49 protein-coding genes, 1 tRNA gene and 1 pseudogene are annotated in these 53,152 nt (G+C 69.3%); 31 read left to right on the forward strand and 20 right to left on the reverse strand.

Features of this window, described 5'->3' with window-relative positions:
• A partial coding sequence (gene idi, locus E1286_RS15190; RefSeq protein ID WP_132612912.1) for an isopentenyl-diphosphate Delta-isomerase occupies positions 1–555 on the reverse strand: 555 nt, incomplete at its 3' end.
• A gap of 120 nt (positions 556–675) precedes the next feature.
• Here idi and E1286_RS15195 point away from each other — a divergent pair.
• A complete protein-coding gene (locus E1286_RS15195; RefSeq protein WP_132612914.1) occupies positions 676–1,962 on the forward strand; it encodes an MFS transporter in 1,287 nt (428 codons plus the stop codon).
• On the opposite strand, the gene E1286_RS15200 is transcribed toward E1286_RS15195, so the two are convergent.
• Positions 1,942–3,339, reverse strand: coding sequence for a CCA tRNA nucleotidyltransferase (locus E1286_RS15200; protein WP_397057387.1), 1,398 nt, complete (start codon positions 3,337–3,339; stop codon positions 1,942–1,944). The two genes, E1286_RS15195 and E1286_RS15200, sit on opposite strands and share 21 nt — an antisense overlap.
• 152 nt (positions 3,340–3,491) lie before the next feature.
• Here E1286_RS15200 and E1286_RS15205 point away from each other — a divergent pair, with 152 nt between their 5' ends.
• From E1286_RS15205 to trxA, 8 genes are all read left to right on the forward strand, one after another.
• Positions 3,492–4,016: an aminoacyl-tRNA deacylase gene (locus E1286_RS15205; protein WP_132612918.1), complete on the forward strand. Its 525-nt coding sequence runs from the start codon at positions 3,492–3,494 to the stop codon at positions 4,014–4,016.
• Between the two features lie 50 nt (positions 4,017–4,066).
• Positions 4,067–6,172 carry a DUF6049 family protein gene (locus E1286_RS15210; RefSeq protein WP_132612920.1) on the forward strand — a complete coding sequence of 702 codons (2,106 nt, stop codon included), beginning with the start codon at positions 4,067–4,069 and terminating at the stop codon, positions 6,170–6,172.
• Positions 6,169–7,776: a murein biosynthesis integral membrane protein MurJ gene (gene murJ / locus E1286_RS15215; protein WP_246074878.1), complete on the forward strand. Its 1,608-nt coding sequence runs from the start codon at positions 6,169–6,171 to the stop codon at positions 7,774–7,776. Before E1286_RS15210 ends, murJ begins: the two co-directional genes overlap by 4 nt.
• Before the next feature lie 166 nt (positions 7,777–7,942).
• The gene (locus E1286_RS15220; RefSeq protein ID WP_132612922.1) at positions 7,943–9,463 is read left to right on the forward strand and encodes a protein kinase family protein; all 1,521 of its coding nucleotides are present in this window, start codon (positions 7,943–7,945) and stop codon (positions 9,461–9,463) included.
• Between the two features lie 15 nt (positions 9,464–9,478).
• A complete protein-coding gene (sigM, locus tag E1286_RS15225) occupies positions 9,479–10,114 on the forward strand; it encodes an RNA polymerase sigma factor SigM (protein WP_132612924.1) in 636 nt (211 codons plus the stop codon).
• On the forward strand, positions 10,104–11,027 hold the full coding sequence (locus E1286_RS15230; protein WP_165969744.1) for an anti-sigma factor family protein: 924 nt from the start codon (positions 10,104–10,106) through the stop codon (positions 11,025–11,027). Before sigM ends, E1286_RS15230 begins: the two co-directional genes overlap by 11 nt.
• Before the next feature lie 147 nt (positions 11,028–11,174).
• The gene (gene trxB, locus E1286_RS15235; protein ID WP_132612928.1) at positions 11,175–12,107 is read left to right on the forward strand and encodes a thioredoxin-disulfide reductase; all 933 of its coding nucleotides are present in this window, start codon (positions 11,175–11,177) and stop codon (positions 12,105–12,107) included.
• A 10-nt stretch (positions 12,108–12,117) separates the two neighbouring features.
• Positions 12,118–12,432 carry a thioredoxin gene (gene trxA / locus E1286_RS15240; protein ID WP_132612930.1) on the forward strand — a complete coding sequence of 105 codons (315 nt, stop codon included), beginning with the start codon at positions 12,118–12,120 and terminating at the stop codon, positions 12,430–12,432.
• A gap of 148 nt (positions 12,433–12,580) precedes the next feature.
• Here trxA and E1286_RS15245 read toward each other — a convergent pair whose 3' ends face one another.
• Entirely contained in the window at positions 12,581–13,198 is a 618-nt protein-coding gene (locus E1286_RS15245) for a GNAT family N-acetyltransferase (protein ID WP_132612932.1), read from the reverse strand.
• A gap of 155 nt (positions 13,199–13,353) precedes the next feature.
• Here E1286_RS15245 and E1286_RS15250 point away from each other — a divergent pair, with 155 nt between their 5' ends.
• The 3 genes from E1286_RS15250 to E1286_RS15260 all read left to right on the forward strand — a co-directional run bounded on the left by E1286_RS15250 (position 13,354) and on the right by E1286_RS15260 (position 16,920).
• On the forward strand, positions 13,354–14,700 hold the full coding sequence (locus tag E1286_RS15250) for an aminotransferase-like domain-containing protein (protein ID WP_132612934.1): 1,347 nt from the start codon (positions 13,354–13,356) through the stop codon (positions 14,698–14,700).
• Between the two features lie 183 nt (positions 14,701–14,883).
• The gene (locus E1286_RS15255; RefSeq protein WP_132612936.1) at positions 14,884–15,831 is read left to right on the forward strand and encodes a D-alanine--D-alanine ligase family protein; all 948 of its coding nucleotides are present in this window, start codon (positions 14,884–14,886) and stop codon (positions 15,829–15,831) included.
• Between the two features lie 42 nt (positions 15,832–15,873).
• On the forward strand, positions 15,874–16,920 hold the full coding sequence (locus E1286_RS15260) for a threonine aldolase family protein (RefSeq protein ID WP_223189974.1): 1,047 nt from the start codon (positions 15,874–15,876) through the stop codon (positions 16,918–16,920).
• A 588-nt stretch (positions 16,921–17,508) separates the two neighbouring features.
• Here E1286_RS15260 and E1286_RS15265 read toward each other — a convergent pair.
• Positions 17,509–17,805 carry a transposase gene (locus tag E1286_RS15265; protein ID WP_165969745.1) on the reverse strand — a complete coding sequence of 99 codons (297 nt, stop codon included), beginning with the start codon at positions 17,803–17,805 and terminating at the stop codon, positions 17,509–17,511.
• 3,043 nt (positions 17,806–20,848) lie between these two features.
• Between E1286_RS15265 and E1286_RS15270 the strand changes: the two genes are divergently transcribed.
• Positions 20,849–21,037 carry a hypothetical protein gene (locus E1286_RS15270; RefSeq protein WP_132612940.1) on the forward strand — a complete coding sequence of 63 codons (189 nt, stop codon included), beginning with the start codon at positions 20,849–20,851 and terminating at the stop codon, positions 21,035–21,037.
• 649 nt (positions 21,038–21,686) lie between these two features.
• On the opposite strand, the gene E1286_RS15275 is transcribed toward E1286_RS15270, so the two are convergent.
• The 8 genes from E1286_RS15275 to rpmH all read right to left on the reverse strand — a co-directional run bounded on the left by E1286_RS15275 (position 21,687) and on the right by rpmH (position 27,163).
• Positions 21,687–22,649, reverse strand: a complete 963-nt coding sequence (locus tag E1286_RS15275; RefSeq protein WP_132612942.1) for a ParB/RepB/Spo0J family partition protein — start codon at positions 22,647–22,649, stop codon at positions 21,687–21,689.
• Between the two features lie 181 nt (positions 22,650–22,830).
• Positions 22,831–23,667, reverse strand: coding sequence for a ParA family protein (locus E1286_RS15280; protein ID WP_246074879.1), 837 nt, complete (start codon positions 23,665–23,667; stop codon positions 22,831–22,833).
• Between the two features lie 236 nt (positions 23,668–23,903).
• Positions 23,904–24,578, reverse strand: a complete 675-nt coding sequence (gene rsmG, locus E1286_RS15285) for a 16S rRNA (guanine(527)-N(7))-methyltransferase RsmG (RefSeq protein ID WP_132612946.1) — start codon at positions 24,576–24,578, stop codon at positions 23,904–23,906.
• 280 nt (positions 24,579–24,858) lie between these two features.
• A complete protein-coding gene (locus tag E1286_RS15290) occupies positions 24,859–25,347 on the reverse strand; it encodes a Jag family protein (protein ID WP_132612948.1) in 489 nt (162 codons plus the stop codon).
• Positions 25,348–25,367: 20 nt separating this feature from the next.
• The gene (gene yidC / locus E1286_RS15295; protein WP_132612950.1) at positions 25,368–26,318 is read right to left on the reverse strand and encodes a membrane protein insertase YidC; all 951 of its coding nucleotides are present in this window, start codon (positions 26,316–26,318) and stop codon (positions 25,368–25,370) included.
• A 4-nt stretch (positions 26,319–26,322) separates the two neighbouring features.
• Positions 26,323–26,604 carry a membrane protein insertion efficiency factor YidD gene (gene yidD, locus E1286_RS15300; protein WP_132612952.1) on the reverse strand — a complete coding sequence of 94 codons (282 nt, stop codon included), beginning with the start codon at positions 26,602–26,604 and terminating at the stop codon, positions 26,323–26,325.
• Positions 26,601–26,963 (reverse strand): ribonuclease P protein component, encoded by a 363-nt coding sequence (gene rnpA, locus E1286_RS15305; RefSeq protein WP_132612954.1) that lies wholly within the window; start codon positions 26,961–26,963, stop codon positions 26,601–26,603. Before rnpA ends, yidD begins: the two co-directional genes overlap by 4 nt.
• A 62-nt stretch (positions 26,964–27,025) precedes the next feature.
• On the reverse strand, positions 27,026–27,163 hold the full coding sequence (rpmH, locus tag E1286_RS15310; RefSeq protein WP_043614899.1) for a 50S ribosomal protein L34: 138 nt from the start codon (positions 27,161–27,163) through the stop codon (positions 27,026–27,028).
• Positions 27,164–27,648: 485 nt separating this feature from the next.
• Here rpmH and dnaA point away from each other — a divergent pair, with 485 nt between their 5' ends.
• The 9 genes from dnaA (at position 27,649) to E1286_RS15355 (ending at position 39,932) form a co-directional block, all read left to right on the forward strand.
• The gene (dnaA, locus tag E1286_RS15315) at positions 27,649–29,190 is read left to right on the forward strand and encodes a chromosomal replication initiator protein DnaA (protein ID WP_425464758.1); all 1,542 of its coding nucleotides are present in this window, start codon (positions 27,649–27,651) and stop codon (positions 29,188–29,190) included.
• A 546-nt stretch (positions 29,191–29,736) separates the two neighbouring features.
• On the forward strand, positions 29,737–30,876 hold the full coding sequence (gene dnaN, locus E1286_RS15320) for a DNA polymerase III subunit beta (RefSeq protein ID WP_132612958.1): 1,140 nt from the start codon (positions 29,737–29,739) through the stop codon (positions 30,874–30,876).
• A 45-nt stretch (positions 30,877–30,921) separates the two neighbouring features.
• Entirely contained in the window at positions 30,922–31,866 is a 945-nt protein-coding gene (gene gnd, locus E1286_RS15325; protein ID WP_132612960.1) for a phosphogluconate dehydrogenase (NAD(+)-dependent, decarboxylating), read from the forward strand.
• A 64-nt stretch (positions 31,867–31,930) separates the two neighbouring features.
• Complete coding sequence (gene recF / locus E1286_RS15330; RefSeq protein ID WP_132612962.1) at positions 31,931–33,175, forward strand: DNA replication/repair protein RecF; 1,245 nt, start codon at positions 31,931–31,933, stop codon at positions 33,173–33,175.
• A gap of 256 nt (positions 33,176–33,431) precedes the next feature.
• A complete protein-coding gene (locus E1286_RS15335) occupies positions 33,432–33,929 on the forward strand; it encodes a DciA family protein (protein WP_246074880.1) in 498 nt (165 codons plus the stop codon).
• Positions 33,930–34,518: 589 nt separating this feature from the next.
• On the forward strand, positions 34,519–36,462 hold the full coding sequence (gene gyrB, locus E1286_RS15340; RefSeq protein WP_132612964.1) for a DNA topoisomerase (ATP-hydrolyzing) subunit B: 1,944 nt from the start codon (positions 34,519–34,521) through the stop codon (positions 36,460–36,462).
• 21 nt (positions 36,463–36,483) lie between these two features.
• A complete protein-coding gene (gene gyrA, locus E1286_RS15345; protein ID WP_132612966.1) occupies positions 36,484–38,982 on the forward strand; it encodes a DNA gyrase subunit A in 2,499 nt (832 codons plus the stop codon).
• 3 nt (positions 38,983–38,985) lie between these two features.
• Positions 38,986–39,726, forward strand: coding sequence for a DUF3566 domain-containing protein (locus E1286_RS15350; protein WP_132612967.1), 741 nt, complete (start codon positions 38,986–38,988; stop codon positions 39,724–39,726).
• A 129-nt stretch (positions 39,727–39,855) separates the two neighbouring features.
• A tRNA-Ile gene (locus E1286_RS15355) sits at positions 39,856–39,932 on the forward strand.
• A 173-nt stretch (positions 39,933–40,105) separates the two neighbouring features.
• Here E1286_RS15355 and E1286_RS15360 read toward each other — a convergent pair.
• Positions 40,106–40,573, reverse strand: a complete 468-nt coding sequence (locus E1286_RS15360) for a hypothetical protein (RefSeq protein WP_132612969.1) — start codon at positions 40,571–40,573, stop codon at positions 40,106–40,108.
• 173 nt (positions 40,574–40,746) lie between these two features.
• A complete protein-coding gene (locus E1286_RS15365) occupies positions 40,747–41,511 on the reverse strand; it encodes a hypothetical protein (protein ID WP_132612971.1) in 765 nt (254 codons plus the stop codon).
• Positions 41,512–41,668: 157 nt separating this feature from the next.
• Here E1286_RS15365 and E1286_RS15370 point away from each other — a divergent pair, with 157 nt between their 5' ends.
• Both E1286_RS15370 and E1286_RS15375 read left to right on the forward strand, forming a co-directional pair.
• A complete protein-coding gene (locus E1286_RS15370) occupies positions 41,669–42,724 on the forward strand; it encodes a Rossmann-fold NAD(P)-binding domain-containing protein (protein WP_132612973.1) in 1,056 nt (351 codons plus the stop codon).
• Positions 42,725–42,835: 111 nt separating this feature from the next.
• On the forward strand, positions 42,836–43,246 hold the full coding sequence (locus E1286_RS15375; protein WP_132612975.1) for an ester cyclase: 411 nt from the start codon (positions 42,836–42,838) through the stop codon (positions 43,244–43,246).
• Between the two features lie 6 nt (positions 43,247–43,252).
• Here E1286_RS15375 and E1286_RS15380 read toward each other — a convergent pair whose 3' ends face one another.
• Positions 43,253–43,651 (reverse strand): MerR family transcriptional regulator, encoded by a 399-nt coding sequence (locus tag E1286_RS15380; RefSeq protein WP_246074881.1) that lies wholly within the window; start codon positions 43,649–43,651, stop codon positions 43,253–43,255.
• A gap of 50 nt (positions 43,652–43,701) precedes the next feature.
• Between E1286_RS15380 and E1286_RS15385 the strand changes: the two genes are divergently transcribed.
• Positions 43,702–44,589 (forward strand): NAD(P)-dependent oxidoreductase, encoded by an 888-nt coding sequence (locus E1286_RS15385; protein WP_132612977.1) that lies wholly within the window; start codon positions 43,702–43,704, stop codon positions 44,587–44,589.
• A gap of 4 nt (positions 44,590–44,593) precedes the next feature.
• Here the strand turns inward: E1286_RS15385 and E1286_RS15390 are convergent, their stop codons facing one another.
• Positions 44,594–45,337, reverse strand: coding sequence for an SDR family NAD(P)-dependent oxidoreductase (locus E1286_RS15390; RefSeq protein ID WP_132612979.1), 744 nt, complete (start codon positions 45,335–45,337; stop codon positions 44,594–44,596).
• A 255-nt stretch (positions 45,338–45,592) separates the two neighbouring features.
• Between E1286_RS15390 and E1286_RS15395 the strand changes: the two genes are divergently transcribed.
• The gene (locus E1286_RS15395; protein WP_132612981.1) at positions 45,593–46,342 is read left to right on the forward strand and encodes an SDR family NAD(P)-dependent oxidoreductase; all 750 of its coding nucleotides are present in this window, start codon (positions 45,593–45,595) and stop codon (positions 46,340–46,342) included.
• Positions 46,343–46,409: 67 nt separating this feature from the next.
• Positions 46,410–46,703 carry a hemerythrin domain-containing protein gene (locus tag E1286_RS15400; RefSeq protein WP_132612983.1) on the forward strand — a complete coding sequence of 98 codons (294 nt, stop codon included), beginning with the start codon at positions 46,410–46,412 and terminating at the stop codon, positions 46,701–46,703.
• Positions 46,704–46,782: 79 nt separating this feature from the next.
• Here E1286_RS15400 and E1286_RS52040 read toward each other — a convergent pair.
• Positions 46,783–47,121: pseudogene (locus E1286_RS52040) on the reverse strand (SDR family NAD(P)-dependent oxidoreductase); the annotation flags it as partial.
• Between the two features lie 334 nt (positions 47,122–47,455).
• Here E1286_RS52040 and E1286_RS15410 point away from each other — a divergent pair.
• The gene (locus E1286_RS15410) at positions 47,456–47,962 is read left to right on the forward strand and encodes a TniB family NTP-binding protein (RefSeq protein WP_132612987.1); all 507 of its coding nucleotides are present in this window, start codon (positions 47,456–47,458) and stop codon (positions 47,960–47,962) included.
• Positions 47,963–48,184: 222 nt separating this feature from the next.
• On the opposite strand, the gene E1286_RS15415 is transcribed toward E1286_RS15410, so the two are convergent.
• Positions 48,185–48,646, reverse strand: coding sequence for a GbsR/MarR family transcriptional regulator (locus tag E1286_RS15415; protein WP_132612989.1), 462 nt, complete (start codon positions 48,644–48,646; stop codon positions 48,185–48,187).
• A gap of 9 nt (positions 48,647–48,655) precedes the next feature.
• The gene (locus E1286_RS15420; RefSeq protein ID WP_132612991.1) at positions 48,656–49,285 is read right to left on the reverse strand and encodes an FMN-binding negative transcriptional regulator; all 630 of its coding nucleotides are present in this window, start codon (positions 49,283–49,285) and stop codon (positions 48,656–48,658) included.
• 25 nt (positions 49,286–49,310) lie between these two features.
• On the opposite strand from E1286_RS15420, the gene E1286_RS15425 reads away from it, so the two are divergent.
• From E1286_RS15425 to E1286_RS15435, 3 genes are all read left to right on the forward strand, one after another.
• Positions 49,311–50,648, forward strand: coding sequence for an aminotransferase class I/II-fold pyridoxal phosphate-dependent enzyme (locus tag E1286_RS15425; protein ID WP_132612993.1), 1,338 nt, complete (start codon positions 49,311–49,313; stop codon positions 50,646–50,648).
• A gap of 25 nt (positions 50,649–50,673) precedes the next feature.
• Positions 50,674–51,393, forward strand: coding sequence for a hypothetical protein (locus E1286_RS15430; RefSeq protein ID WP_132612995.1), 720 nt, complete (start codon positions 50,674–50,676; stop codon positions 51,391–51,393).
• A 104-nt stretch (positions 51,394–51,497) separates the two neighbouring features.
• Positions 51,498–52,016: a universal stress protein gene (locus E1286_RS15435; RefSeq protein ID WP_223189980.1), complete on the forward strand. Its 519-nt coding sequence runs from the start codon at positions 51,498–51,500 to the stop codon at positions 52,014–52,016.
• Here E1286_RS15435 and E1286_RS15440 read toward each other — a convergent pair.
• Positions 51,972–53,152: aminotransferase-like domain-containing protein (locus E1286_RS15440; protein WP_132612999.1), on the reverse strand; the 1,181-nt coding region annotated here is incomplete at its 5' end. The genes E1286_RS15435 and E1286_RS15440 overlap by 45 nt on opposite strands.

Genomic DNA, 53,152 nt, shown 5'->3' on the forward strand with positions numbered 1-53,152 from the left:
CGTCGGGGCCGCGGGCCAGGCGAGCGGGTCGGCGCCCAGCTCCATCAGCAGCGGCACCTGTTCCTTGCACCACGGCGAGATCGCGAGCAGGCCGTTCCTGACGCCGTCGGCGAACTCCTTCCACGGCATCCAGCGCACCTCCCCCACCTCGTCCGGGTTGGGCCGGGCGGACGCGTCGACCATGACGCGGTAGACGGGGCAGAGCTCGTGCTCCACGATGCCGTTGGCCATGACGGCGCGGTAGGCGAAGGTGGGCAGCACGAGGTCGACGCGCTCGACCTCCAGGCCGAGCTCGTACGACAGCCGGCGCACGACGGCGTTTTCGAGCGGCTCTCCGGGCAGGGGGTGACCGCAGCAGCTGTTGGTCCACACCCCCGGCCACGTGATCTTGTGATCCGCCCTCCTGGTGAGCAGCACGTGACCTTCGCGGTCGAAGACGTAGCTGGAGAACGCAAGATGAAGGGGTGTCTCGTGGCCGTGCACCGACGTCTTGGGCGCCGTGCCCAGCGCGTGGCCGGCACGATCGACGAGCACCACGTGTTCCTCAGTCGTCACGCTTTGAAGCGTACGTGATCATGATGGCCGTTCGGAACCCCGTTCGGTATGCAATCTCGGCCTGCGGCCTTCGACTTCGCAGCTTCGTGAGCGATGGGTCGCGGGGGCTAGGCTGACGGCGTGTCTTTCGTCGCCGATCTACGCGTGGTCCTCCAGGGCAGAGATTTCCGGCGCTTGTTCGGCACCCGGCTGGTCTCCCAGTTCTCCGACGGGATCTTCCAGTTCGCGGTGACCGGGTTCGCCTTCTTCAGCCCCGAGAACCAGACGACCGCGCTCGAGGTGGCCGCCGGGCTGGCGGTGCTGCTGCTGCCGTACAGCGTGCTCGGCCCCTTCGTCGGCGTCTTCATCGACCGGTGGTCCCGGCGGCAGATCCTCATGATCGCGCCGTTCATCCGCGGCCTGCTGCTGTTCGTGACCGCGGCGCTGGTGGCCACCGACGCGCCCGACCCGGCGTTCTACGCCGCGGCGCTCGGCGTCCTCGGCGTCAACCGGTTCTTCCTGGCCGCGCTCGGCGCCTCGCTGCCGCACGTCGTGCCGGCCGACCGGCTGATGGCGGCCAACGCGGTGACGCCCACGTCCGGCACCGTCGTCACGTTCATCGGCGCGGGCGTCGGCTTCCTGCTGCGCGACATCTTCGGCGGCAGCGACTTCGGCGTCGCGCTGCTCATGGTGGTCTCGGGCGTGGTCTTCGGCCTGAGCGCGCTGGTCGCACGGACGATGGGCCGCCGGCTGCTCGGCCCGTCCGACGACCCCGACCGGCCGCAGGCCCGCGAGGCCCTGCGCAACGTCGTCGTCGGCCTGGCCGACGGCGCCAAACACCTGGTGCGCCACCGCCGCGCCGCCAGCACCCTGGGCGCGCTGGCCGCCCACCGCTTCCTGTACGGCATGTGCACGGCGCTCGGCATCATCCTCTACCGCTACTACTTCACCGACGGCGATCCCGACGCCGCGCTGCGCGGCATCGGCCTGGTGGTGGCCGCCTCCGGCTTCGGCTACTTCATGGCCGTGATCATCACCCCGTACGCGACCGAGCGGTTCACGATCGAGCGGTGGGTGCCGATCGCGCTGGCATCTGCAGGGGTGCTGACGGCGGCGCTGGTGCTGCCGTTCCAGGAGTGGGGGCTGCCGGTGGCCGGGTTCGTGCTGGGCGTGGCCGGGCAGAGCGTCAAGATCTGCGCCGACACGGCCGTCCAGCGCGACGTGGAGGACATCTACCTCGGCCGGGCGTTCTCGATCTACGACATGCTCTTCAACGGCATGTACGTGCTCGCCGCGGCCGTGGCGGCGGCGATCCTGCCGGCCGACGGCAAGTCGTACCTCGCCGTCGTGATCATCTCGGTGGGCTACCCGGTGGCGGCGCTCGCCTACCGGGCGGTCACCTCGTCGTCACGCGCCCAGGTCGTTTGACCTCGCCCACTCCAGCAGCGCCTCGGTGGCGGCCTCCTTGCCGATCATGCCCTTGTCGAGCCTGAGGTCGAGCAGGAACTTGTAGGCCCGCCCCACGACCGGCCCCGGGCCGACACCCAGCACGCGCTGGATCTCGTTGCCGTCGAGCTCGGGCCGGATCTTGGCCAGCTCCTCCTCCTCGGCCAGCCGGGCGATGCGCTCCTCGAGCTGGTCGTAGGTGCGCGACAGCGCCGCCGCCTTGCGCTTGTTGCGGGTGGTGCAGTCGGCCCTGGTCAGCTTGTGGAGCCGGTCGAGCAGGTGGCCGGCGTCGCGGACGTAGCGGCGCACGGCGGCGTCGGTCCACTCGCCCGTGCCGTAGCCGTGGAAGCGCAGGTGGAGCTCGACCAGCCGGGCGACGTCGGCCACGACGTCCTTCGGGAACTTCAGCTCGGTCATGCGCTTCTTCGTCATCTGGGCGCCGACCACCTCGTGGTGGTGGAACGACACCCGCCCGCCGGGCTCGTGGCGGCGGGTCTTGGGCTTGCCGATGTCGTGCATGAGCGCCGCCCAGCGCAGGATGCGGTCGGGACCGTCCTCCTCCTGCGCGACGGCCTGGTCGAGCACGGTCAGGCTGTGCTCGTAGACGTCCTTGTGGCGGTGGTGCTCGTCGATCTCCAGGCGCAGCTTGGGCAGCTCCGGCAGCACGCGCGCGGCCAGCCCGGTCTGCACCAGCAGCCGCAGGCCCTCGCGCGGGTCCGCGCCGCAGACGAGCTTGTCCAGCTCGTCGCGGATGCGCTCGGCCGAGACGATCTCGATGCGCTCGGCCATCGCCGTCATGGCCTCGAGGGCCGCGGGGTCGACGGTGAAGCCGAGCTGGGAGGCGAACCTGGCCGCCCTGAGCATGCGCAGCGGGTCGTCGCCGAACGAGCGCTCGGCCGGACCCGGCGTGCGCAGCACCTTGGCCCGCAGGTCGCGCAGCCCGCCGTAGGGGTCGGCGAACTCGTGGGACGGCAGCCGCACGGCCATCGCGTTGACCGCGAAGTCGCGCCGCTCCAGGTCGGCCTCCAGCGTCTCGCCGTACATCACGTCGGGCTTGCGCGACTTGGGGTCGTACGACTCGCTGCGGTACGTCGTGACCTCGATCTGCCAGCCGCCCTTGCGCAGGCCGACGGTGCCGAAGTCGATGCCGATCGTCCAGACGGAGTCGGCCCAGTCCTTGACGATCTCGAGCACCCGCTCGGGGCGGGCGTCGGTGGTCAGGTCGAGGTCGTTGCCGATGCGGCCGAGCAGGAGGTCGCGCACCGGCCCGCCGACGAGGGCCAGCTCATGGCCCTGCGCGGCGAAGAGGCGGCCGAGCTCGTCGGCCACCGGGGCGATCTTGCGGAACAGGTCGGTCATGGCCCGCTGCTGGCTTTCGGTCAAAGTTGAGTCGGACAAACGAGTCGGGTCCTTCGGCTGATTCCGGAACATATCCCCCGAGCCACACCAGGTCCGGGTTACCTTCGGTCCAAGGACCGTCGGGGGCCATCGAATGAGGCAAGGAGGACTATATGAAGGACGCCCTCGCGATCCACCGCTGGCTCCTCGCACACCAGGTCCATCATGAGATCGTACGCCTTCCGCGGCCCATGACATGCGCGGAAGAACTGCCCGAGACGGTCTCCGCGGCGCATGACAGGTGCCTGATGGTGACGGTGTATGACGTGGTGACCAGGGCAGGCCGCGAGGTCGTCGCCGGGGTGACCTCCCCTGTCTCGCTGCCCCCGCGCCCCGGAGCGCTCGGCGGTCTGCTCGGCGCGCGGCAGGTCCGGCCGGCTCCCGCCCACGTGGTCAACGCCGCCACCGACTACGCCGACGGGCTCGTCTGCCCGCTGCTGCTGCCGGAGTCGCTGCCCGTCTTCATCGACGACCGCCTCCCCACGGACGCCGACACGATCTTCATGCCCACCGGAGAGCGGCACACCGCGCTCGCCCTTCGCGGCCTCGACCTGCTGACTCACCTGCCGGGCAAGATAGTCGATCTACGCGGCTCGCGCCCCAGAGGATCACGTGGGGCGGTCGCGAGACGGCACTGAGCCCGTACCATTGCGGGCGTGCGTCGTCGTAGTCCAGCCCGGGCGTCAGCGTGATCCGTAAGGCCGCGCTGACCGCCGTGCTGTCCGCCGCGTTGCTCGCCCCCCAGGTGGCGGCCGCGCCGAGCACGGCTGCCGCGCGGGCGCCGGAAGTGCTCGCCGCGCAGGTCAGGCAGACCTTGACGGTGTCGATCGCGTCGATCACGCCGGAGGTGCCGAAGAACCTCACCGACGAGATCACCTTCACCGGCACCGTACGCAACGACACCGGCACGTCGCTGGCCAACGTCTCCGTGCGCCTGCGCTACCAGGCGCAGCCCTTCACCGACCGGGCCTCCCTGGCCGCCTACCAGACCGACCAGAACACCCCGGTCCCGGCCAACGTCTCCCGGACCTCCAGGATGTACATCCCGACGCTGGCCGCGGGGGCCGAGGCGCGCTGGCAGTTCACCGCGACGCCCGTGCAGCTCGGCTACCGGTCGTTCGGGGCCTATCCGATCGCCGTCGACGTGGCCTCCAACGAGGTGCCCATGGCGACGCAGCGCACCTACCTGACGTACGCGCCGCCCACTGCCCCGAAGCCGCCGCGCAACAAGCTGGCCGTGGTGCTGCCCGTGATCGACCGGCCCCATCGGGCGACCGACGACCCGCTGTTCGTCGACGACGAGCTCAGCCAGGAGATCGGCGACCGCGGCCGCCTGGCCGACCTGGCCCGCATCGCGCAGTCCGCGCCGAGCAGCACGACCTGGGTCGTCGACCCGGCGCTGCTCGACGACCTCGACACGATGTCGCGCGGCTACCGCGTCAAGGTCGACGACGACGAGGAGACCAGGCCGGCCAGCACGGCGGCGGCGTCGTGGCTGACCACCATGCGCACCTCCCTGGCCTCCTCCCCCGTGGTCGCGACCCCGTACGCCGACCCCGACGTGGCCGCGCTCGCCCACCAGGGGCTCGACACGCAACCCTCCCGGGCCGTCGAGCTGGGCGCGGAGAAGGCCGAGGCGCTGCTCAGCCGCAACGCCAAGACCAACGTCAACTGGCCGGCCGCCGGCCTGCTCGACCCCGACGCCCTCGACCTGCTCTCGGTCAGCGGGGTCGACAGAGTTCTGCTCAACTCCACCAACCTGCCGCCGCAGACGCCGCTCACCACCACCCCCGACGCCGCCGCGACGCTCGACTCGGTCAACGGCCCCGTCACCGCGCTGGTGCCCGACCCCGAGCTGAGCCGACTGTTCGAGCCGCCGTCCGGCACCTCCACGCTGCTGAGCACGCAGCGCTTCATCGCGGAGACCGCGATGATCGCCGCCGAGCCCGGCCAGATCCAGCCGAGGTCGCTGGTGGCCGCCCCCTCGCGGCGCTGGAACCCCAACCCGTCGCTCGTGACCGCGCTGCTGAAGACCGCGGGCCGGCTGCCGTGGCTGCAGCTGACCAGCCTGGAGTCGATCAAGCCGGGCAAGGCGTCCGTACCGCGCGCCGGGCTGACCTACACCGCCCAGCAGCGCAAGGACGAGCTGAGCCGCAAATACCTCGAGCCGGTCAAGGAGATCTGGATCCAGGCGCAGCTCACCTCCATCGTCAAGGTGAACAAGACGCAGCCCGCGTTCGACGCCGCGGTGTTGCGGCTGACCTCGTCGGGCTGGCGCGGCAGCGCGCGGGCGGGCCGGGCGCTGACCAAGCTGGTCGGCGCGGCCGTCGACGCGGCCACCGACAAGGTCCAGATCACCGGCGCGGGCCCCGACCGCCCCCGTACGCTCGCGGGCAGCGACGGCGTGGTGCCCATCAGCGTGCGAAACTCGCTGACCACCCCGGTCGACATCGTGGTCGACGTCAAGTCCAACAACCCTGAAGTGCTGCAGGTCGACTTCAAGGAGCAGCTGACGATCGGCGGCGGCCAGAGCGGCACGGTCCAGGTGCCGATGAACGCCGCCCTCAGCGGTGACGCGACGGTGACCGTGCAGCTGCGCACGGCCGACGGCCAGCCGTACGGCGAGCCGCAGCGGATGACCATCCGCACGACCGGCTACACCGGCATCGCCCTGGTGATCGTGGGCGCCGCGCTCACCGTGATGCTCGCCGCCGTGGTGACGCGGCTGCTGCGGCGCCGGTCCCAGCGCAAGCTCGCGCGTGCCGCCAAGTCCCCGGAAAGTGAGACCGTATGAGCCGCATGCTTCGGGCCAGCGCCATCATGGCGGCGGGCACCATGGTGTCCAGGGTCACGGGGTTCGTGCGGACGATGGTGCTCGCCTACGCCATCGGCACCATGGCGCTGGGCGACGCCTACAACGCGGCGTACGCGATCCCGTACAGCATCCTCGACCTGCTGCTGCTCGGGGTGCTGAGCAGCGTCGTCGTGCCGATGATCGTGCGGGCGCAGCAGCGCGACCCCGACGGCGGCCGGGCCTACGAGCAGCGGCTGCTGACCCTCGCCACGGTCGCGCTGATGATCGTGGCGGCGCTCGCCGTGCTGGCCGCGCCGCTGCTCATCGACCTCTACACCGTCTGGGACCACGACAGCAGGAAGTTCGAGGTCGCGGTCACGCTGGCTCGCTACATCCTGCCGCAGCTGGCCTTCTTCGGCGTCGGCGCGGTGGCGGGCGCCATCCTCAACACCCGTGACCGTTACGGCGCCCCCATGTGGGCCCCGGTGCTCAACAACGTGGTCGTCATCTGCGTGTTCGTGGCGTACGCCGCGATCGGCACGGGCGGCGGCGACATCACGGAGGTGACCGACGGCGACCTGACGCTGCTCGGCCTCGGCACCACGGCCGGCATCGTGGCCCAGGCGATGGTGCTGATCGTGGCGCTGCGCCGGGCCGGGTTCTCCTTCGTGCCCCGCTTCGACCTGCGCAACGCCCGGCTCGGCGAGATGGCCAGGATGGGCGTCTGGACCATCGGGTACGTCATCGTCACCCAGCTGGGCTTCGTGCTGACCACCAACCTGGCCAGCGACGCGGGCGACGTGGTGGCGGGTCACGGCATCACCCCGTACACCCTGGCCTTCCAGCTCTTCCAGCTCCCGTACGGCGTCATCGGCGTCTCGGTGATCACCGCCATGCTGCCGCGCATGAGCCGGGCGGTGACCGAAGGGCGGCTCGACGACGTGCGCGGCGAGTTCGGGTCGAGCGTGCGGCTGATCTGCTCGGTGATGGTGCCGGTGTCGCTGCTGCTGATGGTGCTCGGGCCGGCGGTCACCGTGCCGATCTACGCCCGCGGCGCCACCAGCGTCGCCGACGCCGTCTACATCGGCAACGTGCTGCAGGTCTACGGGCTGGCGCTGGTGCCGTTCGCGATCTTCCAGCTGCTGCTGCGGGTCTTCTACAGCTTCGGCGACACCCGCACGCCGGTGTTCATCGGTGCCGGCACGACCGCGGTCAACGCCGCCCTCATGGTGCTGTTCTACGTGCTGCTGCCGACCGCGTACGCGGTGATGGGGCTGGCGCTGGCATACGCGATCGCGTACGCGCTGGGGGCGGTGGTGGCCTGGATCCTGGCCAGTCGCCGGGTCCAGGGCCTGGGCGGATGGGCCGTCGGCATGGCGATGACCAGGATGTATCTCGCCTCCCTGCCCACCGCCGTGCTGGCTCTGGCGAGCGTATGGGTGGTCACGGAGACGCTCGACGGGCTAGGGTTCCTCAACTCGGTGATCGTCCTTGCCATCGGCGGCGGCCTGGGAATGCTGCTGTATCTCGGCGTGGCCCACAGAATGCGCATTCCTGAGGTCAACTCGATCGTTGGGATGGTCGCAAGACGGGTAGGTCGGTAAAGAACGCGGGCGGAATCTCCTCGGCACTACCATGGAGCCCGACACGCGCGAATGGAAGCAGGAGGGGCGTGGGCGGATCCACCCGGCATAGCGGGCCTTCGTGGGACACGCCCACGCAGGTGAGTCGAGTCATGAGCACGCCCGATCGGCGCAGCGGAGAGAGCCAGTGAGCACGTCGGCCGTCGAACCCGGCACCCGTCTCGCCGAGCGTTTCCGGCTGGAGGATCGCGTCAGCGAGTCCGATGGCGCCACGCTGTGGAAGGCCATCGACGAGATCCTCGCCCGGCCTGTCGCCGTGCACACGTTCTCGCCGGACTTCCCGCGCGTCCACGAGGTCGTCACGGCCGCCCGCGCGGCGAGCCGGCTCACCGACCCGCGCATCACCCAGGTCTTCGACGCCGCCGAGGACGACAAGGCCGCCTACGTCGTCAGTGAGTGGGTCACCGGCGAGACGCTGGCCGACCTGCTCGCCTCGGGGCCGCTGGAGCCGGAGCGGGCCGCCGGCCTGGTCGCCGAGGCGGCAGAGGCGCTGGCGCACGCCCACGAGGCCCAGCTCTACCACCTGTGCCTGCGCCCTGCCCATCTGATGTGGACGACCGGCAACACGGTGAAGGTGCTCGGCGTGGCCGTCGACGCCGCTCTGGCCGGTCTCACCACCGATCAGCCGGCGCTCGACGACGCCGAGGGGCTCGGCCGGCTGCTGTACGCCGGGCTGACCGGTCACTGGCCGGGCGACGAAGAAGAGGGCGGCCTGCCGGCGGCTCCCATGACCGACGGCCACTTCTGCTCGCCCCGTCAGGTCACGGCCGGCGTTCCCGGTTATCTCGACACCGTCACCGTGCGCGCCTGCCTGCCCGAGTCGCGCAGGGGGCAGAGCCCCCTGTCCAGCCCGTCCGAGGTGGCCGAGGCGCTGGCCGACGTGGCCAGGCCGATGCCCATCCCGATCTCCTACCCCTCCACCCCCGCGGTGGCCTCGGCCTCGCACACCGAGGGCCTCGACATCGCGCACCGCCAGCAGACCGCCATGCAGCCGCGGCCGCCCGCGCCCCGCCCGATCAGCAACGGAGGTGGCGGCGGCACGCTCAACCGGGTGCTGATGACAGTGGTGGTGCTGCTCGTCATCGTGGCGGTAGGCGTCGGCGCGTGGACGATCGGCCGCAGCCTCGGCAGCCCGACCGATCCCGTCGAGGCCGGGGGCACCACGCCCGCCACCACCGCGCCGGTCACGGCCCAGGAGATGGAGGCGGTCAAGCCCGACAAGGCCAGCGGCTTCGACCCGCTGGGCGACGGCGATGAGAAGTCCGACATCGCCAAGCTCGCCATCGACGGCAAGCCCGGCACGTTGTGGAAGACCGAGACCTACACCAGCGCCGACCTGGGCCGGCTGAAGGACGGCGTCGGCCTGCTGCTCGACATGGGCAAGTCGATGCAGATCGGCGACGTCGAAGTTACGCTGTCGGATGCGTCCGGCGCGAGCGTCGAGCTGAAGGTGGGCGACTCCGCCGAGCTGGGCTCGCTGAAGACGGTGGCGACCGCCAAGGACGCGTCGGGCAAGACCACCCTGACTCCCGAGCAGGCGACAAGCGGCCAGTACGTTTTGATCTGGTTTACGCGTGTTCCGACGGATGCAGGCACTTTTCATGGCACCATCTATGAGGTAGTGGTGCACTCTCCCGGATCGGCATAATCAGGAATCCCTCTTGTGAACTCCCCACCCGAGACACCCTCATCAGCGGAGCGGCCGTCGGTCACCGACGCCGAGCTGCTGACCGCGCACATCAACGGGGATCCACACGCCTTCAGCGAAATCGTCAAACGCCACCGCGACCGCATGTGGGCGGTCGCCCTGCGGACGCTGGGTGACCCTGACGAGGCCGCCGACGCCGTGCAGGACGCCTTCGTCTCCGCCTACCGCAAGGCCGGCTCGTTCCGCGGTGAGGCCGCCGTCACGACGTGGCTGCACCGCATCGTGGTGAACGCCTGCCTCGACCGGATGCGGCGCAAGTCCGTCCGCCCGGTCGCCGACGACGAGCTCATCGAGGCCGCCGAGCGCGAGACCCCGATGCCCGACCAGACCCTGGAGCGCGAGGTCTCCATGGAGGTTTCGGCCGCGCTGAAACTCCTGCCCGGCGACCAGCGGGCGGCCCTGGTGCTGGTCGACATGATGGGCTATTCGGTCGAAGACGCAGCTCAGGTGCTCCAAGTGCCCAGCGGCACGGTGAAGAGCAGATGTGCCCGAGGACGCGCGAAACTTGCCCCAATTCTTTCGCATCTGCGGAACCGATCCGAAGCCAATCGCGTCTCATCCGCGAAGGGAGCAGAACTTCGTGACGGGTGATACGCACTACGATCTGGAGATCCTTGCTGAATTGGCCGAGGGTCTCTTGGACGCCGACACGGCACAGCGGGTCCGCGAGCATCTCGCGGTCTGCGACCCCTGCGGGGAGCTGCTGGCCGACCTTGCGGCGGTTCGCGAGGTGCTCGCGGCGACTCCCACACCGGCCATGCCGATGGGCGTCGCACTACGCATCGACAAGGCACTGGCGGTCGAGGCCGAGTCCCGGCGGGGCGGTGGCGTCGGTCTCGCGGAGCCGCCGGACTGGGACGAGCTCATGCGGGACGCCCCATGGGAGCGGCCCGCCGCCTCCGGCGACGTCCCGCGGCAGGCCCCCGAGCAGACCCCGGAGCAGCCGGTGCGCCTCGGCGTGGTCGCCGACGACGGCAGCATCGTGCCGGCCCGGCGCCGGGCCCCCCGGCGGCGCCGCTGGGCGATGCCGGCGGTCGCGGCCGCCGCGGCGGTGGCGGTGGTGGGCACGGCGGTGACCGCGACCGGCCTGCTGGTGGCGGGCGGTGACGGTGCGAGCGTCGCACCACCGATCGCCCTGCCGTCGCAGTCGTCCGCGCAGCCGAGCGTGAGCCGGGATCCGACGCGCGCACGGGCGTACGTCGTGACCAACAGCGACCACAACTACAGCGACCACGAACTGCGGATGCGGCTGAACGACCTGCTCGGCCCCGCACCCGCGCTGAACGGCGCCTCCTCCGAGAGCGACCAGGTCGCCAAGTGCGTCACCGCGGTCTCCAAGCGCAGCAAGCTCGACGTGTTCGCGGTCGACCGGGGCCAGTACAACGGCCAGGAGGCCCTCGTCGTGGCCTCGTGGAAGAAGCGGGCCACCGAAAGGGTCCGCATCGACATCGTCGACCCGTTCAACTGCAAGAACCTGCGTAAGCCCGCCCTGGGCCGCTGGTAGGCAGGAAACATCTCGTCAGAGCCCGCTTCGGCGGGCTCTTTCGTTTGTCCGGGCGTCGTCGCCGCGTCGGGGGGTAGGGCTGGGAATCACGGCGGCCTAGGATCTGTTGAGCCGGTTGGCAACAGCAGACGAGGAAGGCGTGGAGCGTTGAGCGACGTTCGTAACGTGATCATCATTGGGTCCGGCCCGGCGGGCTACACGGCGGCCGTCTACTCCGCGCGCGCCGAGCTTAAACCACTGGTCTTCGAGGGCTCCGTCACGGCCGGCGGCGCGCTCATGAACACCACCGACGTGGAGAACTTCCCGGGTTTCCCCGACGGCATCATGGGCCCCGACCTGATGGACAACCTGCGCAAGCAGGCCGAGCGGTTCGGCGCCGAGCTGGTCGCCGACGACGTGGTCGAGGTCGACCTGAACGCCGAGCCGAAGGTCGTCAAGACCCACACCGACACCTACTACGCCAAGTCGGTGATCCTGGCCATGGGCTCCGGCTACCGCGAGCTCGGCGTGCAGGGCGAGAAGCGGCTGTCCGGCCGCGGCGTGTCGTGGTGCGCGACCTGTGACGGCTTCTTCTTCCGCAACAAGGACATCGTGGTCGTCGGCGGCGGCGACACCGCGATGGAGGAGGCCATGTTCCTGACCCGGTTCGGGCGCATGGTGACCGTGGTCCACCGCCGTGACACGCTGCGGGCCAGCAAGATCATGCAGGACCGCGCGTTCGCCAACGAGAAGATCCGCTTCGTCTGGGACTCCGAGGTCGCCGACGTGCTCGGTGACACCAGGGTCGAGGCCGTGAAGCTGCGCAACGTCAAGACCGGCGAGGAGTGTGAGCTGGCCACCGACGCGCTGTTCGTCGCGATCGGCCACGACCCCCGCACGGAGCTGGTCAAGGGTCAGATCGACCTCGACGAGAACGGCTACATCGAGGTGGCCTCGCCGAGCACGGCGACCAACATCGAAGGCGTGTTCGCCGCGGGCGACGTCGTCGACCACACCTACCGCCAGGCCATCACCGCGGCCGGCACCGGCTGTGCTGCCTCGCTCGATTCTGAGCGCTGGCTGGCCAACAACGAGAAGTAAGGAGCACACCGTGAAGGCTGTCACCGACGCCACGTTCGATTCCGAGGTACTCAAGAACGACAAGCCCGTCTTGGTCGACTTCTGGGCCGAGTGGTGCGGCCCGTGCCGCCAGGTCTCCCCGATCCTGGAGGAGATCGCCAAGGAGCACGGCGACAAGCTCGAGATCGTCAAGCTCAACATCGACGAGAACCCTGAGGTTCCGCGCCAGTACGGTGTGCTCCAGATCCCGACGATGAACGTCTACAAGGGTGGCGAGGTCGTGAAGCAGATCATCGGCGCCAAGCCGAAGGCCATGCTGCTGCGCGAGCTCGAGGGCATCATCTAGCACGTCTCACGGATGGCCCCCGCGGCCGTCGGCCGGGAGCAGCACTGGAACGGCCCTGCCCCCGGCCGACCCGCTCGTGGAGCGCTTCGCCGGCCCCTCGCGACTCGATCGCGGGGGGCTTTCGCATGCGTACGGGTCTGTGGGACCGTCAGACGGGCCGGAGAGCCCGCTCCGGGGTCATGGAGCCGAGGAGGCGCTCCAAGGCCACCTCGACGTCCTCACGCCACGAGACGGCGTTCTTGAGTTCAAGCCGCAACCGCGGAAATCTCAAATGCGGACGAATAGTTTTAAACCCCACAGAAAGCAAGTATTCCGCCGGTACTATGCAACTCGGCTCTTCCCACTTCAGATCTCCGAAAGCTTCAATCGCCTTGACTCCGCGCCTGGTCAAGTCTTTGGCCACGCCTTGGATCAGCATGCGCCCCAGCCCGCCACCGGAGAACTCGGGAATGATGTGGGCCGTCATCAACAACACCGCGTCGGCGCTCACCGGCGACGTGGGAAACGCCAGCGAACGCGGGGTGTAAAGCGGCGGGCTGTAGAGGACGAACCCGGCCGGGACCCCATCGACATAGACAATCTTCCCGCAGCTCCCCCACTCCAGCAGCGTGGCGGAGATCCAGGCTTCCTTCTCCAACCCCGGATCACCCGACTCCGTCGCACGCTCGCTGTTGACGGGGTCGAGCTCCCAGAACACGCACCGCCGGCAGCGCCGCGGAAGATCTTCAAGATTGTCCAGGGTTATGTTGACCAGTCGGCGCGACAACTACCGCCCCTATCGTTGACCCGGAAAAGCGCGCGAAAACCGCGTCCACAACTGGCATCGTAGCTCAGTGAAGATGCAGCCAGCGGACACCACGACGGTCGTGCCCGGTCACGGGGGACATGCCGGACTGGCGTAATCTGGTATTTCCGCCCGATATGACACCTAGGAGGTGGGCCGTGACGGAAGAGCTGGATCACGGTCAGACACCCGCGACCCAAGGGTCGCGCATCGACGCCTACGTCGATCGGTACGCGGCGCGAGCCGCCGGGATGGTCGCCTCCGAGATTCGAGCTCTGTTCGCCGTCGCGTCGAGGCCAGAGGTGGTCTCGCTCGCCGGCGGCATGCCGTACGTCACGGCGCTTCCCCTCGACATGGTCGGCGAGCTGGTCTCCGACCTCGTCACCAGGCGTGGCCCGGTGGCGCTGCAGTACGGCTCAGGGCAGGGCGATCCGCACCTGCGCGAGCAGATCTGCGAGGTCATGAGACTGGAGGGGATCAACGCCGGGGCGAACGACGTGGTCGTCACCGTCGGGTCGCAGCAGGCACTCGACCTCATCACCCGGATCTTCATCGACCCGGGTGACGTCGTCCTCGCGGAGGGGCCCTCCTACGTGGGGGCCTTGGGGACGTTCTCTGCGTACCAGGCGAAAGTCGTTCACATCGCCATGGACGACCAGGGCATCGTGCCAGAGTCGCTGGCTCAGACCATCTACGCGCTGGAGACCGCCGGCGCGCCCATCAAGTTCCTCTACACGATCCCGAACTTCCACAACCCCGCCGGCGTCACGCTCAACATCGCGCGGCGCCAGCAGGTGCTCGACATCTGCCAGCGGGCCGGGGTCCTCATCATCGAAGACAATCCATACGGACTGCTCGGGTTCGACGGAGAGCCCATGCGGGCCCTGCGCGCGGACAATCCCGACGGTGTGGTCTATCTGGGGTCGTTCTCGAAGACCCTCGCGCCCGGGTTCCGCGTCGGGTGGGCGCTCGCGCCGCACGCCATCCGCGACAAGCTCGTGCTCGCCATGGAGTCGGCCGTGCTGTCCCACTCCTCGTTCACCCAGCTGGCCGTCGGCCAGTATCTCGCCACGCAACCGTGGCGTGAGCAGATCAAATCGTTCAGGGAGCTCTACCGGGAACGCCGCGACGCGCTCCTCGAAGCGCTCGACGCGCTGATGCCGCCCGAGGTCACGTGGACACGTCCCGCGGGCGGCTTCTTCGTCTGGGCGACGCTGCCCGAAGGACTCGACTCCAAGGCCATCCTGCCGCGGGCCGTGGCCGAGCGGGTGGCGTTCGTCCCGGGGACGGGGTTCTTCTCCGACGGCAGCGGGGCCCGGCACATGCGGCTGTCGTTCTGCTACCCCCAGCCCGACCGCATCAGAGAAGGCGTACGCCGGCTCGCGAGTGTGATCGAGCAGGAGATGCAGTTGCGCGACACGTTCGGCACGGGGTCGGCGATCGACCGCCAGGGCGTCGACACGCCAGGCCCCGACCTCGCCTGACGCGACCATTTCCGAGGGGGCCGGGTCTTGACGAACCGGCCCCCTCGTTCTGCCCAACACCAAGAAGTCCCCTCGTCGAACGGCCGAGATGGGATGGGATCGCCGGAGAAAGCACCTCCCGTGCAGCATTCGCCCCCCACGCCGGTACCGTTGGACAGCGGTGGGATCAGCGGAGGAGAAGTGATGAGCGATCTGGGCCACGTGCTGGTGCTGGCCGGAGGCCTCTCCTACGAGCGGGAGGTCTCTCTGCGCTCGGGTCGCCGAGTCAGTGAGGTGCTGCGCGCGGCGGGCGTCGACGTGGAGACCCGCGACACCGACGCGTCCCTCGTCCCGTCGATCCTCGCCGACCCGCCCGACGCCGTCTTCGTCACGCTCCACGGCGGAGCAGGTGAGGACGGCGCGATCCGCTCGGTGCTGGAGCTCCTCGACGTCCCGTACGTCGGCGCCGGTCCCGACGCGTGCCGGGTGGCCTTCGACAAGCCCACCGCCAAGGTCGTCATACGCTCGGTCGGCCTGCACACCCCCGAGTCCGTCACCCTGCCCAAGGAGACGTTCCACGACCTCGGCGCCACGGCCGTGCTCGGCCGCATCGTCGAGCGGCTCGGGCTGCCGCTGTTCGTCAAGCCCGCCCGTGGCGGGTCCGCCCTCGGCGCCTCCTTCGTCCGTACGGCCGAGGAGCTGCCCGCCGCGATGGTCGGCTGCTTCGCGTACGGCGACACGGCCCTGATCGAGCGGTACGTCGAAGGCGTCGAGGTCTCCGTTTCCGTCGTCGACCTCGGCGACGGGCCGGAGGCGCTGCCCGCGGTGGAGATCGTGCCCGACGAGGGGGTCTACGACTACGCGGCCCGTTACACGGCCGGCCGCACCGAGTTCTTCGCCCCCGCTCGCCTCACGTCCGCCGCGGCCGCGGCCTGCGCCGAGGCCGCCGTGACCGCCCACACCGCGCTGGGGCTGCGTGACGTCTCCCGTACGGACCTGATCGTCGACGCGGACGGCGTGCCGCACTTCCTGGAGGTCAACGTGGCGCCCGGCATGACGGAGACGTCGCTGCTGCCGATGTCCGCCGAAGCCGCCGGGCGGGACCTGGGCGAGCTGTGCCGTAGCCTCCTGCAGAACGCCACCAACCGCTGACCGGTCGCATGGCGGCGGAAACCGGCTGAGTAGCCTTGGCCTGTGCTGATCGATTCGATGTACCCCAAGAGTTTCGCCAGCGACAACCACGCCGGCGTGCATCCGGCCGTCCTCGACGCCATCGCCGCCGCCAACCAGGGGGACGCGCCCGCGTACGGCGACGACACCTGGACGGCGGCGTTCGAGGAGCAGGCCAGGGAGGTGTTCGGCTCGGCCGCGCAGGCCTTCCCCGTGCTCAACGGCGCGGGCGCCAACCTGGTCGGTCTCGCCCTGATGCTCGGCCGCTACGACGCCGTCATCTGCACCGGCAGCGCCCACATCGCCACCCACGAGGCGGGCGCGTCGGAGCGTCTGCTGGGCGTGAAGCTCATGACCGTCCCCACCGAGGACGGCAAGCTCCGCCCCGCCGACATCACCTCGCGCCTCGGCGGCATCGGCAACCCGCACGAGTCGCAGCCGACGGTCGTCTCCATCTCCCAGGTCACCGAACTCGGCACCTGCTACACCCCCGACGAGATCGCCGCCCTCGCCGACACCGCCCACCAGAACGGCCTCCGGCTCCACGTGGACGGCGCCCGGCTGGCCAACGCCGCCGCGTTCCTCCGCTGCGACCTGAAGGCCATCACGACGGACGCCGGCGTGGACGTGTTCAGCTTCGGCGGCACGAAGAACGGCGCTCTGGCGGCCGAGGCCGTGGTGGTCGTCGACGATTCGCTCGCCCACGCCGTACCCTTCCTGCGGCGCCAGTCGCTCCAGCTCGCCTCGAAGATGCGGTTCATCTCGGCGCAGCTGTCCGCCCTCCTGACGGACGACCTCTGGCGCCGGAACGCGGGCCACGCGAACGAGATGGCCGAGCGACTGGCCGACGGCCTGGCCGACATCCCGGGTGTCTCGCTGGCGTATCCGGTGGAGGGCAACGCCGTCTTCGCCACCCTCCCCCACGCCGCCACCGAAACCCTCCGCCGGCGTTACCTGTTCCACTACTGGGACGAGCCGGCCGGCACAGTCCGCTGGATGACCGCCTTCGACACCACCCCGGAGCAGGTGGACGACTTCCTCAAAGACCTCCACCAGTCCACCACCGCCTGACCCCACCACTCGTCCACACCGCGGCCACCACCCCGCCACGTCACTCGAACCGGGAGGCGTGGCCGGCGCGACCGGTCGCCGCGCGTCCTGGCCGGCGCAGCGTCGGTCGCGCCGAGACCCAGCGCGCTGAACGCCGGCGGCCTTGAGTCGCCGGTCTTCGACGGGGCTGGACGCTCGCTCGTAGGTTCGTCCCTGGCGGCGCCAGCGACAAGACCGCCCAGCACCACAACCAACGCCTGCTCGACGGCAACGCGTGCATCCCCCACCACCGCGCCGACGGGGTCCGAGACGAGCGCCTAGAGTGCCGTGAGGACGCCGCACCAGGCACATGCGGTCACGTGACGCACCCCCCGCACCGCTGTGCGCACTTACTGCCCAGCGGTCCTGGGTCGCCGGGTTGTTCCGTCTGCACCTGCCTTCATATGGGCCGGCGACGCCGCAGCGCACTCGTCCGTGTCACGCATCGCGGGGCCCGGACACGAAGCTGCGGCGTGCGTAGAAGACGCCACAGGAGACTGCCGGCAGCTCGCACGTCGGCTTGACGTTGCGGCCGGCTTGGCTTCTCCACCTCGATGAACGGATCCACGCTCACCGGCTCTCCTGGGCGAGGAAGGCCGGCGCTCGCTTGAGGATGTCCACTGCCACGCGCAGCCGCCGGTTCGCCCGCCGCAATGCCTCCGGCTCCTGGCGCTCGCTGCTGGCCAGCCCATCCCGTTGGCCGGCGTCGACCTCGGCCGGACGGATCCACTGCCGCACCGCGGTGTCGCTCAGGCCGAAGTCCTTGGCTTGCTGACCGACGGAGCGGTCACCATGCCGACACAGCTCGACGATCTCGGCATTGAACTTCGGCGTGAACGAGCGGCGGGGACGCGGCTTCTTCCCCATGCTCTCCATTAGGGACATCCTCCCGGGGAACCATCCCCTGATCTCGGATGTCCGTCCAACCGGATCACGCCCACTACGCTCGCAACAACCCGCCACGAGACGGTCGGCAGTCCGTCGACAGTCCGCGTCGTCGCTCAGTCCGTCGACTGTCCCAGGCAGCGCGCCAAGCAACCCTTGACCCGCTCCCCCACCAGCCGGCTATGGATCCGCACCTTCGTAGCGGCCCCGACCTCCGTGGCCGCCTGACTTTCGTGACGACCTGACCTTCGTGGTGACCCCGACCTTCGTGGTGCCCGCACGACTGCAGCCGTACCTTCCGACCTCTGCGCCGTTCCCGGGCGCCGGTCAGCTGGTGGCGCGTACAGCAAAGTCGCCTTCAACGACCACCGTGCAGGGCACCCAGCGGTCGCGCTGCTCTACGGCAACTCCGGATCACCGTCCCAACTACGCCGCCTCCCGGGATGACAAAGCCGCTCCCCAATCCTCTATGCCAATCTCGATCACGCCCGCTGCGAAGCACAACCACCCGCCTACCTCCGGCTCACGCTCACTGCCGAACAGGCGCGATCTCAACGCGGCGGAAACGGCGACCGCGCCGTTTCCTCTCACTACCGCCGATCGCCCAGGCGCGCGGGACGCATCACGGACGACGACCCATCGACGACCTCAACCCAGAACAGCGGAAGCCAATCGCGTCGCATCACGGATAGGCGCGCAAGTGGCTGACACCGCCGGTCTCTGTTTCACGTGAAACAGAGACCGGGAGCAAGCCGTGGACGGCGGCAAGAGCTTGTGCAGTGTGAGCCAGACCGCCGACGTATTCAGCTAACGGTGGCGGCGACCCTCTACAACCAGAAGCCTGCGGCGCCGACATGAGATCTCCGTCCAACGACCACTCACAGGGCGCCAGCGGTCGCGCAGCTCTACGGCAACCCCAGTCACCGTGCCAACTCCACCTGGTTTCACGTGAAACAAAGCGACGCCTCGGGGGTGATGTCAGTGCCTTGCTTTCCGCCCCGACGAAGCCGCCCACCCATTGCCTATCCCGCTTCCCCTTCATTGCAGCGACCCAAAACCACTTACCTCTGCGTCACGCTCATAGCCGGCCCGCGCGATCCCAGCGCAGTATGAACGGCGACAGCGCCGTTTCCGCTCGCGACCACCGATCACCCAGGCGCACAGGACACATCACCAAAGACGACCCATCGACGACCTCAACCCAGAGCAACGGAGGCCCAATCGCGTCGAATCGCGAATGAGCGCGGAGAGCCCAGACCGCCGAAGGTGAGTAGCCCGGACAAGGCGTAGGGGCCAGCGTAGGCATGCGAGGCAAGAACCCCAAGCGCGGACGTCCACCCAGCCCGGCATGATCCTGCGGCTTATGTGTGCCGCCGACGAGTACGCTGCGGCGTCGCCGCTCATAAGAAGGTGGGTGTAGGCGGCACAACCCGGCGCCCTAGGATCGCTGGACAGTGGGTGCGCACAGCGGCGCGGTGCGCGGGGTGACAGTCCCCGCGTGCTTCTTGACGTAGGCATGCGCCGCCACTGGCACGTGGGACGAAGGCGTAGCGCGACACAGGTGCAGCGCGACGCGCTCTATCTACCACCATCGGCATCGCGCCAGGCTGCGGACTCATGTGACACGCTCATCCCCCGGCGCCCTTCGAGGACGTGACAGTGCTCCCAGCGTCGCCACCTCTCACTACGTGCGGCACGGCGCGCCCAGGGGCCGCCGGTATCCCAGGATCCGCGGGCACTCCCGGGATGGGGTGTGCGCAATGCGTTCGACCAGGCGAGCCGGACACACCTCTGCGGCATGAGTGTGCCTCAGACCAGCCCACACGATTCCGCGACACAAATATCGCCGCACCATGCGCATGCGCGGCGATCAGGCGGCGTACGGTCCCGCCGGTCGGCATGACCTCGCCGGCCAGGAGGGCGAGCAACATCAGCTTGCGGGCCGACAGGCTCCAACGGCTTGAGTGTGGCATGCCGTCGCTAGCGCATGCGGTCCTCGCACCCGGTATCGCCGCTTGCGACTGTCCTCAGGCGACGCGGTCCCCAGGCGACGCGGTTGTGCCTGACACGACGGGCTCACGCAAGACTGGTGCCCTTCTCCCCAGGCGTCTGGGTCGAGGGCAGCATGCAACCGCATCGCTGGTACATACGGCGCCAGCGGAGCGCTGTTCGATCAGGCGTCTCTGGTACTCCGCCATGCCATGCAGGACCGCACTCCCCTTCGGTTGGCCGGCGCCAGACCCGACGTCACTGACCCCGCTTCATGTGACGCGGGTACGTCCATCCCCTGCATCAGGCGTGCGTGATTGCGCTGCCACGTTGCCGGCTCGCGCGACACAGCTGGAGTGCAGCGCGATCGCGCGATGCAGATATCCGAATGTAGGAGTGCGCTCATGCGGCGCGCTGCGCCGGTGATGCCGGCATGCCGAGGTACTCGACGCTCATGCAACCGGAGTGCGGTTATGAGACCCCGCACGTTCTGGTGAACCCAGCGTGCCCCGACGTCCTGGCTTGCGCAACAACGCAGGCGATGCCCGGCTGAGATCATGCAGCGCCGGTAGCGGAGGCGATGCGCTCATGCGGCGTGAAGCTCATGTCACGCGGTGAGCCAGGTGCCGATCAGCTGCTTGGGAGTCGCTGCGGGTCCCGAAGGATGGATTGTGCGATCAGAGTTGGCCCGCATGCCTGGGCCTGAGTGTGCGGTGGCGCTGTTGGCCAGTACGACGCGGGTGTAGCTCCAAGCAACCAGCGAAGCGGGCATCACCTGACGTGCGACGTGGCGCGGGGTGCAACTCGGAGGGGTGATGCGGTGCGCCCGGAGAAGGGCTGGCGGTTCGGCGAGGCTAGGGCGGGAGCTTGATGGCGGCTGTCCCCCGGTAGGTGGGGGCGTGCCGTTGCGACGTGACGTGCGGCCCGACGTGCGACGTGACGTGCGGTCCGACGCGGCGTGCGGCGCGACGTGCGACGTGGCGTGCGGCGCGACGTGTTTATGCGGGTCAGATACGGGTTTGCGGCCCTGACATACGTGAGAACTCAGGTCCTGACCACAGGCTGCGGGGCTGCGGTCGCGATCTCCGGCGGCACCGCCCCGTACATCACCACCTGGCTGAGCACCAGCGGCCACGGCGACAAGGCCTGGCTGTACGTGGCCGCCGCCGCGCTCGTCGGTGTGCCGTCTACGCCGACGAGCCCGAGACGCCGGGGAAGGAGCTGACGTGACCCACCACGTCCTGGTCGCCGGCGCGGCCGACGGCATCGGCGCCGCCGTCTGCGAGCTGTTCGCGACAGGCGAGCGCGGCACCGCCGTGGGTCTGCGGCCCGAATCCCTGGCCTAGGTGGCGGCCCGCACCGGCGCCGGGCGGAGCTGATACGAGGCCTGGCGCGATGTGATCACGAGGCGCCGGGATCTCGGCATGCGGGTCGCAATGCGGCGCGGCGTCGGTGTGGCGGGAAGGCGATTCTGTCGGGTGGCATGGGTGCGGCAGGAAGGCGATTCTGTTCAGGCGGCGTGGGTGTGGCTGGCCAGGTTCGGTTTCGCGGCGCAGGTGCTGGGGGCCGGGGCGGCGCCGAGTTTCTGGATGCGGGTACGCCTGGCGTGGGTGACTGGGAGCAGACGGAGGGGTGATGCGGTGCGCCTGGAGAAGGGCTGGCGGTTCGGCGAGGCTGGGGCGGGAGCTTGATGGCGGCTGTCCCCCGGTAGGTGGGGGCGTGCCGTGGGACAGCGGGCGTTGCTGCTCGAAGAGCGTCCACTGTGAGACGTCGATGTCGTAGCCGCCGCTCTTATCGCGCCAACGGTGAGTGGGCGAGGCGCCTGAAAGGACGATCAAGCTCGGGCTTCCGACGGTGTTTCACGTGAAACACCGTCAGTTTTCGACCTCGCGCATCACTCGGGCCGCGTCCGGGGCCATGGTGCCGATGATGCGCTCCAGGTCGTCGATCGTGGCGAACTCCACCACGATGCGGCCCTTCCGCCGTCCCAAGTCCACCTTCACCTTCGTCTCGAAGTGGTCCGAAAGGCGGTCGGCGAGATGGGTCAGGCCGGGATCGATCGGCTTGGGGGACTGCCGCTCGCGTACGGGCTTCGTCGCCGCCTTGGCACTCCCCATGGAGACGATCTCCTCCACCGCCCGTACGGTCAGCAGCTCCGCGACGATCCGCTTGGCGAGCTGGATCTGCTCCTCGGCGCTGTCGAGACCGAGCAGGGCGCGCGCGTGGCCCGCGCTGATCGTGCCGGCCGCAACGGGCAACTGGACTTCCGGGGGCAGGTTGAGCAGCCGCAGCGTGTTGGTGATGTGCGAACGGGAGCGACCGACCTTCTTGGCCAGTTGATCATGCGTGGCCTGGAAGTCGTCCAGCAGTTGCCGGTACGCCGCAGCCTCTTCCAACGGGTTCAGCTGCTCACGCTGAAGGTTCTCGATGAGCGCGTCCCGCAGGAGCTCGTTGTCCTGCGTGTTGCGGACGATCGCGGGAACGGGATCCAGGCCGACCTGCTTGCAGGCCCGCCAGCGCCGCTCCCCCATGATCAGCTCGTACTCGCCGCCGCCCACCGGCCGGACGACGATCGGCTGCAGCAGGCCGACCTCCCGGATGGACGCCGCCAGGTCCTCCAGCCGGTCTTCGTCGAAGACCTCACGCGGCTGACGCGGGTTGGGCACGATGGAGGCCAGCGGCACCTCTTTGAAGTACGCTCCCGCAATCGGCTTGGGACCCGTCTCCCCCGCTGACCCGTTCGCCGGGGCCGACGTCCCCCCGGGGCCGTCAACGATGGGACCGGTCGGGATGAGCGCCCCGAGCCCCTTGCCCAATCCCCGCCGCTGCTGACTCACTGCGTCTCCTCGTCCACCCGGTCGATTCCGGTCACTCCAGGAGAGGTTACCGTTGTGGACCCGGCGGAGTGCCCGCTCGCCACACACCGTCCCGCTGGATTTACACCGACATGCCACAAATCCGTGAGGCATGGTGGACGACGCCCGGCCGTCCACCACGACGGCGTGGGCCCGGTCCCGGTCAGGAGACGGTGGCGCGGTGGGCGATCTCGCGGGCGGCGTCCATGTACGCCATCGCTCCGCTGGAGCCAGGGTCGTAGGTCATCACCGACTGCCCGTAGCTGGGCGCCTCCGACAGCCGGACGCTGCGCGGGATGACCGTCCTGAGCACCGTGTCGCCGAAGTGCGACCGCACCTCGTCCGCCACCTGCGACGCCAGCCGGGTGCGGCCGTCGTACATGGTCAGGACGATGGTGGACAGGCGCAGGGTCGGGTTGAGGTGGGCGCGGATCAGGTCGACGTTCCGCAGGAGTTGCCCGAGGCCCTCCAGCGCGTAGTACTCACACTGGATGGGGATCATGACCTCCTCCGCGGCGACGAGCGCGTTGACCGTCAGCAGGCCCAGCGACGGCGGGCAGTCGATCACGATGTAGTCGAACTCCATCGCGTCGTACGCCGCCAGCGCCCGCCGCAGCCGCGCCTCTCGCGCCACCAGGGAGACCAGCTCGATCTCCGCGCCGGCGAGGTCGATGGTGGCGGGGGCGCAGTAGAGGTTGGGCATGTCGGGGACCTGCTTGACGATGTCCGCCATGGGCAGATCGTCCACCAGCACCTGGTACACGTCGGGGACATCACCTCGGTGCTCCGTGGCCAACGCGGTGGAGGCGTTGCCCTGGGGGTCGAGGTCGACCACAAGAACACGCTGCCCGTGCATCGACAGGGCGGCGGCAATGTTGACCGAGGTGGTGGTCTTGCCCACGCCACCCTTCTGGTTCGCCACCGCGATCACGCGGGTCTTGGACGGGCGCGGCCAGAGGGCGTCGCCATCGCCAGAGGTTGCGCCGGGCTGAGCTGCCATCGGGGTTGCAGATGTTTCACGTGAAACCACTGAGCTGAGCGCCTCTCGTACCAACGGCGAATCACCGGGGTTCAGGGGGGTCTGGGTCACGATGGCCATCCTTTCAACCAGTGGTGTGCCGGTGCCGGGAATTCGCTGTCGCGACACGCCCATTTCGGGCCAGCCAACCCCGGTTGGACTCTCAGACGGACGGCTTTCCGGCCAGCCAAGACCACTTGATGTGACTGGCACAACCGTTACCTCCTTCGTCGCCGCCTCGCTGCGCGCTCCGGCGGGCGACCCGCTACCACCCGAACCAATGTTGCAGGCGGCTCGACCTTACCGCGCCCGACGGTGACAAGCTCAGCCGTTCGCGCCCCGCTGGCGCGTAGCTCGGTCTCCGCCTCGGCGAGCTCTTCGGCCGCCCGTTCGCCCTTCATCGCGATGAGCTCGCCGCCCTCGCGCAGCAGCGGCATCGCCCATGCGAGGAGGCGGTCGAGCGGTGCCACCGCACGAGCGCTGGCGACGTCGAACTCACGTTTGCCCGCGAGCTCCTCCGCCCGCCCGCGTAGCACCTCGACGTTGCCGAGCTTGAGCGCCTCGACACTCTCCTCCAGAAAGACGGTACGCCTCAGCAGCGGTTCCAGCAGCGTGACCGTGATATCCGGCCGGACGATCGCCAGCACCAGCCCGGGCAGGCCGGCGCCGGACCCGATGTCCACCAGTCGTACGCCGGCCGGCACGATCTCGGCCACGACCGCGCAGTTGAGCAGGTGGCGATCCCAGATCCGCGGCACCTCCCGCGGGCCCAGCAGCCCACGGACGACACCGGGACCCGCGAGCAGCCCAGCGAACGCGTTCGCACGCTCCCAGGCCTCCCCGGTGAAGACGTCCCGCGCAATGTCCGGCGGCTCCGGAAGCTCTTCGCTCACTGGTCGGCTGGCCCTTTCTGGGACTGATGGCCCTGATCGGAGTGGATGGGGTGGAAGGGGATCGGGTCCTCACCCAAGGCTACGGGTGAGATCACAAGGGAAGACTAGCGGGCCAGGGTGAAGGCGGCCGGTGAGCGCGCTGTCGCGCGGCATCGTTACCCCACGCCACCCCACGTCCACCTAAGAAGCCACATACGGCGATAAAGCGCACAAAATGCAAAACGGCCGTCCACCACGCGCGACGGCGGGCGGACGGCCGGATCAGACGGCGTGAAGCGCCTCAGGCGGGCAGAACCACCACGTAGCGGTGGGGCTCCTCCCCCTCGGACTCGCTGCGGAGCCCGGCGGCCGCCACCGCGTCGTGGACGATCTTCCGCTCGAACGGCGTCATCGGCTGCAGCGACTTGGGCTCGCCGCGTTCCTTGACCTGGTTGGCGATCTCGGTGCCGAGCTTGCTGAGCTCGGCCCGGCGCCGCTCGCGGTAGCCGGCCACGTCGAGCATGAGCCTCGAACGCTCGCCGGTCTGGCGGTGCACGGCCAGCCGGGTCAGCTCCTGCAGGGCCTCCAGGACCTCTCCCCCAGGCCCGACCAGCTCTGTGCCCTTCACTCCCACGACGGAGACCATGGCCCGGTCGCCCTCGACGTCCATGTCGATGTCGCCGTCGATGTCGGCGATGTCGAGAAGGCCCTCGACGTAGTCGGCAGCGATCTCGCCTTCCTGCTCCAGCGCATTGAGATCAGGAGCCTTCTCCTGCTCGGCCTCGGTCATGGCCGGCCTCTCCTTCGTGTTCACGACTTCTTGCTGCCGGTGCGCTTGCTACGGGATTGCCTGCTCGGCTGCTGCCTAATGATCTTAGGCTCCGGAGGCGGCGGGGGAGCCTGCTCTTCCGGCTGGGTCTTGCGGAGCTTCGCGATCAGGCCAGGCTTCGGCTGGACCGGGATGACGTTGCCCTTGGCGTCGTACTGCGGCATGGGGTGCCGACTGTAGAACCAGTGCTGCTGACCGAGCGTCCACACGTTGGTGGTGACCCAGTACATGATCAGGCCGAGCGGGAAGTTCAGGCTGAAGAAGGCGAACAGCGGCGAGATGTACATCAGGATCTTCTGCTGCTGTGCCATGGGGTTGTCCGGCATCTGCTGAATCGAGCGGGTGACGCTCTGCCGGACGGTGAGGAACGTGGTCAGGGAGCTGACCGCCACGAAGATCGCCAGGACCACCTTGGTCGTGACGGGGTTCGCGCTGAAGCTGATGATCTGCTCCGACGACATCCAGAAGTTCGCCGGCAGCGGCGCGCCGAAGATATGCGCCTTACGGGCGCTGTCGACGAGCTCCTGCGTCATGCCGTACTTCGCATGGCCGTCGGCCATGTTGTGGAGCACGGTGAACATGGAGATGAAGATGGGGAACTGGGCGACCACAGGAAGACAGCCGCCGAGCGGATTGGCGCCCGCTCCTTGGTAGAGCGCCATGACCTCCTGGTTCATGCGCTGCTTGTCGTTCTTGTAGCGCTTGCGCAGTTCCTGAACCTTGGGGGCGAGTTCCTGCATCTTCCGCGACGAGCGCATCTGCTTGAGGAAGAGCGGGAAGATCAGGACCCTCATCAGCACGGTCAGCGTGATGATCGTCAACGCCCAGGTCAGACCGCTGTCCGGGTCGAGGACCGTGCTGTATGCAGAATGGATCCAGATGATGACGTGGGCTACGGCTTGGTACAGCCAGCTCAGCCAGGACAGCTCCACCGAGCTATCTCCCTTGCGTTTCGTGGGACCGGACCGGGCGTGGGGGCACCGGGTCAATACCTCCGGGATGGAATGGGTGGCACCGCCCGATGCGCCGGACAGTCAACCAGATGCCGCGCAATGCACCGTGTACGGCGATCGCCTCGAGCCCGTACGCACTGCACGACGGGTAGAAGCGGCAGCGCGGGCCGAGCAGCGGACTGATGAACGCCCGGTAGAACCGGATGGGGACGATGAGCACCCGAGCGGCAACGCTCGGCGCCACGTCTTGCGGCTGCTCCGTCATCTGTGTCCACCCGTCGAGGACTCGCGCCGCCTGAGCAAACGATCCAGTGCGGAATCGAGCTCGGCGGCCAGGTGCTCGAATCGCGCGGACGCGGCCGGTGGATTGGCGCGTACCACAAGCAGGCTACCTCTCGGAAGCCTGTGGAGACGGTCCCGCATCAGGTGTCGGAGCCGCCGTTTGACCTTGTTCCGGGTCACCGCGTCGCCGACGGCCTTGCTTACCACGAATCCCACCAGAGGCGGATCTTCCCCTGATACGGCAAAATGCACCACCAGGGTGGGGCGACCGGCGCGTCGCCCGCGCTTGATCGCCTTCTCGAACTCCTCCCCGCGTCGCATGCGGGATTGCCGGGACAGCACCGTATATGCCTATCGCCCGCCGGTGAGAACCACCGGCGGGCCGACTATCGGGCGCGGGACGATCAGGCCGACAGCTTCTCGCGGCCCTTGCGGCGGCGAGCGGCGAGGATGGCGCGACCGGCCCGGGTGCGCATCCGCAGCCGGAAGCCGTGGGTCTTCGCGCGGCGACGGTTGTTCGGCTGGAAAGTACGCTTGCTCACGGGTGGGCTCCAGGCTCGAAGGTGCGCCACAAGGACGCTTAATACACATGGATGGCCTGCCAGAAAAGCGAGGGCACGCGAAATAGCCGTCGCGTGACAAGCCGACCGTCGTACGTTACGGGGCAAGGACCGCTCAGGTCAAACCAGCGCGGTTATCCACCAATCCACAGGCCGCTTTTCCACCGCCGGCCACACGTCCACAGTATGTGCACTCCGGTGCCACTAGGCTGTGGACAACATCTTGAACACAGCTGTGCACATCGCTACTGTCAGCCCTTCTGGGCCGCTCAGAGCCTGTGGACAGCCTGTGGATCACCTGTGGAGGGCCGCGGCTCGACGCCCGGCCACCACATGTGGACGAACAGGCCGCTCATCCATGTGGGCGGCCGTGTCATGTGGACAGACCAACGCGGGGGGCCGCGAGATCGAGGAGGGGGATCCACACCGTGAACGGTGTCGACCTCGGCACGGTATGGGCGAGGGCCCTGGGTAACTTCCTCAACGAGAACGTGCCGATACAGCAGCGCACGTGGCTGGCGATGGTGCGCCCCATCGCCCTGGCCAACGACACGATCGTGCTCGGCGTCCCGAACGACTTCGTCAAGGACCTCATCGAGGGCAAGCTGCGCTCGCTCGTGGTGCACGCTCTGTCTCAGGAGCTCGGCCGGACCATGCGGCTGGCCGTGATGATCGACACCACGGCGCCCGAGCAGTCGCCGGGCGACGGTCATCAACAGCCTGTGACTCACAGTTATCCCCAGGGTGTGGAGAGTCAGCTGCGTTATTCACAGGCCGCGCAGCCGCAGCACAACCCCGCTTCCGAGCCGCCCCAGTACTACTCGCCGCAGCCGGAGCAGCCTCAGGTATCCACCGAATATCCACAGCAGAGCTTCTCTTTTGAACAGGCGCAGCCGTACACACCGCCTGTGGAGAAGACGCCCGAGCCGGCGCCGAACCGGTGGGAGGCGAAGAGCAGCAAGCCCAGCGAACCGGCTCGGCTCAACCAGAAGTACACGTTCGAGACATTCGTCATCGGCGCCAGCAACCGCTTCGCCCACGCGGCGGCCGTCGCGGTCGCCGAGTCGCCGGCGAAGGCGTACAACCCGCTGTTCATCTACGGCGATTCGGGGCTGGGGAAGACGCACCTGCTGCACGCGATCGGGCATTACGCCCAAAGCCTGTACGACGGCGCGCGGGTGAGGTACGTGAGCTCGGAGGAGTTCACCAACGACTTCATCAACAGCATCCGCGACCACAAGGCCGACGGGTTCCGCGGCCGCTACCGGGCGATCGACATCCTGCTGGTGGACGACATCCAGTTCCTGGAGGGCAAGGAGCAGACGCAGGAGGAGTTCTTCCACACCTTCAACACGCTCCACAACGCCAACAAGCAGATCGTCATCTCCAGCGACCGGGCGCCGAAGCAGCTGATCACGCTGGAGGACCGGCTGCGCAACCGGTTCGAATGGGGCCTGATCACCGACGTCCAGCCGCCGGAGCTGGAGACCCGGATCGCCATCCTCAGGAAGAAGGCCATCCAGGAGGGCCTGGCGGCGCCGCCCGAGGTGCTCGAGTACATCGCCAGCCGCATCTCCACCAACATCCGCGAGCTCGAAGGCGCGCTGATCAGGGTGACCGCGTTCGCCAGCCTCAACCGGCAGGGCGTCGACCTGCAGCTCGCCGAGGTGGTGCTGAAGGACCTGATCACCTCGGAGTCCGACACCGAGATCACCATCGCGGCGATCATGACGGAGACCGCCAACTACTTCGGCATCAGCATCGACGACCTGTGCGGCACCTCGCGCAGCCGGGCACTCGTGAACGCGCGGCAGATCGCCATGTACCTGGCGCGCGAGCTGACCGAGCTGTCGCTGCCGAAGATCGGCCAGCAGTTCGGCGGGCGCGACCACACCACCGTCATGCACGCCGAGCGGAAGATCCGGTCGCTGATCGCGGAGCGGCGGTCGATGTACAACCAGGTCAACGAGCTGACAATGCGGATCAAGCAGACGCAGCGTGGCTCGTGACGTCGTACACAGCCTGTGGAAAACACTGTGGACCAGCGGAAACGCAAAATCGTGCCTGCGGAATGCCCAGCAATGCCAGGAAAAATCGGTCCACATAGGCTGGGGACAACAGTGGGGACATCCTGGGGAGAACCTGGGGACTACTCGGGGAAAAGTGTGGATGACCTGTGGACGGCCTGTGAACAGCCGATCTGGGGCTCCAAGGGTGTCCGATTTACCCCGTGGATAAGCTGTGGAAACCTCGTGGATAACTGCCGGTTGCCCGTGGATGAAGGCACCAAGATCTGGGGACGGCCTGTGGGCAACGAATCTCCATCCCCAGGCGCGCGAGTTCTCCCCAGGCTCCACCCACACCGGCGGTGGATGAAGAAACGCCCGCTGACCAGCGAGGACACCAGTTGTCCCCAGTTTCCACAGCCCCTAGTGTGATGACCTCTTATCTCTCTAACTAAGAAACTCAAAGACTCATAGAGGGGCCCCTCCCGGAGCGCGAGTGCGGGAGAGTGGACTCCTTGGAATCAACGACGAACCAGGAGGCTGATCACCGTGATGTTCCGAATCGAGCGAGACGTCCTCGCTGAGGCGGTGGCATGGACGGCGCGCAGCCTCCCGGCGCGTCCGTCTGTGCCCGTGCTGGCCGGCATGCGCCTGGAGGTGACCGAGGAGCAGCAGCTCAAACTCTCGGGCTTCGACTACGAGGTCTCCGCCGAGGTCACCCTCGAGCTCCACACCGGTGAGCCGGGAGTCGTCCTGGTCTCGGGCAAGCTACTCGCCGAGATCACGCGCGCGCTTCCCGCACAGCCTGTGGACTTCGTGGTGGACGGCGCCAAGGCGGTCGTCACCTGTGGCAGCGCGCGATTCACACTCCTCACCATGCCTGTGGAGGACTACCCCTCGCTCCCGGCGATGCCGCCGGCCGCGGGCCGGGTAGGCAGCGACGTGTTCGCCTCGGCCGTGGCGCAGGTCGCCGTCGCCGCCGGACGCGACGACACGCTGCCGATGCTCACGGGCGTGCGCATGGAGATCGAGGGCGACACGGTCACCCTCGCCGCGACCGACCGCTACCGGCTGGCCGTTCGCGAGCTGAAGTGGCAGCCGGGGCAGCCCGACTTCTCGGCGATCGCGATGATCCCGGGCAAGACCCTCGCCGACACGGCCAAGGCGCTCGGCACGAGCGGCGCCGAGGTGGAGATCGCGCTCAGCTCCGCCGGCGGCAAGGGTGAGGGCATGATCGGCTTCTCCAGCAACGGGCGGCGTACGACGACGCGGCTGCTCGACCCCGAGTTCCCGAAGTACCGCTCACTGCTGCCGACGGAGTTCTCCGCCCGCGCCGACCTGTCCACAGGCCCGTTCGTGGAGGCGGTCAAGCGCGTGGCCCTGGTCGCCGAGCGCAACACTCCCGTACGGCTGGCGTTCAGGAGCGGCGAGGTCGTGCTGGAGGCCGGCAGCGGCGACGAGGCGCAGGCCGTCGAGGCACTGCCTGTGGACTACGAGGGCGAGGAGATGAACATCGCCTTCAACCACCAGTTCCTGCTGGAGGGCCTTGGGGCCATCGACTCCGACGTCGCGCGGCTGCAGATGACCACGTCGACGAAGCCCGCCATCCTCACCGGCGGCAAGCCTGTGGACGACGGGGGCGTCACCGACTACCGTTACCTGATCATGCCCATCCGCCTGTCAGGCTGAGCCTGTCATCAGAGATGATGGAACCCTGACAAGGGGGTTGGACACATGCAGATCGGCATGATCGGACTGGGCAAGATGGGCGGCAACATGGCCGAACGGCTGCGCCGTGGCGGTCATGAGGTGGTCGGCTACGACCGTGATCCGGCGATCAGCGACGTCGGCAGCCTGAAGGAGCTGGTCGAGCGCCTACAGGCCCCGCGCGCGATCTGGGTCATGGTGCCCGCCGGCAAACCCACCCAGACCACCGTCGACGACCTGGGCCAGCTGCTCAGCGAGGGCGACCTCGTCGTCGACGGCGGCAATTCGCACTACGCGGACGACCAGAAGCACGCCGCCGAGCTGGCCCAGAAGGGCATCGGCTTCGTCGACTGCGGCGTCAGCGGCGGCGTCTGGGGCCTGCAGAACGGCTACGCCCTCATGTGCGGCGGCGACAGGTCCGACGTCGACCGCCTCATGCCGATCTTCGAGACCCTCAAGCCCGAGGGCCGCGACGGCTTCGTCCACGCGGGCGACGTCGGCGCCGGCCACTTCGCGAAGATGGTCCACAACGGCATCGAGTACGGCATGATGCAGGCGTTCGCGGAGGGCTGGGAGCTGCTCGAGGCCTCCGACATCGTCAAGGACGTCAAGGGCTCCTTCGCCAGCTGGCGCACCGGCACCGTCATCCGCTCGTGGCTGCTCGACCTGCTGGTACGCGCGCTCGACGACGACGAGCACCTCGAGCAGCTGCGCGGCTACGCACAGGACTCCGGCGAAGGCCGCTGGACGGTCCAGGCGGCCGTCGACCACGCCGTCCCGCTGCCGGTCATCACCGCCGCGCTCTACGCCAGGTTCGCCTCGCGCCAGGACGACTCCCCGGCGATGAAGGTGGTCGCGGCGCTGCGCAACCAGTTCGGCGGCCACGCGATCACCGCCGCGGAGGGCAGCCACGCCAAGGGCGCCGACGCCCCCGGCGCCGACGTGACGCCGCCTCGCGAGGCCGATCGCTAGGGTTTTCCACAGGAACGCATGCCGGTGCCCACAGCGGCCGCCGGGGCGCACTAACCTTCGTGGGGTGCATGTCGCCCACCTCTCGCTGACCGACTTCCGGTCCTACGCGTCCGTGGAGCTCGGCCTGGAGCCGGGCGTCACGGCGTTCGTGGGGCCCAACGGCCAGGGCAAGACCAACCTGGTCGAGGCCCTCGGCTACGTGGCGACGCACTCCAGCCACCGGGTGGCCAGCGACGCGCCGCTGGTGCGGCAGGGCGCCACCCGGGCGATCGTGCGCTGCGCCGTCCACAGGGACGACCGGCGGGCGCTGATCGAGCTGGAGATCAACCCGGGGCGGGCCAACCGCGCCCGGCTCAACCGCTCGCCCGTGCCCCGCGCCCGCGACGTCGTCGGTCTGCTGCGCACGGTGCTGTTCGCGCCCGAGGACCTCGCGCTGTCCAAGGGCGACCCGTCCGAGCGCCGCCGCTTCCTCGACGACCTGCTGGTGGCCCGCACACCCCGCTTCGCGGGTGTCCGCGCCGACTACGACCGGGTGCTGAAGCAGCGCGGCGCGCTGCTGCGTACGGCCGCGCAGGCCCGCAGAGGCGCCAGGAGCCCCCGTCGGCAGGAGAAGGACAGCGGGTTCGCCGCGGCGGGCGCCGGCGACGTCCTGAGCACTCTGGAGGTCTGGGACGCCCATCTCGCGCGGCACGGTGCCGAGCTGTTGCGCGGGCGGCTGGAGCTGGTCGAGGCGCTGCGTCCGCTGGTCTCCGGTTCTTACGCCGCGCTCGCCCCGTCGAGCGCTCCCGCGACGCTCGCCTACCGCAGCACGTTGTCCACAGGTGTGGACAACGACGAGGGTGACCAGGAGGCAGAAATCCCCGGTGAGCGGGGATCTTCCGATACACAGACGTTATCCACAGACTTGGGGAAAACCCTTGAAGACCGCCTGCGGGAGCGGCTATTGGAGGTCCGCCAGTCGGAGCTCGAACGCGGGGTCACCCTCGTCGGCCCACACCGCGACGACCTGATCCTCGGTCTCGGCGACCTGCCCGCCCGGGGCTACGCCAGCCACGGCGAGTCCTGGTCGTTCGCGCTGGCGCTCCGGCTGGCCGCGTACGACCTGCTGCGGGCCGACGGGGGCGATCCGGTGCTGATCCTCGACGACGTGTTCGCCGAGCTCGACAGTCAGCGCAGGCGGCGGCTCGCCGAGATGGTCGCGCCGGCCGAGCAGGTGCTCATCACCGCGGCCGTGCCCGACGACGTGCCCGGGGAGTTGTCGGGAAGCCGATTCGACGTCGCAGAGGGGAGTGTCACCCGTGTCCGCTGACGACCCGCGCCCCTCCGGCTCCGGTGCGCCTGGAGGGCCGTTCCGCGACCCCGTCTCCGGGCAGCCCGCGGGTTATCCACAGGCCGCACCACAGCCGGGGACAGACACCGCGCCGGCGGCCGCGTCCCCGGGCGGTCCGCACGGCCCCCACGGAGGTGCGGCGGCTCGTCCACAGGGTGTGTCAGGTGCCCACGAGCAGGAAGGAGCCGCTGTCCGCACGCCGGGACAGGGCGCGGGCGGGGCTGTGGATGAAGGGATGGGGCCGCAGCATGTGACCGCGCGCGGCGCGGCGATGGCGCGGGAGAAGCTCGCCCAGGCCAAGGCGGACGCCGCCAAGCGCGGGCAACTCCCCCGTCGTGAGCCCCGGCGCAAGGGCGGCGGGGCCCGCCGCAACAGCAGCGATCCCCAGCTGTTCGGCCGCGCCATCGCCGACCTCCTGGCCGACCGCGGCTGGGAGCGTCCGGTGGCGGTGGGCGCGGTGTTCGGGCGATGGCACGAGATCGTCGGCCCCGAGCTGGCCGCCCACACCAAACCCGAGTCGTACGAGGACGGCGAGGTGCTGGTCCTGGCCGACTCCACGGCGTGGGCGACGCAGGTCCGGCTGCTCGCGCGCACCCTCGTACGCAGGCTCAACGAGGAGCTCGGCGACGGCACGGTCACGAAGGTCAAGGTCAGGGGGCCGCAGAACGCGCCGCGTCCTACCGGCGGTTTGCGGGTGACCGGAAGCCGAGGCCCACGCGACACCTACGGGTAGCGGCGTTCAGCCGCTACCCGCAGCAGGCGCGCAGCGCCGCTACGGGTCCCCCGTTCGACCGCCATCCCCAGCACGTGTTCGCGTTGCCGCGGATCAGGCGTTCGGCCGGTGTCCACAGCAGGTGTTTCGCCGCACTACAGCTCAGGCGTCCCGCCGCTATCCACAGCAGGCGTTTGGCGCCGCTACTGCTCAGGCGCCCGGCCGGTGTCCACAGCAGGTGTTTTGTGCCGCTACGGGCCAGGCGTTCGGACGCTATCCACAGAGGCGCTTCCCGTCGTTACGGTTAGGCGCCGAGGGCGATCAGAAAGCCGCAGACGCGATAAGCCCCCCTTCCGGAGGGGGGATGCTTGACAGGGGGCAAAACGAGCTAGAGAGCATCACAGGCGCGTTCATTGCCACCTCGGGCCTCCGGAGGCGGTAGAATGAAAAAGGATTCCGGACACGTCCGCTTGCGTGTCACCCCGGCAGCAAGCCGACTCCCCTGGGTGACCGCGCATCGGGGCACTCACGACGGTGACGGGCACGGCAGGGGCAGCTTTGTGGTTGATCGCCTCCCCCGCCGCGTGTCCGCGGCAGGAGGATTTCGCAGTTGTCTTACGACGCTAGCTCAATCACCGTACTCGAGGGGCTTGAAGCGGTTCGCAAGCGCCCAGGTATGTATATCGGCTCCACCGGTGAGCGCGGCCTCCACCATCTGGTCACGGAGATCGTGGACAACGCGGTGGACGAGGCGCTGGCCGGTTACGCCACCAGGATCGACGTCACGCTCTTGGCCGACAACGGCGTGCGCGTGATCGACGACGGGCGCGGCATCCCCACCGGGATCCACCCGGTGGAGCAGCGCTCCGCCGTCGAGGTCGTGCTGACCACGCTGCACGCGGGCGGCAAGTTCGACAGCCAGTCCTACGCGGTCTCCGGCGGCCTGCACGGCGTCGGCTCGGCCGTCGTCAACGCGCTGTCCACCGCCATGGACGTCGAGATCAAGCAGAACGGCCACTACTGGCGCCAGCGCTACGAGATGTCCAAGCCCCTGGCGCCGCTGGCCAAGGGAGAGCCCACCGACGAGACCGGCACCTCGGTCACGTTCTGGCCCGACCCCGAGATCTTCGAGACCACGACGTGGAATCACGAGATGCTCTCGCGGCGGTTCCAGGAGATGGCCTTCCTCAACAAGGGCCTGACGATCACCTTCACCGACGAGCGTCCCGAATACGTCAACGGTGAGCCCACCTCGGTGACGTACTGCTACCAGGGCGGCCTGGCCGACTTCGTCCATCACCTCAACGCCAAGAAGGAGCCGGCGCACGCGTCGATCATCTCCTTCGAGGAGGAGGGCGACGGCATCGCGGTCGAGATCGCCATGCAGTGGAACAACTCCTTCTCCGAGTCCGTCTACACCTTCGCCAACACGATCAACACCGCGGAGGGCGGCACCCATGAGGAGGGCTTCCGCGCGGCGCTGACGACGATCGTCAACCGCTACGCGCGCGAGCAGAAGTTCCTCAAGGAGGGCAAGGACGACAACCTCAGCGGTGAGGACGTCCGCGAGGGGCTGACCGCGATCATCTCGGTCAAGCTCTCCGACCCCCAGTTCGAGGGCCAGACCAAGACCAAGCTGGGCAACACCGAGGCCAAGTCGTTCGTGCAGAAGGCCTGCAACGACCACCTGCGCGACTGGTTCGAGCGCAACCCCGGCGAGGCCAAGGACATCATCAACAAGTCGCTGCAGGCCTCGCGCGCCCGCATCGCCGCGCGCCAGGCCCGCGACCTGACCAGGCGCAAGTCGCTGCTGGAGTCGGGCAGCGGGCTGCCCGGCAAGCTGGCCGACTGCCAGTGGAACGACCCCGAGAAGTGCGAGCTGTTCATCGTCGAGGGCGACTCGGCAGGCGGCTCGGCCAAGGGCGGCCGTGACTCCCGTTTCCAGGCGATCCTGCCCATCCGCGGCAAGATCCTCAACGTGGAGAAGGCGCGGATCGACAAGGTCCTGAAGAACAACGAGGTCCAGGCGCTGATCACCGCGCTCGGCACCGGTGTGCACGACGAGTTCGACATCGCCAAGCTGCGCTATCACAAGGTCATCCTCATGGCCGACGCCGATGTCGACGGCCAGCACATCAACACCCTGCTGCTGACGCTGCTGTTCCGGTTCATGCGTCCGCTGATCGAGGCCGGTCACGTCTACCTGTCGTGCCCGCCGCTCTACAAGATCAAGTGGGACCGCAAGGGCGAGGACGCCTCGTACGCCTACTCCGACCCCGAGCGTGACGCGGTCATCGCCGAGGGCATCCGCAACGGCAAGCCCGACCCCCGGCCGCGTGACAACGTCCAGCGCTTCAAGGGCCTGGGCGAGATGAACGCGGGGCAGCTGTGGGAGACCACGATGAACCCTGCGACGCGGCTGCTGCGCCTCGTCACGCTCGACGACGCGGCGCAGGCCGACGACCTGTTCAGTGTGCTCATGGGCGAGGACGTCGAGGCGCGGCGCGACTTCATCATCCGCAACGCACGCGACGTCCGCTTCCTCGATGTATAGCCAGTAGAAGGACCTTTACCTGTGACGGACGTGAACACCACTCCCCCGGCTGACCGCATCGAGCCGGTGGACATCCAGTCCGAGATGCAGCGCAGTTACATGGACTACGCGATGTCCGTCATCGTGTCCAGAGCGCTGCCCGACGTACGCGACGGGCTCAAGCCGGTGCACCGGCGGGTGCTCTACGCGATGTACGACGGTGGCTACCGTCCCGACCGCGGCTACTTCAAGTGCGCCCGCGTCGTCGGCGACGTGATGGGCACCTACCACCCGCACGGCGACACCTCGATCTACGACGCGCTGGTCCGCCTGGCGCAGTCGTGGTCGCTGAGATATCCGCTGGTCGACGGTCAGGGCAACTTCGGCTCGCCGGGCAACGACCCGGCGGCGGCGATGCGGTACACCGAGTGCAAGCTCGCGCCCATCGCCATGGAGATGCTGCGCGACATCGACAAGGAGACCGTCGACTTCCGTCCCAACTACGACGGAAAGTCGCAGGAGCCCGACGTCCTGCCTGCGCGGTTCCCGCAGCTCCTGGTCAACGGCTCGGGCGGCATCGCCGTCGGCATGGCCACCAACATCCCGCCGCACAACCTGCGTGAGGTCGGGGCGGCGGTCAAGTGGGCGCTGGAAAACCCCGAGGCCACCGACGAGGAGCTGCTCGAAGCCTCGATCAAGCTGGTCAAGGGCCCGGACTTCCCCACCAAGGCGCTCATCGTGGGCCGGCGGGGCATCGAGGACGCCTACCGCACCGGCCGCGGCTCGATCACCATGCGTGCCGTGGTCGAGGTCGAGGAGGACAAGGGGCGGCAGGCGCTGGTCGTCACCGAGCTGCCGTACCAGGTCAACCCCGACAACCTGGCGCTGAAGATCGCCGAGCTGGTCCGCGAGGGCAAGCTGTCCGGCATCGCCGACGTACGCGACGAGAGCTCCTCGCGCGTCGGGCAGCGGCTGGTGATCGTGCTCAAGCGCGACGCGGTCGCCAAGGTCGTGCTGAACAACCTGTACAAGCACACCCAGCTCCAGGACACCTTCGGCGCCAACATGCTGGCGCTGGTCGACGGCGTGCCGCGTACGCTGCGGCTCGACCAGTTCATCCGGCACTACGTGGCGCACCAGATCGAGGTCATCGTCCGCAGGACGCGTTACCTGCTGCGCAAGGCCGAAGAGCGTGCCCACATCCTGCAAGGCCTGCTGAAGGCCCTCAGCCGGCTCGACGAGGTCATCGCCCTGATCCGGGCCTCCGAGTCCGCCTCGCACGCCCAGCAGGGCCTCATGACGCTGCTGGAGATCGACGAGGTCCAGGCGCAGGCCATCCTCGACATGCAGCTGCGCAAGCTGGCCGCCCTGGAGCGGCAGGCCATCCAGGACGAGTACGACTCGCTGATGACGCAGATCGCCGAGTACAACTCGATCCTGGCCAGTGAGAGCCGCCAGCGCCAGATCGTCAACGACGAGCTGGCCGAGATCGTCGCCCGCTACGGCGACGAGCGGAAGACCGAGGTCATCGCCTACGACGGCGACATGTCGATCGAAGACCTCATCGCCGAGGAAGAGATCGTCGTCACGATCACCCGCGGTGGCTACGCCAAGCGCACCAAGACCGACCTCTACCGCGCCCAGAAGCGCGGCGGCAAGGGCGTCAGGGGCGCGCAGTTGCGCCAGGACGACATCGTCGACCACTTCTTCGTCACCACGACGCATCACTGGCTGTTGTTCTTCACGAACAAGGGCCGGGTATACCGGGTTAAGGCGTACGAACTGCCCGATGCCGGTCGTGACGCACGAGGCATGCATCTAGCGAACCTTCTCGCCATGCAGCCCGACGAAACAGTCATGGAAGTTCTCGATCTACGCGACTACACCGTCGCGCCGTATCTCGTTCTCGCCACCCGAAGCGGGCTGGTGAAGAAGACGCGCCTGGCCGAATACGACTCCCCCAGGTCCGGCGGTCTCATCGCCATCAACCTGCGGGAGGACGACGAGGTCATCGGCGCGCGCCTGGTCTCCGAGTCCGACGATCTGCTGCTCGTCTCCAAGGGCGCGCAGGCGATCCGGTTCACCGCCTCCGACGATGCGCTGCGGCCGATGGGCCGGGCGACCAGCGGTGTCATCGGCATGAGGTTCCTCGACGGTGACGAACTTCTCGCCATGAACAGGATCGCTGACGGTCAAGACGTGCTTATTGCCACTAAGGCTGGGTACGCGAAACGGACGCCGGTGGAGCAGTATCCAGTTCAAGGACGTGGCGGTAGAGGCGTGCTTACTGCGAAAATCGTTTCTTCCCGTGGCAAGCTGGTCGGAGCCGTCATGGTCAACCCAGAGGACGAGGTCTTCGCGATCACGTCCGCCGGTGGGGTGATCCGGACGAGTGCCGGTGAGATCAAGCAGTCCGGCCGCCAGACCATGGGAGTGCGATTGATGAACCTCGCCGAAGGCGACAGCGTGGTGGCCCTCGCCCGGAACGCGGAGTCCATCGAGGCTCCGGTGGACAATGAGGAAGACGGGGGAGGAGAGTAACCCATGAGCGCCCAGGGTGGCTCCGCCAGGACGAAGGCTTCCGGCGCTTCCGGTAACGGGAAGCAGCCGCAGAAGCCCGCGGAAACCGAGATGTTCGACGCGGTCGACGACGGCAAGGACACCAAGCCCGCACAGGGCAGGCCGGCCGGGCCCCAGGAGGACGGCAAGCGGCCCATGCCGCCGAGCCAGCCGCAGCAGGGACCCCAGCAAGCGGCCCCCCAGCAGGGGCCGCCGCAGGGGCCGCCCTCCGGGCCCCAGCGTGACGGCAACGATCCGGTGCGCATGCGTCCGTCGCTGGCCACCGAGGCCCCGCCGGCCATCGAGCTGCCGAAGAAGAAGTCGTCCGGCGGCGGGGGCAGCCGGCTCCCCCGCAAGGCCCATCTGGTCCTGCGCCGCGTCGAGCCATGGTCGGCCATGAAGTTCAGCTTCGTGGTCTCCCTGGTCTGCTTCGTGGTGCTGTTCGTGGCGGTCGCCGTCCTGTACGGCGTGCTGTCGGCCCTGGGCGTGTTCGACTCGGTCGTCGACCTGGTCAACCAGCTCGGCCAGGGTGAGGGCGGCCAGAACTCCATCCCGATCGACATCGCCTCGTGGTTCGAGCCGGTGCGCATCCTCGGCTACACGGCGCTGATCGGCGCGGTGAACGTCGTGCTGATCACCGCACTGGCCACGCTGGGCGCGGTCATCTACAACATCGCCTCCGACCTGGTCGGCGGCGTCGAGGTGACCTTCAGCGAGGCCGAGTAGGCCTGGCCGCTCGCGCCGTACGAGATGGCGGTACGGCGCGAGCAGCCCGCCGGAGGCGGTAAGCTTTTCCTCGTCCGAACAACCGGTTCGCCTCAAAGGGGCGGATGCGATAACGTTCGGTGTGCGTGCGGGGCTATAGCTCAGACGGTTAGAGCGCTTCCCTGATAAGGAAGAGGTCCCAGGTTCAAGTCCTGGTAGCCCCACCAGCAGGTCTAAGGCCAGATCCCCTCGGGACTGGCCTTTTTTCATGCCCGTACAGCAGCAAAGTGCCGCAGTTGACGGCGACGAGCTCGGCGCGACCTGCGCTTTCCCTGACGCGCTGACGACTCCTGACCACGGGGGCGAGGCAGGTCGCGCGGCTTTCCGCCCAGTCAACGTGTCATGGTGTGGGCGGAGCCAGTTGTTCGGCCAGCCGCTCCAGGCCACCCTTGATGAGCTGCGCGTACTCGTCGTCGCCAAGTGCCCCGATCGTGGCCTGCGCCTGCTGGAGGTGCTCACGGGCGCGGCTGAGATCGCCCAGCTTGCGATAGCACTCGCTCAAGTTGAGGTGCAACGACGGATACAAGCCGGCCGCCGAAAGCGTCACCCCGGCTTGCGCCACCCGCTCATCGCTGATCAGATCGGCGGCGGCAAGCGCTCGCAGATCCCAGATCAGTTCCTCGTTCACGTCGTCCTGCACGTCGGCCATCGCGTGGGCAAGGACGCAAACGTGCAGGGGGTCGCCTTGCTCGCCGCCGATGTCGTCCCAGATCTGTGTGAACAGGTCGCGGGCAGCTTCACGCTGACCTTGGTGGTGATGCAGCTCCACCCCCTGGCCGATCCGGGTGATCGTGGGGTCGGTGATCATCAGCCACTCCTTCGTCCGTACCGGCTCGCCGTCACCAACGGCGCCAGTGTCGTCGCGGCGGCAGGACGCCGATCAAGATCAACGATCAACTGCCGATTCATGACGACCAGTATGAGTCCTTGCCCACCCCGGTGAGCAAGGACAGGAACCGAGTCCGCCACGGGGGCCGGCGGCTAGGCTTCGCCGTGCGCTTCGGCGAAGACCGGGAGCGCTACGTCTGGCTGGTGAGCGGCCACGATCCTGGCGGCCGGCTGCCTGAGGGCCTCGACGGCGTGCTCCCGGCAGGCCGGCACGGGCTGGTGGCCGGAGTCAGGGCGCCATAGGTCCACGATCGGGGCCGAGGGGCAGCCGTCCGTTCCGCAGGTGAGGTTTTCACCGGTCAGCAGGGACTGATGGCTGTTCATGGCGGCGTAGGCGTCGGCGGTCAACGCGGCGAGCAGGCCGCTCGCGTGCGCCGCCGCGGGTTCGGCCGGTGAGGGAGTGCCCACCGCCACCGCGTGCGCGTCCACCAGGGCCAGGTCGAACGCGTCGATGCGCTGCGCCGGTGATGCCTGCTCGATGTCGTCGAGCCGTTCGCGTAGGGCGGCCAGGCGTGGTGACTCCTCTGACGTCGTCAGCACGGCACGGACGCACCGCGCGAACTGGTCCCCGCGGCGGTTCCACCAGGTGAGCTTGCGCTGCCGTTCGTCACTCAGCCCGGCCAGACCTGGCCACTTGCGCCGGGCGCCCTGCCTGGTCATCCCGGCCGCGGCACCGATCGCGGGATAGTCGGCGCCGTGCTGTGCCGCGGACAGCGCGGCGGACGCCGCGAGCTGTTCGGCGCTGTCCCTGATCGCCAGCAACGAGGTCAGCGCGGCCAGCCACATCTGCCGCAGGTCCGCGTCCGGCAGGTCCGAGCGCGGCCCCGCATCCGGGTCGAGTTCGAGCGTTTCCCGCACCGCTGCCCATGCCAATCGCTCAACGGCGGTCGTCACATCGGTGCGTTGCGCGTCGGACATGCCTCCCACGGCGACTCCCTTGACAACACTTGTTTACGTCCTCACCATGATGGCTGCGACAACATCTGTTGTCAACGACGACCACCAGGGTGGGAACATGAGGCTCTTGATCATTGGCGGAACGTCATTCGTCGGACGCACGATCGTCGGCGACGCCCTCGGCAGGGGACACGAGGTCACCACCTTCAACCGTGGGCTGACCGGCAAGGACCTCGACGGCGTCGAGGCGCTTCGCGGCGACCGGTCCACCGACGAGGGTGTCCGGCCGCTCGCCGGGCGTCGTTTCGACGCGGTCATCGACCCGGGCGGCCTGGTGCCGGCGCACGTCCTGCGCACCGCGCGGGCGGTGGCCGACTCCTCCCCCTTCTATGCGTTCGTCTCCACCACGGCCGTCTACCAGGCCTGGAACGCCGAGGTGGACGAGTCGGCCACGACCTGGCCCGGCGTGGCGGACCAGGACGGTGACCCGGCCGACCTCGCGCATCTGCCCGTTCACAAGCGCGGCTGCGAACTGGCCGTTGAGCAGACCTACGGGCTCGGCGCCTGCCTGGTCGCACGCGCGGGATCGATCGTCGGGCCGCACGACAACCTGGGCCAGTTGCCGTGGTGGCTCACCAGGATCGCCCAGGGCGGCCGGGTGATCGCCCCCGGCGACCCGGCCCGCGGCTTGCAGCTGATCGACGTGCGTGACCTCTCGACGTTCGTGCTGGCGCAGGTCGAGGCGCAGGCGGCCGGCATGCACAATGTCGTGCCTGACGGGCCGAACACCACGATGGGCCGGCTGGTCGACACCTGTGTGCAGGCGACCGGTTCGGACGCCGTTCCCGTGTGGATGGATGAGGGTTTCCTGCTCTCCCGAGGGGTGCGACCGTGGACCGAGGTTCCCCTCTGGATCCCGGACGTGCCGGAGACTGCCGGTTTCTGGGCCGTGTCCGGTGCTTCGGCGAAGGCCGCAGGACTGCGCACCCGCCCGTTCGGTGACTCCGTCCGGGACACCTGGGGGTGGTTGCGGTCAGGCGGTGAGGTCGAGGCCGCGCCCGGCACCCCGCCGCTCGGCCTCGCCGGCGAGAAGGAGCAGCAGGTGCTGGCCGCGTGGGATTCCGCCGGCGTCCTCCAGAGGCGGCGGACAGGATGGTCAGGGTGGGCCGGCTGAAGGCGGGCGTCCGCGCAGGCCGATGAGGCGCGCGATGTTTGACACTGGTGTCAACCTGGGGCGCGTCGCCGAGTAGGATGAGGGCTCCACGGGGGTCGAGGGAGGTTCGAGATGGTGGCGCGGTCCGGTATCGACGTGGTGCACGAGTTCTGGGCGCGGGTCTGGCAGGCGCAGGACTACGACGCCATCGAGGAGCTTGTCGCCGAGGACTTCGTCCTCATCTCGGGAGGGGAACGCATCGAGTCCCGTGCCGCCTTCAAGGAGTGGGCCGAGGGATTCGGCGCCGGGTTCCGCGACCTGACGTTCGAGGTGGTGGAGTCGTTCGAGAACCACGACGGCTCCCGCGTCTGCTCCCTGTGGCGGCTCACCGGCCGCAACAACGGCGCCTTCGGCACCGAGCCCGACGGGCAGCCCGTCGAGATGACCGGTACGGCCGTCTGGGCCGTCCGCGACGACGGCAAGCTCGTGTCCAACCGGGTCGAGCGCAACGCCTTCGAGGTCTACCAGAAGCTCATCCGCTGAGCCCTTTCACCGCGGGTCGTGGGGATGCGAGCGGCGTTCGGTGGCGGCGATGAAGTGGTGCAGGGTCCGGCGGGTGCGGGTGAGCGTGTCGATGTGCTCGTCCAGGCCCTGCAGGCGGGTTCGGAGGGCGGTCAGCAGCTCTGGGCAGGGCTCGAGGTCGGGGGCCGTGCCGGTGGCGCACGGCAGCAGGAAGCGGATCTCCTCGGTGGAGAGCCCGGCTTCGAGCAGCCGCCTGATCTGCGTCACGGTCAGGATGTCGTCGTCGGCGTACTCGCGGTAGCCGCTGGCGGCGCGGCGTGGTTCGAGCAGGCCCTGAGTCTCGTAATAGCGCAGCTGGTGGGTGTGGACGCCGGTCCGCCGGCTCAGTTCGCCGATGAGCATGCCCTGCTTCCCCTTGACCTTCATACCGGTGTGAACGTTGACGATGCTGCCATCACATCCCTGAGGAGGGCACGATGAGTAATCTCGACGCCGGACCCGTGACGGTCATCGGACTCGGGCTGATGGGGCAGGCGCTGGCGGGGGCGTTCCTGCGCGACGGGCGTCCCACGACCGTGTGGAACCGTACGGCGGGAAAGGCCGAAGCGCTGGTCGCCCAGGGGGCGCGGCTCGCCGGTTCGGTCGGTGAGGCGGTCGCGGCCGGTCCGCTCGTGGTCGTCTGCGTCTCCGACCACGACGCCGTGCACGGCCTGCTGGAGCCGCTGGGCGACGTCCTGGACGGGCGGGTGCTGGTGAACCTGAGCTCGGGCACGTCGCAGGCGGCCCGCGAGACGGCCGAGCAGGTCGCGAAGCGGGGCGGCGCGTACCTCGCCGGGGCGATCATGGCCGTGCCCGCGACCATCGGCACGGCGGACGCCACCATCGTCTACAGCGGCCCCCGAGCGGCCTTCGACCAGCATGAGCCCGCCCTGAGGAGCCTCGCGGGCGGCACGGCGTACCTCGGCGCCGACCACGGCCTGGCGGCGCTGCACGAGGTGGCCGTGCTGAGCCTGATGTGGAACATCCTGAACGGGTTCCTGCACGGCGCCGCCCTGCTCGGCGCGGCGGGGGTGAACGCCTCGGCGTTCGTCCCGCTCGCCAAGGAGGGCATCTCCACCGTGAGCGACTGGCTGGAGGGGTACGCCCGGCAGATCGACGAGGGGGCCTACCCGGCGCTCGATTCGACGATCGACACCCACCTGGCCGCGATGGAGCACGTCGTCGCGGAGAGCGAGACCCTCGGGGTCGACGCCGAGCTGCCGCGGTTCGTCAAGGCGCTGGCCGAGCGGGCCGTGGCGGGCGGGCGCGGGGGCGACGGCTACGCGGCGATGATCGAGTGGTTCCGTACGCCCGCCTCGGCCTGAAGGCTCAGTCGAGGCCGAGGGCCATGAAGCCACCGTCCACGGGGAGGGTGACGCCGGTGATGTAGGCGGCGCGGGGCGAGGCGAGGAAGACGATCGCCTCGGCGATCTCGCGGGCGCTGCCGAGGCGGCTCAGCGGGACCCGCGCCCCCATCTTGGCGAACTCCTCCTCGCCGATCCCGGCGACCACGTTCTCGGTGTACGTGTGGCCGGGGGCGACGGCGTTGACCCGGATGCCGCTGCGCCCGAACTCCACCGCCCACGTGCGGGTGAAGGAGTCGACGGCGGCCTTGGAGGCGCCGTACACGGACGTGGTGACCATGCCGCTCAGGCCGGCGATGCTGGAGACGTTCACGACAGCCCCGCCGCCCCTGGCCGCCATCCCCCGCAGGACGGACTGCGTGAGGAAGTACGTGCCGCGCACGTTGGTGTCGAGCATCAGGGTGAAGGTGTCGAGGCTCTGGTCGAGGGTGGCCGCGAAGGGGAAGGCGCCGGCGTTGTTCACCAGCACGTCGACGTCGCCCGCCGCGTCGGCGAGGTGGCGTACCGACTCCAGGTCGCTGAGGTCGGCGGCGACGAACGCGGCCTTGCCGCCGGCGGACTCGATGGCGGTGACGGTGTCCGCGCCCTTGGTGGTGTCGCGGCCGGAGACGATCACGTACGCGCCCTGCTCGGCGAGCAGGAGCGCGGTCTCGCGGCCGATGCCGGACGTGCTGCCTGTGACGAGCGCGGTCTGGCCGTGGAACTGCATGGCAGAACACCCCTCTCAGGGGCTTGATTCACAATAAATGGCGAGTCATCGACATAACTGGCCGATGCGCCGGACGATTCCGGCCTGGCCATCACGCCGTCTTATGCCCGCGACAGGCCCTTTCCTACGTGGTGCCGTACCAAAAGCGCGGTCTTCTCTATGGCGGTCATAAGGCGGCGCTATGGAAAGGCCGGAAGTTCCCTCAGCGGGCGCGGCTTACATCCCTCGACACCGATCCTCAAGAGGGAGACGACAATGGCGGAAAACGAGCTGTCGGGAACGGGCGCCCTGGTCACCGGGGCCACGAAGGGCATCGGGCGGGAGACGGCGCACGTGCTGGCCCGGCTCGGCGCGCACGTGGTGCTGTCGGGCCGGGACGAGCAGCAGGGCAAGCAGATCGTCGAGGACATCCGCGCGCAGGGCGGCCAGGCCGACTTCGTGGCGGCGACGCTGCGCGACGAGCCCTCCGCACGCGCCCTCGGGCGGACCGCGACCGGGATCCTCGGCAAGGTGGACGTGCTGGTGAACAGCGCCGGCATCTACCCGTTCGCGCCGACGGTCGAGATGACCCAGCAGGACTTCCACGACGTCTACGCCATCAACGTCATGGCGCCCTTCTTCCTGGTGGCCGAGCTGGCTCCCGGGATGGCCGAGCGCGGCAGGGGCTCCATCGTCAACGTGACGACGATGGTGGCGGAGTACGGCCACGCGGGCTACAGCCTGTACGGCTCCAGCAAGGCCGCGGTCGCGCAGCTGACGAAGGCGTGGGCGGCGGAGTTCGGGCCGAGCGGGGTGCGGGTCAACGCCGTGAGCCCCGGGCCGACGCGTACCGAGGGCACCGCCCCCATGGGCGACGCCCTGGTCGCCCTGGCGAGCACCCTGCCCGCCGGGCGTCCTGCGGCGCCGCAGGAGATCGCCGAGGCGATCGCCTTCCTGGCCTCGCCGCGGGCGAGCTTCATCCACGGCACGACGCTGCACGTCGACGGCGGTCGCTGGGCCGTCTGACCCCCTTTCCAGGGCCGCCGCGATCCGCGGCGGCCCTCCACCCCTTTTTCGCACCCTAGGAGAATGGATGACCATGCCCTTGGCCGACGCCAGTGACATGTTCGTGGTGCACACCATGTTCCGCCGCGAGTTCGGCTCCATGCCGGGGCTGGTGCGCGGCGTGGCTGCGGGCGACGAACGGAGGGCCGAGGTGGTCGCCGGCCACGTCGCCCTGATCAACGGCGTGCTGCACCACCACCACGCGGGAGAGGACGCGCACGTGTGGCCCCGCCTGCTGGAGCGGGTGCCGGCGCCGTGCGGGTGGTACTCGGTCCCGTCGGGGTTCTTGGTGATGCCCGGCTGGGTGAGTGCGTGCGGATGACGGTGGGATTGACGGTGTTCACCCGGAACGTGCTCTTGAGATTTCCGTCGATGAGAAGGTCCCACGTCTTCTCTCCCAGCTCGGTCAGCGGGCCGGCGACGGCGGTGCCGGCGTTGTTGGAGGCCGCGTCGAGCCGGCCGAAGCGGCTGACGATCTGGTCGACGACCCTCTTCGCGCCGGCCACGTCGGTGGCGTCGGCCTCGATGAACAGCGCCTCGCCGCCCACCTTCTCGATCTCCTCGACCACCTCGCGGCCCGCCACGGGCCGCCGCCCGGTGACGGCCACCTTGGCGCCTTCTCTCGCGAACAGAATCGCGCTGACCCGGCCGATTCCGGTCGTGCCGCCGGTGACCAGCGCCACCTTTCCGTCCAGCAGTCCCATGATCGACCCCCATGGAGTTTGCATATTCGATTCCATTTACCCCGGGGCCGGAAAACGGCGACCGAGCAGCTACAGCGCACTATGCCCAGGACGGATTCCGTCATCGCCATAGGCCGCTTCGATGGCCGGCATGACCGCGACGTTTCGCGGTTTTCCCTGTGAGCTCGCGGCGCGCGGGTGCTCGACAGTGTGCCGACGACGAAGAGACAGATGATGGTCGCCGGGGCGGCGCTTGGAGCAGATCGGCGACGCCGGCTGCCAGAACCTGCGGACCAGGACAGCGCCCGCGGCAAGGGCATGGCGTTCAAGAGTCAGTAGTATTTCCCGCTGGAATGGACGTCGGAAGCCCGCTCGTACTGGACGTGGTGACGTGATCATCTGGCTGAACGGGACCTTCGGCGCGGGCAAGACCAGCACCGCCAGGGAGCTCCTGCCGATCGTGCCTGAGGCCCGCTACTTCGACCCCGAGCAGGTCGGCTACATGTTGCGGACGGTTTCTGAGCTGCCTCGGGTCGGCGACTTCCAGGACTGGCCGCCGTGGCGCGGCCTCGTCGTGGAGACCGCCGTGCGGTTGCTCGACTACGTGGGCGGTGTGCTGGTGATGCCGCAGACCGTGCTCGTGGAGGAGTACTGGCGGGAGATCAGCGGCGGGCTGGAGAAGGCCGGGATCCCCGTCCGGCACTTCGTGCTCCACGCCGACCACGACACCCTGGTGCGGCGGATCAAGGGCGACGAGGAGTCGATCCGGGAATGGCGATTGGGGCATCTCGCGGCGTACCAGGAGGCCTTTCCGTGGCTCAGCCGGGAGGGGCAGGTCGTGGACACAGGCCGGATGTCGCCGGGTGAGGTGGCGGGGGTTGTCGCGGCTTTCTGTTGAGTGTTCGTCCACAGGTTGGGTGTTCCCGAATAAGTGTTCTGTGGAGGGCGTTCCTGAGGGGTGCGACAAGGTGGTTCACAGTGGTCGCCGCGGTGCTGGTAAAGGGCGGTTGAGCTGGGGAAACGCATCCGAAGACGGAGGGTTGGACCTTGCTTGGCGAGGGATTGGCGGAGAGGGCGCGGCCGACCTGTGCGAAGGAGGGTTGTCCACAGATTGCAGTGGTTATCCACAGACTGTGGGTGACGTGTCGTCAAGCCTGCGATTCAGTGCGGCGATGGAGCTCCTGGCCGAGCGGATGCGAGCCGTCTGCGCCTCGTCGGCCCAGCCCAGCCGCAGCCCCTCGGCCGCCAGCCGGTCGAACGCCGTGAACGCGGCCAGCTTCTGCTCGATGATCCGGCTCCAGGCGTCGTCCTCGATCCGGTAGTACACCGTACGGTCGCCGGGCTTGCGCACCCGGCTGACGACCCGGGCGGACGTCAGCAGCCGCAGGCTCGTGGTGAGCGAGGCCCGGCTCGCCCCGACGGCCCCGGCGATCTCGGCGGCCGTCTGCTCCGGCGGGTCGCAGGCCATCAGCCAGGCCAGGACGCGGCCGGTGACCGGAGTGAGCCCCCACTCCCCTGAGACGAACGCCGCCACCCGCTCGACCCAGTCGAGCACCTTCGTCAGGTCAGGACCGTCCCGCATGCGGCCAGACTAACCCGCACCGCTTCCGGCTTCCCTGCTGCGCTGCCGCTCCAGGACCGCCGCGTCGCCCGGCAGCCCCCGCTCGGCGAGCCCCGCGGCCACCCGCGTGCGAAGCGCGGCCGGCTTGTGGTCGTCGTACTTGAACTTGGCCCGCACGTCCACGACCTCCAGCCGCAGGCCGCGGATCGCCGACAGATTCTTGTGGTACGGGCCCGCGTCGGCGGCGACCTCGCCGTGGTCGCCGTCCGGCTGGTGGTGGGCGAGCTGGCGGCGCAGGATGTCCGCCTTGCCCTCCCGGTCGTCCACGATGTGCGCCCGGCAGACGAGCTGGACCGCCGCGTAGTAGCTGGTCGGCACCCCGGTCTCCGGGGAGTCGGAGCGCCAGCCGGTGGGGATGTAGGCGTACTCGTCGTGCACGCTCACCACCGCCGCCGGATTGGCCTCCAGCGCCGCCCAGATCGGGTTCGGCCTGGCCAGGTGGAGCACGACCTCGTCGCCGTCGTACCGGAAGTGCGTCGGCACCACCACCGGGGCGCCCCCGTCCACGCCGTTGGCAGCGAGTTGCCCGAAGTCGCGCGTACGCAGCCAGCTCCGCCATTCGTCGTCGTCGCGGGCGGCATCCCAAGGATGGATGAGCACATTTGCCTCTTTGTATTAGTACATAATGGGATTTGTGCTAGAAAATTACACGATCGCCGGTGGGACGGCCAGTGAGATCGCGGCCGGTCTCGAGGTCGCCGTGTCCGAGGGACGCCTCGCGCCGGGCGTGCTCCTGCCGCCGGTGCGCGAGATCGCCGCGCGCGCCGGGGTCAGCGCGGGCACGGCCGCGGCGGCGTACCGGCTGCTGCGTGAGCGCGGCGTCGTGGAGACGGCCGGGCGGCGCGGCACCCGCGTCAGGCCCCGGCCGGCCAGCACGTTGCGGGAGGAGATCCGCATCGAGGCGCCACCGGGCGTGCGTGACCTGGCCACCGGCAACCCCGATCCCGCGCTGCTCCCTCCCCTGCACGAGGCGCTGGCGGCCGCGGCCCGCGCGCACGAGGAACGTCCCGCCATGTACGGCACCGGCGACGACGAGGAACTCCTCGTACTGGCCGGGGAACGCCTGCGGGCGGACGGTGTCCCCGAAGGGCCGCTGGCGATCACGTCGGGCACCCTCGACGCGGTGGAGCGCGTGCTCGCCGCCCACCTGCGACCGGGCGACCCGATCGCCGTCGAGGACCCCGGCTGGACGGCGCTGCTCGACCTCGTCACCGTGCTCGGGCTGCGTCCGGTGCCGATGCGGCTCGACGACGACGGCCCGCTCCCGGGCGAGCTCGCCCGAGCCCTGCGTGCGGGCGCGCGGGCGGTCGTCATCACGGCGCGCGCCCAGAACCCCACCGGCGCGGCCGTCACCGCAGCCCGCGCCGCCGAGCTGCGGGCAGCTCTGGCGGCCTACCCCGAGGTGCTGCTGATCGAGGACGACCACGGCTCCGGGTTCGTGGACCTCCCCCTGCACCCGCTGGCCGGCTCGGCGAACCGGTGGATCCTCATCCGGTCCACGGCCAAGGCGTTCGGGCCCGACCTGCGGCTCGCCCTGATCACCGGCGACCCGGTCACGCTGGGCCGGCTGCGCGGGCGTCAGCAGCTGGCCGCGGGCTGGGTCAGCCACCTGCTGCAGCGCGCCGTCGCCCATCTCTGGCGTACGGAGGCGGTGGACACCGCGGCGGTCGCGGCGGCGTACGGCAGCCGGCGGGACGGCCTGGTCGAGGCGCTCGCCGGGCACGGCGTGCGCGCGCACGGTCGCAGCGGGCTGAACGTGTGGATCCCCGTCGCCGACGAGACCACCGCGATCACCCGGCTGCTCCCCCGCGGCTGGGCCTGCGCGCCCGGCGCCCGCAACCGGATCGGCTCGCCGCCCGGTCTGCGCGTGACCGTCTCGTCCCTGCGCCCCGAGGAGATCGAGCCGCTCGCGGCCGACCTGGCCGCCGCACTGCTCCCGGCCGCCGAGGGCCGTTACGGCTGACGCGAAAAGCGGCATAATCCCGCTGATGCCGAAATTTCAGGACCTGGCGGAGTATGCGGCGATAATCGCGCCCGTCATCGGCGCGGCCTACGTCAACGTGCACGCGGCGGCGGCCCGGGCGGTCGCCGACCTGGCCGAGGCGTCGGACGTGACCCCCGGCTTCCTGTCGGACCTGCGCTTCACACTCCCCCGGCGCCCGCTCTCCCGCCGCGACCTGGCCACGATCTACCGGTACGGCGACCCGGCCGACCACGCGGCCGGCGTCGAGGAGCACCTGCGCGAGGGAACCCTGGCCGAGGACGCCGACGGCACGCTGCGGCTCGCGGGCCGGGGTCTCGCGTTCGTCCGCCGGCTCTACGAGCTGCACGGGAAGGCGGCCGCGCGCGTCTGGGCGGGCAACGACCTGCCGGGCCTGGCCGAGCTGGCCGGCCGGGTGCTCGACGGGGCCGAGCGGCTGCCGGGCGGCGCGCTGGAGCTGGTCGCGCCGCCGTACGAGCCGGACGGGGCGGGGCCTGGGCTGCTGCTGTTCAACCGGCTCTCCGCGCTGCGCTACCACCGGGCCGACGCCCACGCCGCGGCCTGGCGGGCGGCGGGCCTGTCGGCGGCCGAGATCGTCGGCCTGCCGGACGGGCAGCTGCGCGCCGAGATCGAGGCGGAGACCAACGGGGTGGCCGGAGCGCCGTACGGACTCTTGTCGGACGCCGAGCGCGAGACGCTCTATGAAGGCCTGCTGAGACTCGTCTAGAAGTGATGTCCCCGCTGCGTGGGGGGACTTCGGAGTTCCCAAAGTGCCACCTCCCGGTAACAGGCCAAGAGGCGCACTATGGTCGTACTTCAACAGGAGGCACCGTGGAACAGGATCTGCCCGGCGGTGCGCGGCTGGTCGTCGGAGTCGACGAGTCACCGGCCGCGCGCTGGGCGCTGGCCTGGGCCATCGGGGCGGCCAGGCTGCACCGGATGGCCATCGTGGCCGTGCACGTCAGCCGCGCGCCTGTCCACCCCTTTCCTGAGGCGTTGCCCGTCCAGCACGCCATCCGGGCAGGGGAGGAGGCGCGCTGCGCCGAGGTGATCGAGGGCGTGTTCGAGGACGTCGCGGGCGGGATTCCCGACGACGTGACGACCGTCGTCGTCGCCCGGGTCGGCGACCCCGGCTACCACCTCGTCGATCTGGCGCGCGAAGGAGATCTGCTGGTGCTGGGCCGGGGGAGACGCGGGCTGGTCAGCCGCATCTTCCTGCCCTCGACCAGCATGTACTGCGCGCGGCACGCGCGTACGACCGTCGTCATCGTCAAGCAGCCGACACCGCCCGACGACCCGGAGATGTCAGAAGCGCGCGGCCGGCGGTTCTGGACCCGCCGACATCCGTGACCTGAGCAGGCGCAGCCCTTCCGGGATGGCGTCGCGGCCGATCACGCCGTAGCCGAGCACCAGTCCGCGCTGTGCGGGTTCCTCCCCGCAGTGCCTCTCCAGTGACTCGAACATGAGCACGCCGGGCGCCGGACGTACGGACACATCAGGGGCGAGGCGGGCGCAGAGGTGCAGGCCCGCCGCGGACGGCACCGGCTCCAGGCGATCGTCGGCGGCCAGCGCCTCGGCGATCAGCGCGTGGCGGGCGGCGTACTCGCGGGTGGCTTTTCTGATGTGCCTGGCCAGCAGGCCCTCGTCGATGAAGCGGGCCAGGGCCGCCTGCGTGGGCAGCTCGCTGTGCCAGTCGGAGAGCAGCTTGGCCGTGCGCAGGGCGGGGACGAGTGAGGCGGGCGCGACCAGGAAGCCGATCCTGAGCATGGGCAGCAGCGTCTTGGAGAACGAACCGACGTAGATGACGCGGCCGGCGCGGTCGAGGCTCTGGAGGGGTTCGAGCGGGCGCGCGCCGAAGCGGAACTCGCTGTCGTAGTCGTCCTCGATCACCACCGCGCGGCGGCGCTCCGCCCAGGCCAGCAGGGCTGCGCGGCGGGCGAGTGACATGGGGGTGCCCAGCGGGAACTGGTGGGAGGGCGTGACGTACACGATGCGCGCCGAACGCGGGATGGCCGCGACGTCGATGCCCTCGGCGTCCACCGGAACGCCCGCCACCCGCGCGCCGAGCGAGCGGAACAACCTCCGGGCCGGGGGATAGCCGGGCTCCTCGACCGCCACGACGGCACCCGGCTCGATCAGGACGCGGCCGATGAGGTCGAGCGCCTGCTGCGCGCCGTTGGTGACGAGCACGTCGTCGGGACCGGCGAGCACCGAGCGGCTGAGGCCGATGTGCCGGGAGATCGCCTCGCGCAGCGGCCCGTAGCCGGACGGGGAACCGTAGGCGGAGAAGCTCGCCCGAAGCTCGCGGCCCATCAGCCGGCGCCAGGTGTCCATCGGGAACAGCCGTGCGTCGGGGACGCCGACGCGGAAGTCGTACCGCGCGGCGGGCATGGCGCTCTCGGTCTCGACGCCGTGCCAGAACGCGCGCGGCAGCACCACGCCCCTAGGGGCGGCGCGACCCCTGACCGGCTCGGCCGCCACGAACG

The sequence above is a fragment of the Nonomuraea terrae genome (assembly GCF_004348995.1).
In the GTDB taxonomy this organism is placed as follows: domain Bacteria; phylum Actinomycetota; class Actinomycetes; order Streptosporangiales; family Streptosporangiaceae; genus Nonomuraea; species Nonomuraea terrae.

Excerpts from the sequence above, each read along its gene's own strand:
- gnd (WP_132612960.1), top strand. The coding sequence starts at position 30,922 with ATGCAGATCGGCATGATCGGACTGGGCAAGATGGGCGGCAACATGGCC.
- E1286_RS15375 (WP_132612975.1), top strand. The coding sequence starts at position 42,836 with ATGGTGGCGCGGTCCGGTATCGACGTGGTGCACGAGTTCTGGGCGCGG.
- E1286_RS15395 (WP_132612981.1), top strand. The coding sequence starts at position 45,593 with ATGGCGGAAAACGAGCTGTCGGGAACGGGCGCCCTGGTCACCGGGGCC.
- E1286_RS15430 (WP_132612995.1), top strand. The coding sequence starts at position 50,674 with ATGCCGAAATTTCAGGACCTGGCGGAGTATGCGGCGATAATCGCGCCC.
- E1286_RS15335 (WP_246074880.1), top strand. The coding sequence starts at position 33,432 with ATGGGGCCGCAGCATGTGACCGCGCGCGGCGCGGCGATGGCGCGGGAG.
- E1286_RS15255 (WP_132612936.1), top strand. The coding sequence starts at position 14,884 with ATGAGCGATCTGGGCCACGTGCTGGTGCTGGCCGGAGGCCTCTCCTAC.
- E1286_RS15415 (WP_132612989.1), bottom strand. The coding sequence starts at position 48,646 with ATGCGGGACGGTCCTGACCTGACGAAGGTGCTCGACTGGGTCGAGCGG.
- E1286_RS15390 (WP_132612979.1), bottom strand. The coding sequence starts at position 45,337 with ATGCAGTTCCACGGCCAGACCGCGCTCGTCACAGGCAGCACGTCCGGC.
- E1286_RS15265 (WP_165969745.1), bottom strand. The coding sequence starts at position 17,805 with ATGGGGAAGAAGCCGCGTCCCCGCCGCTCGTTCACGCCGAAGTTCAAT.
- murJ (WP_246074878.1), top strand. The coding sequence starts at position 6,169 with ATGAGCCGCATGCTTCGGGCCAGCGCCATCATGGCGGCGGGCACCATG.
- E1286_RS15205 (WP_132612918.1), top strand. The coding sequence starts at position 3,492 with ATGAAGGACGCCCTCGCGATCCACCGCTGGCTCCTCGCACACCAGGTC.
- E1286_RS15380 (WP_246074881.1), bottom strand. The coding sequence starts at position 43,651 with ATGAAGGTCAAGGGGAAGCAGGGCATGCTCATCGGCGAACTGAGCCGG.
- E1286_RS15385 (WP_132612977.1), top strand. The coding sequence starts at position 43,702 with ATGAGTAATCTCGACGCCGGACCCGTGACGGTCATCGGACTCGGGCTG.
- E1286_RS15250 (WP_132612934.1), top strand. The coding sequence starts at position 13,354 with ATGACACCTAGGAGGTGGGCCGTGACGGAAGAGCTGGATCACGGTCAG.
- E1286_RS15200 (WP_397057387.1), bottom strand. The coding sequence starts at position 3,339 with ATGACCGACCTGTTCCGCAAGATCGCCCCGGTGGCCGACGAGCTCGGC.
- E1286_RS15280 (WP_246074879.1), bottom strand. The coding sequence starts at position 23,667 with ATGGCAGCTCAGCCCGGCGCAACCTCTGGCGATGGCGACGCCCTCTGG.
- E1286_RS15290 (WP_132612948.1), bottom strand. The coding sequence starts at position 25,347 with ATGACCGAGGCCGAGCAGGAGAAGGCTCCTGATCTCAATGCGCTGGAG.
- E1286_RS15425 (WP_132612993.1), top strand. The coding sequence starts at position 49,311 with ATGGGATTTGTGCTAGAAAATTACACGATCGCCGGTGGGACGGCCAGT.
- E1286_RS15360 (WP_132612969.1), bottom strand. The coding sequence starts at position 40,573 with ATGATCACCGACCCCACGATCACCCGGATCGGCCAGGGGGTGGAGCTG.
- E1286_RS15350 (WP_132612967.1), top strand. The coding sequence starts at position 38,986 with ATGAGCGCCCAGGGTGGCTCCGCCAGGACGAAGGCTTCCGGCGCTTCC.
- E1286_RS15370 (WP_132612973.1), top strand. The coding sequence starts at position 41,669 with ATGAGGCTCTTGATCATTGGCGGAACGTCATTCGTCGGACGCACGATC.
- E1286_RS15400 (WP_132612983.1), top strand. The coding sequence starts at position 46,410 with ATGACCATGCCCTTGGCCGACGCCAGTGACATGTTCGTGGTGCACACC.
- yidD (WP_132612952.1), bottom strand. The coding sequence starts at position 26,604 with ATGACGGAGCAGCCGCAAGACGTGGCGCCGAGCGTTGCCGCTCGGGTG.